Source organism: Flavobacterium sp. ASV13, assembly GCF_000745775.1.
GTDB lineage: Bacteria > Bacteroidota > Bacteroidia > Flavobacteriales > Flavobacteriaceae > Flavobacterium.
The window spans coordinates 171,074-228,744 of sequence record NZ_KN050752.1 but is presented as its reverse complement, the minus strand read 5'-3'; the positions used below and the strand labels follow the sequence as shown (position 1 = coordinate 228,744).

33 protein-coding genes (1 of these 33 cut by a window edge) are annotated in these 57,671 nt (G+C 34.8%); 14 read left to right on the top strand and 19 right to left on the bottom strand.

All coding sequences use genetic code 11. The features are described from left to right. The 3 genes from GQ47_RS21530 to GQ47_RS21520 form a co-directional block, all read left to right on the top strand. Nucleotides 1-451, top strand: partial view of an AraC family transcriptional regulator gene (locus GQ47_RS21530; RefSeq protein ID WP_035652972.1) — the end only. The gene continues 650 nt to the left of window position 1, outside the view; the window shows 451 of its 1,101 coding nt (coding positions 651-1,101); the start codon falls outside the window, past its left edge; its stop codon occupies nucleotides 449-451. A 235-nt stretch (nucleotides 452-686) separates the two neighbouring features. After that, nucleotides 687-1,679, top strand: a complete 993-nt coding sequence (locus tag GQ47_RS21525; RefSeq protein WP_035652969.1) for an alpha/beta fold hydrolase — start codon at nucleotides 687-689, stop codon at nucleotides 1,677-1,679. A 5-nt stretch (nucleotides 1,680-1,684) separates the two neighbouring features. Next, nucleotides 1,685-2,359: a hypothetical protein gene (locus GQ47_RS21520; RefSeq protein WP_035653522.1), complete on the top strand. Its 675-nt coding sequence runs from the start codon at nucleotides 1,685-1,687 to the stop codon at nucleotides 2,357-2,359. A 72-nt stretch (nucleotides 2,360-2,431) separates the two neighbouring features. Here the strand turns inward: GQ47_RS21520 and GQ47_RS21515 are convergent, their stop codons facing one another. The 5 genes from GQ47_RS21515 to GQ47_RS21495 form a co-directional block, all read right to left on the bottom strand. After that, nucleotides 2,432-4,840, bottom strand: coding sequence for a glycoside hydrolase family 95 protein (locus tag GQ47_RS21515; protein ID WP_035652967.1), 2,409 nt, complete (start codon nucleotides 4,838-4,840; stop codon nucleotides 2,432-2,434). 195 nt (nucleotides 4,841-5,035) lie between these two features. Beyond that, a complete protein-coding gene (locus GQ47_RS21510; RefSeq protein WP_035653521.1) occupies nucleotides 5,036-6,982 on the bottom strand; it encodes a sialate O-acetylesterase in 1,947 nt (648 codons plus the stop codon). A 114-nt stretch (nucleotides 6,983-7,096) separates the two neighbouring features. Beyond that, complete coding sequence (locus GQ47_RS21505) at nucleotides 7,097-9,334, bottom strand: glycoside hydrolase family 3 C-terminal domain-containing protein (protein ID WP_035652965.1); 2,238 nt, start codon at nucleotides 9,332-9,334, stop codon at nucleotides 7,097-7,099. 52 nt (nucleotides 9,335-9,386) lie between these two features. Beyond that, nucleotides 9,387-11,393 (bottom strand): glycoside hydrolase family 97 protein, encoded by a 2,007-nt coding sequence (locus GQ47_RS21500; RefSeq protein WP_035652963.1) that lies wholly within the window; start codon nucleotides 11,391-11,393, stop codon nucleotides 9,387-9,389. 96 nt (nucleotides 11,394-11,489) lie between these two features. Then, nucleotides 11,490-13,979: a glycoside hydrolase family 2 TIM barrel-domain containing protein gene (locus tag GQ47_RS21495; RefSeq protein ID WP_035652961.1), complete on the bottom strand. Its 2,490-nt coding sequence runs from the start codon at nucleotides 13,977-13,979 to the stop codon at nucleotides 11,490-11,492. Nucleotides 13,980-14,378: 399 nt separating this feature from the next. Here GQ47_RS21495 and GQ47_RS21490 point away from each other — a divergent pair, with 399 nt between their 5' ends. The 3 genes from GQ47_RS21490 to GQ47_RS21480 all read left to right on the top strand — a co-directional run bounded on the left by GQ47_RS21490 (nucleotide 14,379) and on the right by GQ47_RS21480 (nucleotide 18,574). Continuing rightward, nucleotides 14,379-15,095, top strand: coding sequence for an NUDIX hydrolase (locus GQ47_RS21490; protein ID WP_035652960.1), 717 nt, complete (start codon nucleotides 14,379-14,381; stop codon nucleotides 15,093-15,095). A 163-nt stretch (nucleotides 15,096-15,258) separates the two neighbouring features. Further along, entirely contained in the window at nucleotides 15,259-17,055 is a 1,797-nt protein-coding gene (gene lepA, locus GQ47_RS21485; RefSeq protein ID WP_035652957.1) for a translation elongation factor 4, read from the top strand. Between the two features lie 109 nt (nucleotides 17,056-17,164). Next, complete coding sequence (locus GQ47_RS21480; protein WP_035652954.1) at nucleotides 17,165-18,574, top strand: pentapeptide repeat-containing protein; 1,410 nt, start codon at nucleotides 17,165-17,167, stop codon at nucleotides 18,572-18,574. 52 nt (nucleotides 18,575-18,626) lie between these two features. Here the strand turns inward: GQ47_RS21480 and GQ47_RS21475 are convergent, their stop codons facing one another. Both GQ47_RS21475 and GQ47_RS21470 read right to left on the bottom strand, forming a co-directional pair. Then, nucleotides 18,627-19,121: a hypothetical protein gene (locus GQ47_RS21475; RefSeq protein ID WP_035652951.1), complete on the bottom strand. Its 495-nt coding sequence runs from the start codon at nucleotides 19,119-19,121 to the stop codon at nucleotides 18,627-18,629. A gap of 16 nt (nucleotides 19,122-19,137) precedes the next feature. Continuing rightward, the gene (locus GQ47_RS21470; RefSeq protein WP_035652948.1) at nucleotides 19,138-19,656 is read right to left on the bottom strand and encodes a hypothetical protein; all 519 of its coding nucleotides are present in this window, start codon (nucleotides 19,654-19,656) and stop codon (nucleotides 19,138-19,140) included. Nucleotides 19,657-19,858: 202 nt separating this feature from the next. Here GQ47_RS21470 and GQ47_RS21465 point away from each other — a divergent pair, with 202 nt between their 5' ends. Continuing rightward, nucleotides 19,859-20,821 carry a helix-turn-helix transcriptional regulator gene (locus tag GQ47_RS21465; RefSeq protein ID WP_035652945.1) on the top strand — a complete coding sequence of 321 codons (963 nt, stop codon included), beginning with the start codon at nucleotides 19,859-19,861 and terminating at the stop codon, nucleotides 20,819-20,821. Nucleotides 20,822-20,869: 48 nt separating this feature from the next. Here GQ47_RS21465 and GQ47_RS21460 read toward each other — a convergent pair whose 3' ends face one another. Continuing rightward, the gene (locus tag GQ47_RS21460; RefSeq protein WP_035653519.1) at nucleotides 20,870-21,370 is read right to left on the bottom strand and encodes a DinB family protein; all 501 of its coding nucleotides are present in this window, start codon (nucleotides 21,368-21,370) and stop codon (nucleotides 20,870-20,872) included. Between the two features lie 46 nt (nucleotides 21,371-21,416). Beyond that, nucleotides 21,417-21,896: a DinB family protein gene (locus GQ47_RS21455; RefSeq protein ID WP_035652942.1), complete on the bottom strand. Its 480-nt coding sequence runs from the start codon at nucleotides 21,894-21,896 to the stop codon at nucleotides 21,417-21,419. Nucleotides 21,897-22,142: 246 nt separating this feature from the next. Between GQ47_RS21455 and GQ47_RS21450 the strand changes: the two genes are divergently transcribed. Together GQ47_RS21450 and thiL are read left to right on the top strand one after the other, a co-directional pair. Beyond that, nucleotides 22,143-26,198 (top strand): T9SS type B sorting domain-containing protein, encoded by a 4,056-nt coding sequence (locus tag GQ47_RS21450; RefSeq protein WP_081909404.1) that lies wholly within the window; start codon nucleotides 22,143-22,145, stop codon nucleotides 26,196-26,198. Nucleotides 26,199-26,330: 132 nt separating this feature from the next. Continuing rightward, the gene (gene thiL, locus GQ47_RS21445; protein ID WP_035652936.1) at nucleotides 26,331-27,377 is read left to right on the top strand and encodes a thiamine-phosphate kinase; all 1,047 of its coding nucleotides are present in this window, start codon (nucleotides 26,331-26,333) and stop codon (nucleotides 27,375-27,377) included. 89 nt (nucleotides 27,378-27,466) lie between these two features. Here thiL and GQ47_RS21440 read toward each other — a convergent pair whose 3' ends face one another. The 5 genes from GQ47_RS21440 to GQ47_RS21420 form a co-directional block, all read right to left on the bottom strand. Then, nucleotides 27,467-28,165, bottom strand: coding sequence for a response regulator (locus tag GQ47_RS21440; protein ID WP_035652933.1), 699 nt, complete (start codon nucleotides 28,163-28,165; stop codon nucleotides 27,467-27,469). Then, on the bottom strand, nucleotides 28,155-30,212 hold the full coding sequence (locus GQ47_RS21435; protein ID WP_035653516.1) for a tetratricopeptide repeat-containing sensor histidine kinase: 2,058 nt from the start codon (nucleotides 30,210-30,212) through the stop codon (nucleotides 28,155-28,157). The genes GQ47_RS21440 and GQ47_RS21435 overlap by 11 nt, the downstream gene beginning before the upstream one ends. 96 nt (nucleotides 30,213-30,308) lie before the next feature. Continuing rightward, nucleotides 30,309-30,545 (bottom strand): hypothetical protein, encoded by a 237-nt coding sequence (locus GQ47_RS21430; protein WP_035652931.1) that lies wholly within the window; start codon nucleotides 30,543-30,545, stop codon nucleotides 30,309-30,311. A 178-nt stretch (nucleotides 30,546-30,723) separates the two neighbouring features. After that, nucleotides 30,724-31,623, bottom strand: a complete 900-nt coding sequence (locus GQ47_RS21425; RefSeq protein ID WP_035652930.1) for a LytR/AlgR family response regulator transcription factor — start codon at nucleotides 31,621-31,623, stop codon at nucleotides 30,724-30,726. 253 nt (nucleotides 31,624-31,876) lie between these two features. After that, nucleotides 31,877-33,418: a glycine--tRNA ligase gene (locus tag GQ47_RS21420; protein ID WP_035652929.1), complete on the bottom strand. Its 1,542-nt coding sequence runs from the start codon at nucleotides 33,416-33,418 to the stop codon at nucleotides 31,877-31,879. A gap of 98 nt (nucleotides 33,419-33,516) precedes the next feature. On the opposite strand from GQ47_RS21420, the gene GQ47_RS21415 reads away from it, so the two are divergent. Beyond that, nucleotides 33,517-34,200 carry a ComF family protein gene (locus GQ47_RS21415; protein ID WP_035652928.1) on the top strand — a complete coding sequence of 228 codons (684 nt, stop codon included), beginning with the start codon at nucleotides 33,517-33,519 and terminating at the stop codon, nucleotides 34,198-34,200. Between the two features lie 70 nt (nucleotides 34,201-34,270). On the opposite strand, the gene GQ47_RS21410 is transcribed toward GQ47_RS21415, so the two are convergent. Further along, nucleotides 34,271-36,943 carry a zinc-dependent metalloprotease gene (locus GQ47_RS21410; RefSeq protein WP_035652925.1) on the bottom strand — a complete coding sequence of 891 codons (2,673 nt, stop codon included), beginning with the start codon at nucleotides 36,941-36,943 and terminating at the stop codon, nucleotides 34,271-34,273. 195 nt (nucleotides 36,944-37,138) lie between these two features. On the opposite strand from GQ47_RS21410, the gene GQ47_RS21405 reads away from it, so the two are divergent. The 4 genes from GQ47_RS21405 to GQ47_RS21390 all read left to right on the top strand — a co-directional run bounded on the left by GQ47_RS21405 (nucleotide 37,139) and on the right by GQ47_RS21390 (nucleotide 40,835). Then, nucleotides 37,139-38,068 carry a bifunctional riboflavin kinase/FAD synthetase gene (locus tag GQ47_RS21405; protein WP_035652922.1) on the top strand — a complete coding sequence of 310 codons (930 nt, stop codon included), beginning with the start codon at nucleotides 37,139-37,141 and terminating at the stop codon, nucleotides 38,066-38,068. Nucleotides 38,069-38,188: 120 nt separating this feature from the next. Beyond that, entirely contained in the window at nucleotides 38,189-38,626 is a 438-nt protein-coding gene (locus GQ47_RS21400) for a hypothetical protein (RefSeq protein ID WP_035652919.1), read from the top strand. Nucleotides 38,627-38,798: 172 nt separating this feature from the next. Beyond that, the gene (bioB, locus tag GQ47_RS21395; protein ID WP_035652916.1) at nucleotides 38,799-39,887 is read left to right on the top strand and encodes a biotin synthase BioB; all 1,089 of its coding nucleotides are present in this window, start codon (nucleotides 38,799-38,801) and stop codon (nucleotides 39,885-39,887) included. 81 nt (nucleotides 39,888-39,968) lie between these two features. After that, the gene (locus GQ47_RS21390; RefSeq protein WP_035652915.1) at nucleotides 39,969-40,835 is read left to right on the top strand and encodes a cupin-like domain-containing protein; all 867 of its coding nucleotides are present in this window, start codon (nucleotides 39,969-39,971) and stop codon (nucleotides 40,833-40,835) included. A 71-nt stretch (nucleotides 40,836-40,906) separates the two neighbouring features. Here GQ47_RS21390 and GQ47_RS23030 read toward each other — a convergent pair whose 3' ends face one another. The 4 genes from GQ47_RS23030 to GQ47_RS23020 form a co-directional block, all read right to left on the bottom strand. Continuing rightward, entirely contained in the window at nucleotides 40,907-44,656 is a 3,750-nt protein-coding gene (locus GQ47_RS23030) for a T9SS sorting signal type C domain-containing protein (RefSeq protein WP_051951714.1), read from the bottom strand. 473 nt (nucleotides 44,657-45,129) lie between these two features. Beyond that, entirely contained in the window at nucleotides 45,130-50,490 is a 5,361-nt protein-coding gene (locus GQ47_RS23025; RefSeq protein ID WP_051951712.1) for a T9SS sorting signal type C domain-containing protein, read from the bottom strand. Nucleotides 50,491-51,097: 607 nt separating this feature from the next. Continuing rightward, nucleotides 51,098-54,916: a T9SS sorting signal type C domain-containing protein gene (locus tag GQ47_RS21370; protein WP_371199660.1), complete on the bottom strand. Its 3,819-nt coding sequence runs from the start codon at nucleotides 54,914-54,916 to the stop codon at nucleotides 51,098-51,100. 190 nt (nucleotides 54,917-55,106) lie between these two features. Further along, nucleotides 55,107-57,671, bottom strand: a 2,565-nt coding sequence (locus GQ47_RS23020) for a T9SS sorting signal type C domain-containing protein (RefSeq protein WP_051951708.1), incomplete at its 5' end; no start/stop codon positions are given.

Genomic DNA, 57,671 nt, shown 5'->3' with positions numbered 1-57,671 from the left:
TTTCACAAATCAGGCTTTTTCTGAAAACAAAATTCCCAATATTTCTTCTGTAGAAAATGTCGAAACTGAAAATTCATCTGAAAAAATAAAATACGAAAAATCAAGTTTGACCAATTCTGAATTACAACTTTTGCATCAAAAATTAACTCAGATTATGATTGATGACAAACTCTATAAAAACCCCGATTTAACTTTAGCCGATTTATCTCAAAAATTAAATATCCATTCGAATGTTCTTTCTCAAGTCATCAATTCTGCCGAAGAAAAAAACTTTTACGATTACATTAACTTGCAGCGTGTAGAAGAATTTAAAAAACAAATTCTGTTGCCCGAAAATCAAAAATTCACTTTACTTTCAATCGCTTTTGAATGCGGATTTAATTCAAAAACAGCTTTTAACCGAAACTTTAAAAAAGCAACCGGACTTTCTCCTTCCGAATATTTAAAATAAGTTTTTTTGTTTCTCGCAGATTCCACAGATTTAAACAGATTTTTAAATCATTTTAATCCAAATAATCTGTGGCAAAATAACTTCATGTCTTTGCAAGCAAATTTCAACACAAAAAAACTTAGCAACTTAGCGCCTTAGTAACTTAGCATCTTTAAAAAAAGAACCACCTTACAAGTTGGGGCGACTACCATTAGTCTGAACAACATCTTTGCATAAAATTTTAAAAAATTATGCAATGAAAAACAAGATGTTATATTCAGCAGTAATAGCCATTTCGATTTTCTTTTTTCTTGGATGCGAGAATGACAATGAAATTGACGGAGTCGGAAATTTAGTTCCAAAAACAGTCGATCAGGATTCTTCATTACCTTCTATTTTTATTAATGGAACACAACTTCACGCAGAAACTTTTGGCAATCCAAATAATCCAATGCTGGTCTTTTTGCACGGCGGTCCCGGTTCTGATTACCGAAACGGATTAAATGTACAGCAACTTGCAAACAACGGCTATTATGTGATTTTTTACGATCAACACGGTTCTGGATTATCAAAAAGACATGACAAAAACAGTTATTCGATTCAGTTAGTTTTAGATGATCTTACTGAAGTGATCAAATATTATCGTACTTCTCCTAATCAGAAAATTTTTCTTTTTGGACATTCCTGGGGCGCAATGTTGGGGGCGGCGTATGTCAATTCGTATCCTGATAAAATCGACGGATTAATTCTTGCTGAACCAGGTGGATTAAACAAACAACTTTTGGATGATTATGGCGAAATGAGCCGCAAAATCAATATTTTTTCTGAAGTTACCAGCAATCTTTTATACGTTGATCAATTGTTAACCGGAAAAGAAAATCAGCATGAAATTCTGGATTATAAATTCGGAATTTCTTCAAGTTTCTCTTATGCAAAAGGCAATAAAGAAGGCATTCCCGGTCCGTCGCCTTTTTGGAGAATCGGAACAACGGTTTTAGAAAGTTTCACTGATATCGCCGAAAATGATGGTTTTGATTTTACCACAAACCTCAAGCAATACACTACTAAAGTTTTGTTTTTATACGGAGAATTAAATCAATCTTATGGTTTAAGTTTTGCCCAAAAAGAAGCCGCTTATTTCCCAAATTCAGAAATTTCAGAAGTAAAAGGAACCGGCCATGAAATGATTTATTTCAAATGGGAAAATGTGCATCCAATTGTCCTGAAGTATTTAAACGAATTAAAATAACAGCCATGAAAGCAATAATAGTAATTATAACCTTTATCATTTCACTTCTCACCGCTAACTTCTCACAAGCTCAAAACATTAACTGGGAAAATCTCAAAAACAATGAAAAACATATTTTAAGTGCAAACACAGGCTGGGAATATAGTTTTGTTTACGGATTTAGTTACGGTTATCATTTAAAAACCAAAATGCCGATTATTCTAGAAAGTTCGTTTTCCTTTGCTTCTGGCGAAGTTATTTTTGATGATTTTAAAACGAAAATCGGGGGACAAATAAATGTTTTCCAAATTAAAAATTTCCGTTTTAATGCAGCAATTCACGGAATTTACAGACGATATGGAAATCCGTTAGTGACTTTGCAGAATTTTGGTGCCGATGCTTCAACGACAATTGGTTATTATAAACCAAAATGGTTTGTCGCAGGCGAATTTGGTTTTGACACAGCAATCGTAACTCATTTTAAACATTCTGATATTTACAAAGAAGTTTATCCCGATGTGAAAAATGGCTGGTTTGAACCGACAACAGGAGGAAATTTCAACTTCGGAATTCAGGGTGGTTATTCTTTTTCCCGAAGCGATTTGACTTTAAGAGCTGGAAAAGTCATGAACGAAGATTTTAAAACAGAACCTTTGATTCCTTTTTATTTGCAGATTGGTTATAGTTATAAATTAGAATAATATTTTAAACATAAAAACAAACCCGACAGGTTTTTAAAACCTGTCGGGTTTAACTATAAAATGAATGTTTTATTAAAATTTGATTTCTAATTTTTCACCTTTTTTCAAAACGATTTCCTGCTTTTTATCTCCGAAAATCAAAGTTGTTTTTCCTCCGATTTTAGAAGAAACGATCAATTTTTGAATCGTTTTATTGCTCCAATTCATTTCAATTTCAAATCCGCCTCTTGCACAAATTCCTTTTACCGAGCCTTCTTCCCAAGCGTCTGGCAAGGCAGGAAGCAAACGAATCTCATTTTCATCAGACTGAACCAACATTTCGGCAACGGCTGCTGCACCTCCAAAATTTCCGTCAATTTGAAATGGCGGATGCGCATCGAACAAATTAGGATATGTTCCTCCTCCTCGTCTTGGCTTATCGGTTTTCTTTTTATCTGGATCTACGTAACGCAGCAATTCACGATACATTTTATAAGCACGATTTCCGTCCCAAAGTCTTGCCCAGAGATTAATTCTCCAACCTTTTGACCAACCTGTTGTTTCGTCGCCTTTTATTTCGAGTGTTTTTCTCGACGCTTCGGCCAAATCTGGTGTTTTTAATGGCGTAATATGATTTCCTGGAAAAAGTCCGAATAAATGCGATTGATGACGGTGTTTTGGCTCGTTGTCATCCCAATCAAAATACCATTCTTGCAAATTTCCTTTTTTACCAATTTGATACGGATGAAATTTCTCAAGCGCTTTTTCTAATTTTTCTCTAAAAGCAGCATCTGTATTCAGCACTTTTGAAGCTTTTATAGTTTTGTCAAAACATTCGCGAATCATAGCCAAATCAGCAGTTCCTCCATATAAAGTAGCTCCGACAAAACCATCTGCTAACTTATATTGATTTTCTGGCGAAGTAGATGGCGATGTTATTAAATTTCCGTTTTTATCCGTCACAAGCCAGTTTAAACAAAATTCGGCTGCACCTTTCATTAACGGATAACCTTCTTTTTTCAGATAAGCTACATCTTTCGTAAAGGTATAATGTTCCCAAATATGCGTACTCAGCCATGCGCCAGCTATTGGCCAACACGCCCACATAGGTTCTTCTTTTCCAAATTGCCCAACCGGATTGGTCATTGCCCAAATATCTGAATTATGAGCAGCTGCCCAGCCCTCGTTTATGCCATAAAAAGTCTTTGCCGTAACTTTTCCTGTTACCGAAAGGTTTTTTATAAAACTTAAAAGAGGCAAATGCATTTCGGAAAGATTCGTATTTTCTGCCAGCCAGTAGTTTTCTTCCAAATTAATGTTCATTGTATAATTGCTGCTCCAAGGCGGATTTACATAAGGATTCCAAAGTCCTTGTAAATTTGCCGGAACGCCAATTGTTCGAGATGAACTGATCAACAAATAACGTCCGAAATTAAAATACAAAATTTCGAGATTTTTATCTTCTTTCCCTTCTGAATATCTTAGTAAACGTTCGTCTGTTGGTAAGTCTGGCGCTGTGGTTTTTCCTAAATCTAAATTGACGCGATTGAAGAATTTTTGATAATCGGCAATATGAGATTCTTTTATTTTATCGAATGGTTTTGCATATGCTTTGTTCAAATTTTGCAATGCATTTGTAATATCGTCTTGACCTTCAGCTGCAGGATTTTTGTCAAAACCATTAAAACTAGTTGCAACAGAGACAAAAATAATAGCTTCTGTTGCATCTTTTAAAGTCAACGATTCTCTTGAAGTTGTAATTTTTCCGTCGGTTTTTTTGATTTGGACCAAAGTCGTAAATCTTGTTCCTCTTTCTTTTACACTTTCATATTTTGGCAAAACAGTATATCCTGCATTTTCATGAATTGGCGCAGAACCTGTCATTACCAATATATTACCTTTCACTTCGACATTTGACTGTAAAAGGCTTTTTAAATTAATGTCAAAATTCAAAGCGCCTTTTTGATCGGCGGTTAATTTGATTATCATGATTTGATCTGGCGCTGACACAAAATATTCGCGTGTATATTTTATGCCTGCCATTTCGTAACTTACTTTTGAAATTGCATTTGAAAGATCAAGTTCGCGATGATAATTTACAGCACTTCCTTTTTCGGAATTATTGATTTCTAATGTTCCTAAAGGCGAATACGATTCCGAGTTTTTGCCTTGAACTTTTTTATTTAATTCTTCGGCCAGTTTATAATTTTCATTTTTTAAAGCTTCGCGAATTGCCGGAATGTTTTTATAAGCTTCCGGATTCATATTAGCATTTACAGGTTCTCCCGACCAAAGCGTAATATCGTTCAGATAAATTTTATCTGAATTCGCACCACCAAAAACGGTTGCTCCCATTTTTCCGTTTCCTAAAACAAGGCTTTCTTCAAAAAATTCGGCTGGCTGTTTGTACCATAAAATATGATTGGACTGCGCCGAAATATTTATGCCATAAAATGTAAGAAGTAAAATAAAGAATATTTTTTTTATGAGTTTTGAATTCATGATTGCATTTTGGTTAGAAGTGTAGTTTCTACAATATTAATCATTCCTGAGGAATTTTCATTTGTATTTATAGACATTTTATGCGCGTGAGGGATAGGAGCAATCCGCCGCGGCGGAGCGGATAGCCCGGTCCCGTTAAGATAACGGGATCACGCCCAGAAACTTTTTTACTTACTAATGACTATTCACTAATTACTATTTACTCACTTTATATACCTCATTTGCCGAAATCATTTCCCAATTATCAGTTCTGAAAGGCGATGCAGGGAATTTTTCTTTATTGTAAAGATTAATCTGTGCATCGTCGTCTGCCCAGCCGTAATGAACCGCAACAGGGTTTTGAACCTGATCGCTGGAAACCATAATTTTGTTGTCTTTGATTATCGCTTTCGCGGAATGGAAAACTTTGTCTGCGCCGGCGATTTCGAAACCTTTTAATTCATCGTTATTTGGCGTTGATAATCCGCTACCGATATTATCGAAAGTAAGGATAATTTGATTTCCTTTTATTTCCTGAGATTTATATGTTGGTCCGCTGAAAACCTGTTTTTTGCTGTAAACATTATTTAATGCAATTGCTGCCAAACGAAGTCCAACATCTTGTTTGTTAGTTGGGTGAATGTCTTTTGCATTTCCAATATCTGTCGTAACCGCCATTCCGGTATTTTTCAATTTTAAAGTTTCAGACTGTGCTTCGCGAAGTTCTGCCCAACGGCTTCCTTTTTTACTGTTTCCTCCATATTCATCAAAAGTTGACAATTGAACGAAGTAAAAAGGAAAATCGCCTTGCTTGAACTTTGTTCTCCAGTCTGTAATCAGTAACGGAAACGCTTTTTTGTATTGATTTGCTCGCCAAACATTAGTTTCGCCCTGATACCATAAAACGCCCTCGATTGCATAAGGAATTAACGGATTTACCATTGCATTGTACAATAATGACGGATAACTATTTGGCGATAAAGCTGTTTTTACAACAATTACTCTAAATTTCCATTTTCCGTCAAGCGGAATAACTTTGCTTCCTAAAGTTAACTTTAGATTTTCCGATTCTCCATAAATACCTCCGCCTCCGCCGTTATCGACAATTCTCACGGCAATTACATTTTTTCCTTCTTTTAAAACATTTTCTGGTATTTGATAAATACGTTTGGCATCATATTGAAAATTTTTCCCAACTTCAATTCCGTTTACGTATGTAATATCTTCGTCGTCGATTTTCGCTAAACTCAACGTTGCTTTAATTTTAATATCTTCTGCCGAAAGCGTAATAGTTTTTCGCATCCAAACTACTCCGTCTAAATCGCCAAGATGTTGACTTTCCCATATGCTTGGCGTGTTTAATTCGCCCCAGGAATTATCGTCAAAAGAAAGTTCTTTGAACGTATTTTCATTTGCTGTACTAACTGGAGTTCCTTGAATTTTTTCAATTCTTTCATTCATACGTTTTGCGTACAATTTTGAAATAGAATCAACATTCATAACCGGAACATCGGCAATCATGTTTTTAAATTCAGGGCTTTTTTCGAATGCTTCACGGCTTGTCCAGGTTTCAACATTGGTTCCACCCCAAGATGTATTGATAATTCCGATTGGGATTTTTAATTCCGAATATAATTTTCGTGCAAAATAAAATCCGACAGCAGTGAAATTACCAACTGTTTCTTTGCTTGAAACTTCCCATTTTCCTGCTTTTAAATCCTCTTTTGGTATTCCACTAAAATCTCGCTCAACACCAAAATGACGAATCATAGGATACTCCGCATTATTCATTTCGTTTTCGGCGTTGATCGTTTTAGAAACCTGAAATTCCATATTCGATTGTCCGCTGCAAACCCAAACTTCTCCAACTAAAACATTTTTAATCGTGATTTTATTTTTTCCGATAATAACAAGCTCAAAAGGTCCGCCGGCTTTTTCAGCATCTAAATTGACAGTCCATTTTCCGTTTTTATCGGCCTGCGTCTTTTTGATTTGTTTATTGAAATGAATTTCTACTTTTTCATTGGCATCAGCAAAACCCCAAATCGGAATTGCTTTATTGCGTTGCAATACCATTCCGTCTGAAAATAGTAGAGGCATTTTTACATTGGCGTTTGCCATTATGCCACATAGAAGTAAAAAAAAGACTGTGATTTTTTTCATTTTTTCTAATATAAAATAGTAAACCATATAAGGAATATAAGTAAAGTTAAGCTAACCGTGAGGCTGAACTTAATTCACTTATATTCCTTATATGGTAAATTTAATGTTTTCTTCTTACTGAATTGTTATAGCAATCTCAGTTTTGATATCTCTTGATGAATTTCCGATTTTCAGCGTATATTTTCCTGGCTCAACTGTCCATTTTTTTGCTGAAACATCATAATAGGCTAATTCTTTTACCGGAATTTGGATTGTAACCGTTTCTGAACTTCCTGATTTTACCAATACTTTTTTGAAACCTTTTAACTCTTTTGAAGCACGAGTTACTTTAGAATCTGCTTTTGAAGAATATACCTGAACCACTTCTTTTCCATCAACTTTTCCGGTATTTTTTACATCAACAGAAACAGAAATAATTTCGTTTGAAGCATATGAAGTTTTGTCTGTTTTTCCATTTTCTAAAGCAAAAGTGGTATATGATAATCCGTAACCAAAAGGAAATAACGGTGCAATATTTTTAGTATCAAACCAACGGTATCCGATCAAAATTCCTTCGGCATAATTAACCGATTTTCCACCTGGAAAACTTTTTGTAGCGTGCGCTGGCGAATCCATAATATTTTTAGGCATTGTCCAAGGCAGTTTTCCTGACGGATTTACTTTTCCTAAAATAACATCGGCTAAAGCATTTCCTCCTTCAGAACCATTAAACCAGCTCCAAACCACAGCAGGCGATTTTTTAGTTACTTCATCAATATCAAATGGAGCGCCGGCAATCATAACTACAATAGTTCTCGGATTTACAGCCAATACTTTTTTAATTAATTCTTCCTGTCCAAAAGGCAATTTCAAAGTTCTTCTGTCAGAAGCTTCAGTTTCATAATCACGATTTGAACCTGCAAAAATCACCGCAACATCCGATTTTTTAGCTGCTTCAACAGCTTCTTGCACTTTTGCTGGATCTAATTCGTCAATAGTTACCGGACCGTTTAATGTAATATCGCCTAATTTTCCTTTATTTTTTTCGTCATAACGTTCTAAATAACCTTCAGCATAATTGATTTTTATTGAAGAAGGCAATCTGTTTTTTAAACCTTCGAGTGGCGTAACTTCTCTTTTTGTTTTTACTCCGGCACCAAAACCGCCTAAAGAATTTTTCTTCACTGCATTGTTTCCAATTACAGCAATAGATTTAACACCATCAAGTTTTAATGGTAAAGCATTATTGCTGTTTTTCAATAATACAATATCTTCAGCAGCAATTTTGTAAGCATCTTGGTAATGCGCTTCTGTTGCAATACTTCCTTTAGCTCGTTCGCCTCCGCCCATTGCTTTTACTTGGAATAAAACTCTTAAAATGCGTTTTACATGCAAATCAATTTCAGTTTCTGAGATCTCGCCTGCCTTTACTGCCGCAATTAATTTATCTGCCAGGAAAAATTCGTTGAATGGTTTTGGTGTTCCCATTTCAATATCGAGTCCACTTTTTAGAGATTTTACCGTTGAATGCACCGCAGCCCAATCAGAAACGACAACGCCTTTAAATCCCCATTCATCACGAAGAATTTTATTTAGCATATAATCGTTTTCACATAAATATTCGCCTCTCAATTTATTGTAAGCGCCCATTATTGCATACGATTTTGCTTCTTTTACTGAAGCTTCAAACGCAGGAAGATAAATTTCGCGAAGCGTTCTTTCATCAATTTGAACATCTACAAAATCGCGATTTGTTTCCTGATTGTTTGCTGCATAATGTTTTACGCAAGCCATTACATCTTTTTCCTGAAGTCCAACAATCAAAGGCACAGCAATTTTCTTATTCAAAAACGGATCTTCGGACATGTATTCATATGTTCTTCCTCCAAGTGGCGTTCTAACCATATTGATGGCTGGCGAAAGCAACATGTCTTTATCTCTTGCGCGCAATTCTTCTCCCAAACTATTTCCGAAAGTATGCGCCATTTCAGCATTCCAAGTTGCAGCCAAACCGCCTCCCGCAGGATAATAAGTTGCAAAATCATTTGTTAGTCCGGCTGGTGCCCAGCTGTCTCTAGAGATTTCCTCACGAACTCCAAGTGGACCATCGGCCATTTTTAATTCCGGAATACCTAAGCGTTCAACAGCTCCAGTACTGAACATACTGTTTCCGTGTAGCATTCCGACTTTTTCCTCAAGTGTTATTTGAGAAACTAATTTATCTATTTCGGCATCGTGTTCTGACCCGATTTCTTTTCCTTTATATTCTTCTGTCTGTGCATTCTCTGAGGTAGCTGTTTTTGCATCATTTTTACAAGAAGCAAATAATACAAAAGCCAGAGCTGCCGACAGGTATATCATTTTGTTTTTCATTGATTGTGGTTTTTAGTTTTTGATAGTTATGTTTTTTTAAAATCTAAAATAATTATAATTTCTTGAATCTTACTGCCGCGCCACCAGCTCCGCCTAAATGTAATTTCAGAACATCTGAAGCTTTTACTGCCTTCTTTGAAATTGCAACGGCTTCCGGGTTGTGTTTTTGATCAGTTTTTTCGGCATCAGCATAAATTTGTGCCTCGTAATTTGCATTAGAATCTAAGAAAGAAAGTGAAATTTCGAGCTCTCTTGGTTTTTCATTTGTCAAAGCTCCTAAGTACCAATCGGCGCTGTTTCTATCTTTTCTTGCTGTTGTGATATATTCACCAATTTTTCCTTCTAGGATTTTAGTGTCTTCCCAATCTGTTGGAACATCTTTTAAGAATTGTAAAGCCGGTTTTCCTTCGTAATTTTCTGGAAGATCAGCCAACATTTGAATTGGAGAATAAATTGTTACATACAATGCCAACTGCTGCCCAACTGTTCCCTGAATTCTTTTTCCCGGATAACCTTGTTTTACCTCAACATCAAAAATTCCAGGCGTAAAATCCATTGGGCCTGAAAGCAATCTTGTAAACGGAATAATCGTCAAATGGTTTGGCGGATTTCCTTCGCTCCAGGCGTTATATTCTTGTCCGCGTGCTGCTTCTCTTGAAACCATGTTTGGATAAGTTCTACGTTCTCCGGTATCTTTTATTGATTCGTGATATAAAACTGCTAAATTATATTGTGCTGCTTTTTCTAAAATATATCTGAAATAATTTACTCCAAATTGCCCAAAGTGCATTTGTTTCATATTTAATTTAGAGCCGACGTGGCCAATTTTTACGGTATGAATTCCGAGTTTTTTGTATAATTCAAAACCATCGTCAACTTGTTTTAAATAGTTGATTAAGTTTGAACCTGTTTCATGATAGCCAATTAATTCAATATTGTTTTTCTTTCCGTATTCCACGACTTTTTCTAAATCGAAATTATCTGCGGTTTTGGTGAAACTGAACATATGCATTCGGTTTTCATACCAACCCGGCGTCCAGCCTTTGTTCCAGCCTTCGATCAATAAATGATGGAAACCTTCTTTAGCAGTAAAATCGATATATTCTTCGGCATGTTTGGTTGTTGCGCCTTGTTTTTCACTTTCCCAAAAAGTGTATTTTCCGATGTGCATTCCCCACCAAATTCCTAAATATTTATACGGTTTAAAATAGCTGTTTGTGTTTTTTAATTTATTTGGTTCATTTAGATTCAAAACCAAATATGAAGTAATCAATTCTCCCGGATTTTCTCCAATTTGAATAGTTCTCCAGGAAGAAGTAAACGAATCTTTCACACGAACTTTTACACCATCAGCCCACGGCACTAAATCTGATTTTAATTCTGTTCCTTTATTATTTACCAAAGTCATACTGGCAAAATCTACCAAATTTGCTTCGTGAAAACTTAAGGCCAAACCACTTTTACTCTCAATTGTTAAGGGAGTCAAAACGGTATCCAAAGTACTTACCGGAGCATCTTTAAAAAGATATTCGTCACGGTTTTCCCTGTTTGCCGGAATCCACCACGCTTTTCCATCTTCTTTTAAATTAAAAGTCGTTTTTTCATCCATGATGAAAATACTGTCTTTTACATTTTGTTTTGGATAAACATATCGAAATGCAACTCCGTCATCGAAAGCTCTAAACTGAATTTGTAATTTTCTTTTGTTTCCTGTTTTTTGCTGTAAATCGACTACTAATTGATTGTAGTGATTTCTAATATTTTTCTTTTCTCCCCAAACTTGTTCCCAAGTTTCGTCAAAAGTCGAAGTTTTAGTTCCTTTTATTTCAAAATTTGAGCTTAGGTTTTCATTTCCTTTTAAAACAAATCCCATATCTGATGACGCAATCACTTCTGTCTTCCCATGAGAAACGGCATATTTTGGAGCATTTTGTACCAACTCAAATTTGATTTTATTTTGTCCGTTTGGTGATGCCAATTCATAAGCGTCTTTCTTATTCTGACTGTATCCAATCGAAACTGAAAGCAATAAAACGGGAAGAATTAGGTGTTTTTTCATGATATTTTTTTGTTTTTTAATAAATCGGACGGAATTAGGCTTCCGCCCGATTTAAAACTCAATAAAAACTTATTTTTAATATTCGCTACTCATATTTTATTCTGCAGTAATTACAATTGTTGCTGATTTTAATCCATTTGCTTTAGCCGTTAATTCCAATCTTCCCGATTTAGTATCCGATTGAACGATCACTAAACATTTTCCGTTAAGAGCAGTATGTTTTGAACCTTTATACGACTCGTGACTTACCGGATCACCGCTGCAAACGCCTACTATTTTTCCGTTTCCTTTTAAAGAGAAATTGATTTCATTATTTGCATTTGGAGCCAAAGTTCCGTTTGCATCTAAAATATCTACTGTTACAAATGACAAATCATTTCCATCTGCTTTAATGGTGCTCCTGTCTGCAGTCAATTTTAAATTTTCAGGATTTCCGGCTGTTTTGATTTCGGTTTCTAAAACTGTTTTTCCGTTTTTACGAGAAACTGCTTTTAATGTTCCGGCCTGATAAGGAATTCTCCACATTACGTGCAAGTCGTCTCCTTTTTTGCTTCTGATTCCAACAGATTTTCCGTTTAAGAAAAGTTCAACCTCATCTGCTTTATTATAATAAGCCCAAACATCGACAGTTTGTCCCGCTTTCCAGTTCCAATGTGGAAAAATGTGAAGTACGGTTTTGTCTGTCCATTCACTTTGGTACATATAATAAACGTCTTTCGGGAAACCGGCCAAATCTACAATTCCGAAATATGAACTTACCGATGGCCATTCGTATGGAGTTGGTTCTCCGATATAATCAAAACCTGTCCAAATGTACATTCCAGATAAGTAATCATGTTTTTTAATCACTTTCCATGTTGCTTCATGCGTAGAACCCCATGGCGCCTGAACCTGATCGTAAGCAGAAACTGTATTGCCCGGATTTCCATCAGTAAACTTAAGATCCCATCTTACTGGCCATTTTTTTACTACATCCGAAACATTGTCATAATAACCACGAGTCTCCAATCCTGAAGTTGTTTCAGTTGCAATAAAAGGTGTTTTTGGGAAGTATTCTTTATGATGTTCATACGTTTGATGCGCATAATTATATCCGATTAAATCTAAAACTCCAGAAGCTGCAATTGGGTTAACCTGAACATTCTTTTTTTCAAACTGAAGCGTTACTTCATCGATATTCATATTAACCGGCGGATTCATCGCTGCAGTAAGCGGACGAGTTTTATCATAATCGCGTACAATGCCGGCCAATTCTTTTGCAATCTGTACTCCGGTTTCACTCCATTGATCCGGAATTTCATTTCCAATGCTCCAAATAAAAACACTTGCATGATTACGATCACGAAGCAATTGGTCAATCAAATCTTTTTTATGCCATTTTTCCCAATCGTTTGTGTAGTCGTATTTCGTTTTATTTGTTTTCCACATATCAAAAGCTTCATCCATAACAATGAAACCCATTTTATCGCATAAGTCTAAAAGCTCTGGAGCGGGAGGATTGTGAGAAGTTCTGATTCCATTAACTCCCATTTCTTTCAGAATTTCAAGCTGTCGTTCGATTGCACGCGTGTTGATTGCAGAACCCAACGGTCCCAAATCGTGATGCATACAAACTCCTTTAATCTTAACTTGCTTTCCGTTTAAAATAAAACCTTTTTCAAGATCAAATTTAAATTCTCTGATTCCGAAATTAGTTTTGTATTGATCTACAATTTTATCGTCAAGCGAAATTTCCGTAACTGCCGTATACAATTCTGGTTTGTCAACTGACCATAAAATCGGAGTTTCAATTTCTGCAGATTGTTTAATTATCGAATTGGCGTTTGCTCCAATTGTTATATTTTGAGTAACCGATGTTACTTTTGTATCTTCTTTATAAATTGATGTCGTTACAACTGCTTTTTTTGAATCCGAATTTTGATTCTGAATAGTAGTTTCAAAATTAACTGAAGCCTTTTCAGCAGTAACTTTTGGTGTTGTAACATAAGTTCCCCATTGTGCAACGTGTAATTTATCTGTCGTTTCGATCCAGACATTTCTAAAAATTCCTGAACCCGAATACCAGCGTGAATTGGGTTGTTTTGAATTGTCAACTTTTACAATTATTTCATTTTCTTTTTCTCCATAATTTAGATATTGAGAAATTTGATATTGAAATCCAATATATCCATTTGGACGTTTTCCTAAATAATGTCCGTTTATCCAGATTTCACTGTTTTTGTAAACGCCGTCAAAAGTGATTGAAGTTATTTTTGTACTGTCTTCTGCAGCAACTTTAAATGTTTTTTTGTACCAGCCTAATCCTCCAGTTAAAGAACCTCCGCCATATCCGGCTGGGCTTTTTTCATCAAATTTTCCTTCGATGCTCCAATCGTGCGGAACATTTAACGTTCTCCATTTTGTTGAAGCGCCAATGGTATCTTTATCAACAATGCTGTCATTGAGGTGAAAACTCCAATCAGAATTAAAAGAAACTTTTCGGCTGCTGAAGGCCTCTTCATTTTTCTTGCATGAACTGAATAATGTAATTACTGCCAGCATTAAGAATGCCAGTTTACCGCTTAAATATTTTCTTTTATTTTTCATTTAGATATAATTTTTTGAAAATTTTTGAAAAACAAATATAAACATACCATTCTGTGACTGTATCAATCTCCTACCGGTTAGTTTTACATATTTAAGTAATTAAAGCCTTGGTTTATAGTAGAAAACCATTCAAAGATGATCTTTTCCAACTCGGCTTTCATTTCTTATAAATACAATGATGCTGAAGCTAATCCAACAAGCGTACTAATTAAATTTCAAAATTAAATTAATAACACCTTATGGTTAAATAGACTACAAGTATAGTGCTAATTTTCTATTTTGGCAAAATATCATATCTATTTTTCTTTTAATTTGCATAAATTTGAACCTAAGATTGACAATAAAATAACCTAATAGAGGGTTAATTTCGAATTTTAAACACCGTTTATAAAGACAAAAATGACATTTCCTTCTCCTAGAAAACTCGAAAAACCAGACAGCAATACAGCCATTGATGGCATTACGATTGACTGCGTTATTTTTGGATTCAATAAAGCTAATTTGGAAATACTTTTAGTGCAGCATGCCGAAGGGGAAAGTATTGGAAAATGGGGTTTGCTTGGAGGTTATCTTAAAAAAGAGGAAAGCGCTGATGAGGCCGCACAGCGAATTGTGTATGAACTTACAACACTCGACAACATCTACTTAGAGCAGCTGAAAGCTTTTACAAATCCAAATCGTGTCAGCGAACGACGTGTTGTAACTATTGGCTATTATACTTTGGTAAATCGTGAAGACTATAATATCAAAGCAAGTCAAACGGTAATTGAAGCAAAATGGTACAAAATCAATGAGATTCCAGATTTGATTTTTGACCACAACGAAATTCTGGATTTTAGTTTACTGCAACTTCGAAACCGCGTACGTCAGGCGCCCATTGGTTTTAATCTTTTGCCTGAAAAATTCACTTTGTTGCAGTTAATGCATCTTTATGAAGAAATTCTCGGAATTGAATTGGACAAATCGAATTTCCGCCGAAAAATTCTCCACATGAAACTCCTCGTTGCACTCGACGAAAAACAACAAGATGTTTCGCACAGAGCTGCAAAACTCTATAAATTTGACCCTGATATTTACAAAAAACTGACTGAAAAAGGATTTAATTTTGAATTTTAGCGTTTCTTTTGAATCTCAGTTGCCAACTATCGGGCAACTACATTTCAGAATCCAAAACTTTGCGCTATCTTTGCGCCTTAATAACATGCTCTAAAGCAATTGCTGCAGTGCAATTTATACCCAAAAAAAGACTTAAACTCGATTAGAGAACTGATATATTAAAATGAAGAAGATACGTAACTTTTGCATTATTGCACACATTGACCACGGTAAAAGTACACTGGCAGACCGATTATTGGGCGCTACACAAACCGTTACAGCTCGTGAAGAAAAAGCACAATTGCTTGACAACATGGATCTGGAGCGCGAGCGTGGAATTACCATAAAAAGTCACGCCATACAAATGGAATATACCTACAAAGGGGAAGAATATATTTTAAATTTAATTGATACTCCTGGTCACGTTGACTTTTCATACGAAGTTTCAAGATCAATCGCTGCCTGCGAAGGTGCGCTTTTGATTGTTGATGCTGCTCAAAGTATTCAGGCACAAACTATTTCGAACTTATATTTGGCTTTAGAAAATGACTTGGAAATTATTCCGGTTTTGAATAAAGTCGATTTACCAAGTGCTAATCCAGAAGAAGTTAGTGACGATATTATTGATTTACTTGGATGTAAATTAGAAGATATTATTCACGCTTCTGGAAAAACAGGTTTTGGTGTTGAAAATATTTTGGCTGCCATTATCGAAAAAATTCCAGCTCCAAAAGGAAATCCTGATGAACCATTACAGGCTTTGATTTTTGACTCGGTATATAACCCGTTTCGTGGAATCGAAGTTATCTTTAGAGTTGTAAATGGCGAAATCAAAAAAGGGCAAAAAATTAAATTCATGGCTACGGACAATGAATATTTTGCTGACGAAATTGGAACTTTAAAACTAAACCAAGTTCCTAAAAATGTGGTTTCTGCAGGAGATGTTGGATATTTGATTTCAGGAATTAAAGAAGCACGCGAAGTAAAAGTTGGTGATACAATTACAGATGCAAAAGTGCCGACTACGAATATGATTACTGGTTTTGAGGATGTAAAACCAATGGTATTTGCCGGAATTTACCCAGTTGATACTGAAGATTACGAAGATTTGCGTTCATCAATGGAGAAATTACAATTGAATGATGCTTCGTTGGTTTTTGCTCCTGAAAGTTCTGCGGCATTAGGATTTGGTTTCCGTTGCGGATTCTTAGGAATGCTTCACATGGAAATTATTCAGGAACGTTTAGAGCGTGAGTTCGACATGACTGTAATTACTACAGTTCCTAACGTTTCGTATTTGGCTTACACCAAAAAACATCCAGAAACGCCATTAGTTGTAAACAACCCTTCAGATTTACCAGAACCTTCAAAACTAGACAGAGTTGAAGAGCCTTTTATCAAAGCAACTATCATTACAAAATCTGACTTTGTTGGAAACGTAATGAGTTTATGTATCGAAAAACGCGGTTTAATTACCAACCAAACATACTTAACAACAGAACGTGTTGAATTAAATTTTGACATGCCATTGGCGGAAATTGTATTCGATTTTTATGACCGTTTGAAAACCGTTTCTAAAGGTTATGCTTCTTTCGATTATTCTCCAATCGGAATGAGAACTTCGAAATTAGTTAAATTGGACGTTCTTTTGAATGCACAAACTGTCGATGCACTTTCTGCATTGATTCACGAAGACAATGCGTACAACATCGGTAAAAAAATGACCGAGAAATTACGTGAGTTAATCCCAAGACAGCAATTCGATATTCCGATTCAGGCTGCAATTGGAGCTAAAATTATTGCGCGTGAAACGATTAAAGCACTTCGTAAAGACGTTACCGCAAAATGTTATGGTGGAGATATTTCGCGTAAGCGTAAACTTCTTGAAAAACAGAAAAAAGGTAAAAAACGTATGCGTCAGGTAGGAAATGTTGAGATTCCACAAGAGGCGTTTATGGCTGTTTTGAAACTTAACGACTAAGCTTTAGAAGAAAGAATCAAGAAACAAGATTATAAAAAAACCCGATAACAAAAGTTATCGGGTTTTTTGTTTATTAATTGTATATATATTTACATAAACCAAATATAATATGACAATTACAGATCTTGAAAAACAAATTTCTGATGGCAAATCAGAATTTATTGGAGAAACTATTCAAATATCAGGTAATGGCACTTTCATTACTGGAAACTCATTGTTATTCATTCAAAATCTTACATTTGATGATTGTATATTCATAGGAACTCATTTAGAATTTGAAGACGTAACAGTAAGTGATTTCTATCTTGGATTTTTTAACTGTACTTTTCATGTTTCAATTGCAATTAAAGACTGTAGTTTTAACAGATTAGGTTTTAGAGATAATAAATCAAGTAAATATATTGATATAAATGGTGGTCATTATAAAAATTTCTTTTTCAGAAATAATGATATACAAGAAAAAAAAGAAAATATACTATCTGGTAATATTTCAATCTGCAATTTAATTATTGACGAAAGAATTGAATTAGATTATTTGAATCATACAAATGGGGAATTTGATTTTTCAAATAATACGTTAGGTACTAACGATTTTGAAAGTAAAAACAAAATCATAACTTTTGAGAACTCTACATTTGATACTGTAAAATTTGACGAAACAAATTTTATCATACAAACAACTTTTGAAAGAATGGAAATCAAAACAAACTGTGCCTTTCATGATTGTCAATTTAATAAAGTAGATTTTACATCCATTATTATCCGGAAAATTAATTTTATAAATTCCAAATTCTATAAAACTTCACTATTTCATTATGTCAGAGGTAATACATCAGGAAGAATAAATTTCGAAAATTGTTCTTTTGAACAAGTTGTTCAATTTAACGGCACAAAGTCCTCCCGCTTTAGACTTGACGATGTTGAATTTAAAAAAATAGTTTCTTTACAAGACACTTCCTTTGATATAATTTTTATTGATCGAACAGTTTTTGAAAAAGGAGCTCTATTTGATGATATAAAAATTAAAAACATTGGTGACTGTCAAAAAAGAACGATAAGAACAATTAAACAAGAACTGCAAAAATCTGAAAACCGCATTGATTATAACCGTTTTAGAAGTTATGAGCTAGCGGCACATTATAATGAGTTAAATTGGAATTGGAACTCAGGATTTATTGATAAATCAATTTTATTTCTATCTAAAATTTCAACAGATTTTGGAAATAGCTGGAGAAAAGGGCTAAGATTTATAATCGTTGTTGGTTTTTTATTTTATCTATTGCTTTACATTTTTGAAAATCGAAATTATATACTTGACTTATCAAACTATGAGAATTGGGAAAGATTAATTTCTGGTTTTTTTAGATTTTTATTGATAACTGATTTTTACAATCCCTTAGAAACAGATAGGATTTATCTTACCAATCCTTTTAGTTGGTTAATTTTCATTTTGGGAAAAATATTTATAGCTTTTGGAATCTATGAAATGATTCAATCCTTTAGAAAATTTAAAGCATAAACTTTAAATCATAAAAAAAAACCGATAACTTTCGTTATCGGTTTTTTTGTTTTTATGCTGAAGGCTGCGTAAAAGACCAACCTGCTATGATTAAGTCCCGAACGACTTCGTTTCTTTCCGCTCCATCTTCCAGCGTATAAATATCATGTCCAACAACAAAAGACTCTGTCATTTTCTTTGATCCATAAATACCTCCAAAAATCATTGCAAAAATTCCTCCCACTACAACAAACGGATTAAGCACCATGAAGTTATAAACCAAAAGAGAAATTGCCGCCACAATAGCAACTCCTGTTATTAATTGTGACTTCGAAGTTGATTTTTCATGAATTGTTTTACAAGAAGAACATCTTGGAATTCCGATTAAAATTTTAGAATATTTAACCGATCGGTATACGATAATATTAGTTCTGTCTGCTTCTACAAAAAGCGGTACGAAATAGCACTCGCTCATGCTTTTCATATGATCTCGTTCGCAGTAGGTACATTTGGTTTCGTGCGGTTCGAATCTTTTATAATGTTCATTAAAAGAGTAATTTTCAATCATAAATTTAGTTTTTAAATTAGTCTGAAGGTAAAATTTGGGATAAGATATATTTAATCAATAAACCCGGGCCGAAAGAAAACAATAACGGAATAAGAATTTCTAAATTCAAAATAGTACTTCTTCCTTTAAAATAGAAACCACAGGCAAAAGGCATAATCACTGCGGCTATAGCATAACCAACCATTCCAGGAATTGGATTATCCTGGTTTCCATAGTACCCACAAAAACAAGCAACCATGATAGATATTAGAATTACTAAACCATCATTTCCACCAAACATACCCAAGAAAGTTGTAATCATAATCACAGCACCAAAAGCAACATTGCCTCTTTCTTCAGTTGCTTTTGCTTCTTTGGTGTCTTCATAAAGATCATCTTTATGGCTTTTGATTACTTTTGTTAAAAGTTCTTTTGCTGTAACAGGATCATAACCTAACCGAATTAAATCAATCAGTTCCTGATTCGCATCAAAAGTTCCAGCACGAAGCTTTTTTTTAATTTCTTCTTGCTTCGCATACGAAAAATCAGTCTGCATTTGGTTTGTTTTTAGTTGCGTTAAAAATACATCTTTTTTTAAATCAGCTACTAAAGGGAATAAAAATAATTAACAAGATAGTTCCTGATATTTCAAAACTGTCTCAATTTGGGACAGCTTTTTTACTTACTAAAATTTTGAACCTTTGTATCTTTGAACCTCTGAACCTTAGAACCTCTGAACCTTAGAACCTTTAAAAAAAATGCTCGACGAAACTCCAAAACGATTTGACCGAATTGTTGCCATTCTCATTCAATTACAATCTAAAAAAATTGTGAAAGCACAGGAATTGGCTGATCGTTTTGAATGTAGTCTGAGAACGATTTACAGAGACATTCGAACACTTGAAGCTTCCGGAGTTCCTATTTACAGTGAAGCCGGTGTGGGTTATGCCTTAATGGACGGTTACAGATTACCGCCGGTAATGTTTACTCGTGAAGAAGTAAGCAGTTTTATTGCTGCCGAGAAATTAATGCAAAAATTTACCGATCCATCTCTGGGAAGCCATTATGCTTCGGCGATGTATAAACTGAAATCGGTTTTAAGAAGCACTGATAAAGATTATCTTTCGAATATTGAATCGCGAGTTGTCATGCAGACCATTGAACAACCCATGTTTAATGATAATTCACCCAATACTTTATCGCTACTTTTTGAAGGTATTGCAGAGAAAAAACAAATTTTGCTTTCCTACAAAACGTATGAAACTGACGAAACTACACAAAGAAACATAGAACCTGTCGGCGTTTTTCACGACAATAATAATTGGTATTTTCTAGGATATTGCCATTTGCGTCAGGATTACCGTCAATTTAGAACCGACCGGATTCAGGAAATTAAAAAAACGGAATTTGACTTTACGATTGAACATGATGCTTTGGAAACGTATTTAACCAAAACCGAAAATTGTCCAACAACAAAAGTGAAGATTTTAGTAGAGAAGAAAATTGCAAGATATTTGACAACAGAACGCAAATATCATGGTTTCGTTTCCGAGAAAGAAATAGGCAATCAAATTGAAATGACTTTTATGTCCCGAAGTGTGGAAGAAGGTTTTCCGCGCTGGTTTTTGATGTTTGGCGATTATGCCACAATCCTCGAACCAGAAAGTCTAAAAACTAGAACTTTGGAATTGCTAGAAGTCAACAAACAAAGGCTTTTATAGAAAAAAAACTCCTAAAGAAACTAAGTTGCATTAGGAGTTTTTTGATTTTTATTTCTGATTTTTTACAACATTATAAAAATTATAATCTGTATTTGAAGCGTCGGTTATACCAACATTTCTGCCAATAGTTACAATTTGTCCACGGTGATAAGTTCCATGATTGATAACCTGAAGCAAATAATCAGCAATTGGCAGTTCACATTCAAACCACGGATTAATGATTTTAACTTCTCTCGCTAAATCTTCTTCAGACAATGAATTGATCAGATGTTTCAATTTTGTAGATGAATTTAATAAGCCTGCGAAGATTTCTTCTTTCGATAATTCATTTTCTGGTTTCTTTTGTGACATATCATTTTCAGAAATAACAGAAAACCAATATTCTTCGGTAGACCAAATATGATCTAGTGTTTTTACAATGGTTGAAAAACTTGAAGGTACTTCTGCATACAACAATTCATCTGATTTCGGCGAAAGCCAATTCACAAATTGCTGGTTTACCCATAAATTATAATCTGCATAATTGGTCATTATCTTTTTTAAGCTCATAGCCATTAATTTTAGATTTATTCAATAAAGTTACAATTTTGCGCGATTATCTTTCCCAAAAAAATGGAGGTTCGATATTTAAGGCTCTTAAATAAACATAAGCCTGTCCACGGTGATGTACTTCATTATCAATAAAATACAAAATATTCTGAATGATCGGGAATTCATATTGTCCGAAAAGATTAAAGGTTTCACTAAAATCTTCTACAGATAATTGTTCCCAATATTTGTTGATTTCTGCTGTCGCTTCATCCCATTTTTCAAGATATTGCGCTTTAAAAATCAGTTTTTCTTCTGCTTCAGTATAAGGCTCGCTTTTACGATTTACAATTCCTTTTAATGCCGGAGCTGCAATTGCTAAAAGTTCGTCAACTAATTTTGCGAAAGGACGCATTCCGCCAATTGAAAATTCGAAGAAATCTTTCTCTGGAAAAATCTCAATTAAACGGCGTGTTAATGCACGATGTCCTTGCCAGTGTTTCAATAAATCTTCTGAAGTAATTACTTGTGCTTCTAATGTTTTCATGATTTTAAGGTTTTAAAGTTTTGATACTTCAAAAGTAAAATGGGCTGGTGACAACAGTTTGTCAGCAGGAAAAAAAACTTTTAATTTTCTTTCTAAACTGCCTGATTCATTTTTAAAAAGTCACAAAATAAAATTTGTCTCACAAATCAAATCTCAAATCGAAAACATCTTAAATTATTGATTTTCATTAAATTAAATAAAAATCATTTGTACCTTTACGTCCCCTCAGTCAATAAAATCAGAATTATGAGAACATCTCTATTTCTATTTTTATTATTTTATTCGACTATATCTTTTTCACAGGAGATCATAGTGGACACTATCTCCTTGAGCATACCTCAACTGGTTCGGGAAGAATTAATGCAAAATGCCTGCGCTAACGAAAATAACTTTAAGTTTTCATCACATCAGGGAATTGGCAAATTCACAAATACGAATCCGAATTTTCCAATTTCAGAAGGTATTATTATTCGAAATGGAATTGCAAAATATACAGAAGGAAGTTATACAGGCAACAATGAAAGCAGTCAATTGAATGATGCCGGCGACAACGATCTTCAGACAATAAGCGACAGTAATGGACAAACGGTTCCAATTACAGATGTGAATTATATTCAGTTTGATTTTACTCCTTTGTCCAGCAATTTTAGTTTTGATTTTCTTTTTGCGTCTAATGAATATGGTGAATTTCAGTGCGGTTTCAGCGATGTATTCGCTTTTATTTTAACCGATTTGACGACAGGAGTTTCTACAAATTTGGCAGTAGTTCCCGGAACAGCAACGCCAGTTTCGGTCAAAAATATCAGAGACGGACAGTACAATTCTTCCTGTTTATCGGCAAATCCCAATTTATTTGGCCGTTACAATGTAAACAATCCAACAGAATCGGCTATAAATATGAGAGGAGAAACCAAAGTTTTGACGGCTTCTTCGACGGTAATTCCAAATAGAGCCTACAGCATAAAACTGGCGATTGGCGATTACAACGACAGCAGTTATGATTCTGCCGTTTTCATAAAAGGAGGAAGTTTCATGACTTCTATGGATTTAGGCCCCGACAGAAACATTTGCGAAGGTGAAACAATCACGCTAAGATCCGGTCTTGTAGGAAACTACAATTATGTTTGGACTTTAGACGGTACTACAATTTCTGGCCAAACAACCAATTCATTGACTGTGAATAAATCGGGAACATATGGAGTTACGGCTACACTTTCGGGCTGTATTATAAAAGATGAAGTCGTGATTAGTGATTTGGTTATTAAACCTGCCAAAAATTTAATTGCCTGTTATACTACAAATGGCATTTATAGTTATGATTTAACGCAAAACAATTTGAATACTTTAGGTATTAATCCGGCAGAATATTCTCTTTTGTATTTTACTAGTTTGGCTGCGGCAAATGCAAACGGACCTGTGATTCCTCAAAATCAATTAAATTCTTTTACAAGCGTCGGTAATCAAACTATTTATATAAAAGCCGTGTCAATCAATAACAACAATACGCTTTGCAATAATTTGATTTCCTTTGAATTGCTTGTAACAGCTCCCATCAACATTACAAAACCTCCTGATTTGAGTTTTTGTAACACAAACTCCGGAAAAGTCAGAGTTGATTTGACTGTTCAGGAAAATCAGATTATAAACGGTTTAAATCCATCAGAATATAAAATTACCTACCATACAAGTCAGGCAGAAGCAAACAGCGCCACAAATCCGATTTCAAATCCGGATGCTTTTATTACTTCTTTATCACAGTCACCGCAAACAATTTGGGTTAGAGTCGAAAGTCTTCAAAATTCCTTTTGTTATCGTACAGTAAATTTCAATATCATAATTTATGCACTTCCGCCAGTAAATGATATTCCTGACGTTATCGCCTGCAAGAGTTATACGCTGCCTCCAATAAATTTTGGCTTTTATTATACGGGCCCAAATGGCACAGGAACAAGAATGAATGCAGGAGATGTCATTACAAAATCGGGAGCTTATTACATTTACAGCGGACCAACTGCAAACAATTGTACCAATGAAAACACTTTTAGTGTAACTCTTATTTATGAACTAGAATTTTCAAAAGAAGCCTGTGGAAAATACATAGTTCCTAATGTAGTTGCAGGCGGATTTTTTACTGAAGCAGGCGGAAAGGGAAATGTTATTCCGAGCGGAACATCATTTACAACAAGCCAAACTATTTACTATTATGCCGTAATTGACGGAGCAGTCTGCACTGATATAGCTGTACCTTTTATTGTATATCCTTTGCCATTAGTAGATCAGCCCAGCAATATAGTTACTTGCGATTCTTACGTATTGCCTCCTTTGACAAATGGAAACTACTTTTCGCAATCTGGTGGTTTAGGAATTCCTTTAAATGCAGGAGACAGAATAACATCTAGCCAAACTGTTTATGTCTTTTCGAATGATGGAAGATGCACAAATGAGCACTCGTTCAAAATCGATATTATAGATTCGTCACGTTTTATTCCCATAACACAATGCGGAAGTTATGAGCTGCCATCAGTTGAAATAGGTGGTTATTACGATAGTCCTGGAGGTCAGGGCAAAAATATTCCGCCTGGAACAGTTATTACTACATCTCAAACTGTGTATTATTTTGCCTCTACAAGTACTTCTCCCAATTGTACTTATGATTTAAAATATCAAATCACGATAAAACCTTTGCCTTTGGTCGATACGCCAAATAATAGATTGGAGTGCAATCGTTATACATTGCCTTCATTGGTTAATGGCAATTATTTTACGGATACAAATGGCGGCGGAACTCCATTACACGCTGGAGATGTTATTACAGAAACACAGACAATTTATGTTTTTTCGGTAGGAACTGATTGCACCAATGAACATAGTTTTGTTGTCGAAATCAGACCATTGCCTCTGGTTGACAATTTTACAGATGTAGTTACTTGTACAAATTTTAAGCTTCCTAAATTAAAAAACGGACACTATTTTTCTGCTTCAGGAGGGCCTTATGGGACAGGAAGTCAGCTTACCGAAGGAACAATAATCAATACAACCCAAACTATTTATATTTATAACGAATGGCCTGATTTTGCAAAGTGCAGCAATGAAACTTTTTTTAAAATTAATGTCAACGGAATTGACGTAGGAACTTTTGACAATATCACTACATGCGACAGTTATACGTTGCCACCTTTAAAACTAGGCAATTACTATTCACAACCCAAAGGAAAAGGCTCCGTTATTCCTGCCGGAACAATTTTAACGACCTCACAAACTATTTATGTTTATGCCACTGTTGGGACTCGCCTAACTTGTTCCAGCGAAAAGAGCTTTACAGTAACCATTTCTTCAACACCAATATTGACTCCACTTCCAGATATTGCAGTTTGCAAAACCTATACCTTGCCCACTTTAACTGTTGGAAATTATTATAGTGGACCAAATGCAACCGGAATTCGTTATAACCCTGGCGAACAGATAAAATCAACTCAGCAAATGTACATTTATGCTGTTGCTGCGACAAATCAAAATTGTGTTTCGCAAGATGATTTTACTATTACCATTTATCCTTTAAAAGATTTTACAATAAAAAATGGCGTAATCTGCGTCGACTATCTAACAGGAACATTACTTGAGCCAACACAACTGAATTCAGGGCTTAATCCAAATGAATATACAGTTGACTGGTTTTTAAATGGCGATAAAATAAATGCAGGATCCTCTTATACTGCAATTAAAGAAGGAATTTATACAGTCGTCCCCACAAAAATCGGTTCAATTATTGGTGCTGATTGCGGTTATAATACCACCACCGTAACAGTCGAAAAATCTAGTCCGGCAATTGCAACGCTAACTGTGACTGACGCTTTCGAAGATGATATAGACATTATCGTAACCGTAACAAATGGCTTTGGAGTCTATGAATATCAATTAGACGATGGTAATTTTCAAACGAGTAGTGTTTTTTCAGATGTTGATTCCGGAAAACACGCAATTACGATAAAAGACACAAAAGGCAACTGCGACAGTCTAATTTTATTCGCCAATGTTCTAAAATACCCTAAATTTTTCACTCCAAATAACGATGGTTATAACGACACTTGGAACATCACAGATCTTACCATTCAGCCAGATGCAGTTATCAATATTTTTGATCGTTATGGCAAACTTTTAAAACAACTTCGTCCTGCAGGTCCGGGCTGGGACGGCAATTACAACGGAAACCCGCTTCCTTCTTCTGATTATTGGTTTCAGGTTTTTTACAAAGAAGACCAAATCGATCAGGTTTTCAAATCTCATTTTAGCTTAAAACGGTAATCTGACAAATGTAGTTACACATCGAAGCGCATCTCTATAAAAAAACTTAGTCCCTTAGCACCTCAGAATCTTAGCATCTTTAAAAAAAACCTTTGTACCTTTGCACCTTAATAACTTTGGAACTTAAAAGAAATGATAGAAGATAAAAATCCGCAACGCACCAGTTTAGCACAATTAGGCGAATTTGGCCTTATTGACCATTTAACCCGAAACTTTGATGTTACACAGGAATCTACTTTAAAAAGTATTGGCGACGATGCAGCAGTGTTAGATTTTAAGGATAAAAAAGTTGTTGTTTCTACTGATTTATTGATTGAAGGCGTACATTTCGACCTAGCTTATATGCCTCTGAAACATTTAGGCTACAAAGCAGTTGTTGTAAATGTGTCTGACATTTGTGCGATGAATGCAAAACCAACTCAAATTACGGTTTCTGTTGCTGTTTCTAATCGTTTTCCGTTGGAAGCTTTGGAAGAATTATTCGAAGGAATTACGCATGCTGCAAAAGAATATAAAGTTGATGTTATTGGCGGAGACACGACCTCGTCTCAAAAAGGATTAATTATCAGCATCACTGCAATTGGTGAAGCAGCTGAAGATGAAATCGCATACCGAAATGGAGCAAAACAAACCGATTTATTAGTTGTTACCGGAGATATCGGTGCGGCATACATGGGATTGCAGGTTTTAGAACGTGAAAAACAGGTTTTTCAGGTAAACCCAAACAGTCAACCGGATTTAGATCCTTATACTTATTTGGTAGAAAGACAATTAAAACCAGAAGCAAGAACAGATGTGCGTACTCTTTTGCATGCTCTTGAAATAAAACCAACTTCAATGATTGATATTTCTGACGGATTATCATCAGAGATTATTCATATTTGCAAACAATCAAAAGTGGGTTGTAATTTATATGAAGATAAATTGCCATTGGATCCGCAATTTATTTCGACTTGTGAAGAATTCAATATTGACAGTACAACTGTTGCGATTAATGGAGGTGAAGATTACGAGCTTTTGTTTACAATCGACATCAACGATTTTGATAAAATAAAAGGGAATCCAAATTTTTCAATTATTGGCCATATGACAGAAGAAAATGAAGGAATTCATCTTGTTACTCGTGCAAATACAAAAATTGCTTTAAAAGCCAGAGGATGGGACGCTTTGAGCGAATAATTTTCAAACATCTCAAATAAAAAAATTCCAAATTCAAAATGACTTAATTAGCATTTAGAATTTGGATTTTTATTTTTTGGATTTTATATCTAAAAAAGGCCCTTGCTTTTCGCTTCTTTCAAAAGTTCTTCATCAGATCCTGTTCTTATTTTCAGCAATTCTTTCAGATTGGTTTTTCGTTTTTCAATCGCTGCTAAAGAAATCGGAATATATTGCGACATGTCCTCCGTTTGTGTGCCTTTTGATAAATGAAACAAAATCTGTTTATCAAACTCATCGATTTCAATAGAGTTATGCGGAGACTGATTTACCATTTTCACTACAGACTGACTGTAATATTTTTCGTTTTTCATTACTTTATCAAACGCAAAAAGAAGTTCATCAAAAGTCAGATCATTTTTAATAATTAAACCATTTGGATTAATTGTCCGGATAATCGTTTTTATTTTCAGCAGCTCAGTATACATCGTAAGCAGAATCACTTTGCAGTCTGGCATTTTTTTCAAAATCAATTTTGCCAGGTCCTCGCCTGAAAAAATTTCTTTTTCTTCATAAGCAGGCATACTGATGTCTAAAAATGCAACATCAAATTTTGGTGTCGATTCATTTTCCAACAAATCATAAGCAGATCTGCAATCATAAGCCTGCGCAATATGAAACTCATATTCTTTAGGATTATAACGCGTTATAGCGTTTTTGTATCCCTCAATAATAAAGGGATGATCGTCGACAATTAAAATGTTTCGCGTGATTAAGTGCGAAATTGGAGCAGATAAATCAAATGTCATTATTATGCAGGTTAATTTTTTGATCGATTGGGACTTTAACAACAAGAAGTGTACCTTCTCCTTTGGCAGATTTTATAGTAACTGTACCCTTACATTCCGTCGCCCGATATTGAATATTGTGCAACCCAATACCGTTTTTAGTTCGTTTTGCGTTAAAACCTACTCCATCATCTGCGATTGACAAAACTAAATAATTTATTTCACTTTTAAACTCAACCGTAATGGTATCCGCATCTGCATATTTATTACAGTTTTGAAGCGCCTCTTGTATAATTCTATACAAATTAATTTTGACGATATTGCTTACCAGATCCCATTTTATATTAGAATCAAATGTCGTAATTAATTTTGAATCATACGTATTTCTCTGATCTTCAAAAAGTTTCATCAAAATCGCAACAAAATTATTAATTAATTCCGATTTTTCTCTATTTAAGTCATGCGAAATTTCGCGAATATCTTCTTCAATATGCTTAAGCTCAGTTAAATACTTTTTTCTTTTCGCGCTAGCCTGAGCTTCATCAACTTTGTCGAGACTGTCTAAACTGATTCTAACCCCAAACATTCTGCCTAAAACGCCATCATGCAATTCCTGCGCTACTTTTTTCTTTTCTTTAATTCGGGTTAGTTCAATTTCATTTTGTTGAGAAATCATTAAATTGTAAATATCTTCATTTGCAATTTGGTGTTGCTGCTTAAAAAGTAATTCCCTGTTTTTTGCCTGTTGCGTTTTATAAACATAAAAAAACAAACCCACTAAAGTACAAATACTGAATACATAAACTAAAGTCCTGTTTTTTTCCTGAAGATTTGAATTCTGATCCTTTATTTCATTGGTTTCATATTCAATTCTGGAGAATTTCTCACCCATTTTTCGTTCTGCCTTCAACATTTTGTCATTCAACTGAATATATTCGACAGAATAAATAGAAGCGTTTTTTGGATCAATAGTAGCTGTCTGCTTCAGTGCTTCTAATGTATTGACCAATTTACTGGATGTTCGCGACAACGCTAAAGCTTGTTTTGAAAACTGAAGCGCCTTAAAAGTATCTTTTTTAAAAGCAAAATATTCAGACAAATGTATTTTACAAGATACAACTCCGGAAGAAAGACCAAGACTATCTCTAATTCTTAAAGATCTATAAAACAAATCAGGTAATTGCGCTGATTCTCTTCGCTTAAATTTAGAATAACCTAAGTTATCCAGCAGAATAGCATACAAACCAGCCCTGTCTTCAAAAAGGTTTTTTTCTCTTAAACCACGTTCAAAAAAAACTTTCGCCTGACTGTAATTCTTCATATTCATATAGATAAAACCAATATTATTCAATGAAGCTGCCCTGTATTGCAACTCTAATGGTATTGATTTATCGTCTAAAATCTGCAAAGCTTTATTTTGAAATTCCAAAGCTTTTTCAAACTCTTCTCTTTCATTGTACAGAATTCCTAAAAGATTATAGCTTTCGTAATAAAGGTCGTTTACTTTTTTTTGTTTCTTTAAACTGCTTAAAGCTTTAAAAACAGCTATTTCGCTCTCAAAGAAATCACCTTCATTGTATTGCAGACTCGCTTTATTTAAAAATGTTTTTGCCAAATTATATTGATCATTCATTTTCAGATAAAACTTTTCAGCTTTAAAATAATACAAAAAGGCACTGTCAGAAACGGACTGAGAATCATAATAGTCTCCCAGATAAGTATAGGCTTTTGCCATATGGACAGAATCCCTAGACTTTTGTGCTCTTTCTAAAATTAAATTCGTCGTTTTCAGATAACCTTTCCAATCGCTCATATTGTAATAACGATTGGCAATTTTAAAAAGATTCACTTTATTGAGCGAGTCGTCTTCCTGATCTAAAATGACACGGAGCGCTTTTTGATTATAATTTTGCTTGACACTTAAAGGAAGATTATTTTCGTTTGCCAACGAAAGGTAAATAGGAAGACTATCCTTGGGAGAAGTTAGATCTTGATCTGATTTTGCATTTTTATTGCATGCAAACAAAACAAAAAATAAAAGTAATAGTATTTTACATTTTTTTTTCAATTGTTTCTTTTGAGTTTTACCAAAAATAATAAAACTATAGACACAAAAAAAGGCCGTCAATAAATTGACAGCCTTTCTGCACATCTAAACTTACGTTTAGTCTATTTTTTTATCTGATCCAAAAGCTTGATTCACACTAGAAAAGTTTGATTGGCTATTGTTTAATGTTTGATCGTTTGTTCCGTGAAAATCAAGTTTTTTTGTTCTTCCTGTCGCACCGCCGTCAATTATTGTATCAGAATCTGCTAAATAAGTTGGATTTTCTGGAGCTGCAAAAGAAGTTGCAACCATTACTAAAGAAAATAATCCGAATGTTAAAGCTGTTTTTTTCATGATCTGAGGTATTAAGTTTTTTTTGATTTTTTTGTTTTTGGGGCTGACCGCTCTCTGCGAATCGTTGGTGTAAAATTATGCCCGTCAACGAAAAAAATTTACATGAAAAATGGAGTTTATGGTAGATCATGCCCAAATGATAGTCACTGGGCGTCAAATTCATGTAAACACTTAATATTTAGACCTCTATGTAATTTCCAGCGGAGAAATTTGCAATGATTAAATCTACATTTGCTTTATAAGTTTTGGAAAAAGGGACCTTTTTAGGCGAGTTTTTTATGTAACAAACTGAGTTTCCGTTATGAATTCGGGAAATGTAATTTTGATTGATGATATAACTGTTGTGAATTCGTATAAACGGATGTACTAAAATACTTTCAAAATGCTTTAAAGTCTTAAAGGCCGTCACCATTTCACCAGAATTTAAATAAATATCTGTAGAATTATTATCTGCCTGGAAATAGCAAATATCAGCTGCATTCATATAGCGGTAATCACCGTACGATTTTATACAAAGTATAAGTGGTTGTTCAATTATTTGAGGTACTTGGACTTCTTTAACAACAATTGGAGTTTTTTGCTCAACGCTAATTGTATTCATTTCTTCTTTTAAAGGCATTATTTGAGCCTCTAAAGGATTTTCTTTAACAATCTCGACCAAAGGCTCAACTTCGACATTTTTTTGCGTTTTTGACTCTATTGCAAGCTTTTCTAGTTTTAAAAGTGTTTTTACAAGATCAACATGTGTCAGAGGTTTCAAAATATAATCAAAAACGCCATACTGAATTGCGTCAAAAGCCAGATCCTTTTTTAAGGTTGTAACAATTATTTTTGGAACAACTGACAAATAACGATACAGTTCGCCCACAAAAGCAAGTGATAAATTGCCTGAAGAATTTTCAGAATCAATTTCTAAAAAAACAAAAGAAGGTTTATACTCTAAAACCAGATTTAATCCCTGCTGATAATTCGTAGCCGATCCTATAAAAGTCAATTCTGAAAAACCTTCTGCAACAATTCTGGTTTTCAAAACACTCTCAGCGTCATTGTCAATTATAATGTAGGAATATTTTTTCAATTTGGTTTTAAGCAGTTTTTAAAATGAACCTAAGCTTTTCGCCTTCAAATTCATTTTCTAATTTTAATGTATGATGCGCAATTAAATTTACATAATTTATTTACGCAAATAATTCATTGTTAACACATTACATTAAAATGTTAATACAAAAAGCTGAAATGCATAAAAGTTCGATGAAATGCATTTTTCAAAATTAAAAAAATCCCAAACTCCAGCGAGGAATTTGGGATTTATATAGTGTTAATTAAGAAAATTACATTTTCATCAACCAGTTTTTCATCGAAACTTCGTTTTCAATAATTCCTTTTAATTCAGAAATCTTAACACGATCTTGTTTCATTGTATCTCTATGACGAATTGTTACTGTTTCGTCTTCAAGAGTTTGGTGATCTACTGTGATACAGAAAGGAGTTCCAAGAGCATCTTGTCTTCTGTAACGACGACCAACTGCATCTTTTTCATCGTACGCTACATTGAAATCCCATTTCAAATCTTCAATGATTTTTCTTGAAACTTCTGGCAATCCATCTCTTTTAATTAATGGAAGTACTGCTGCTTTAGTTGGCGCCAAAACTGCAGGCAATTTAAGCACTGTTCTTGTAGAACCGTCCTCTAAAGTTTCTTCTTGCAACGATGTTGCAAAAACAGCTAAAAACATACGATCCAAACCAACTGAAGTTTCTACTACGTATGGCACATAGTTTTCATTCAATTCAGGATCAAAGTATTGCAGTTTTCTTCCTGAATATTCTTCGTGTGCTTTTAAGTCGAAATCTGTACGAGAGTGAATTCCTTCTAATTCTTTAAAACCAAATGGGAAGTTGAATTCAATATCTGCAGCTGCATTTGCGTAATGCGCTAATTTTTCGTGATCATGAAAACGATAGTTTTCCTTTCCTAATCCTAAAGATAAGTGCCAGTTTAAACGAGTTGTTTTCCAGTGCTCGTACCATTTCATTTCTTCACCTGGGCGAACGAAAAATTGCATTTCCATTTGTTCAAATTCACGCATACGGAAAATGAATTGTCTTGCAACGATTTCATTTCTGAAGGCTTTTCCAGTTTGAGCAATTCCAAAAGGAACTTTCATACGACCAGATTTCTGAACATTTAAAAAGTTTACGAAAATACCTTGTGCCGTTTCTGGACGCAAGTATAAATCCATTGCATTTTCTGCAGAAGCACCAAGTTTTGTTCCAAACATCAAGTTGAATTGCTTAACCTCTGTCCAGTTTTTCGAACCCGTTTCAGGATCAGCAATTTCAAGTTCTTCAATTAATGCTTTAACATCGGCTAAATCTCCAGCACCTAAAGAACGTCCTAAACGCTCTCTGATTTCTCTTTCTTTAGCCAAATATTCAATAACACGAGCATTTGTAGTTACAAATTCTTCTTCATTGAATGCATCTCCAAAACGTGCTTTTGCTTTTTCGATTTCTTTTTTAGCTTTCAGATTAATTTTTTCAGCATGATCTTCAACTAAAACGTCAGCTCTATATCTTTTTTTAGAATCTTTATTGTCAATCAAAGGATCATTGAAGGCATCAACGTGGCCTGAAGCTTTCCAGGTTGTTGGATGCATCAATATCGCCGCGTCTAAACCGACAATATTTTCATTCATTTGAACCATTGATTTCCACCAATATTCTCTAATATTCTTTTTTAATTCGACACCATTTTGTGCGTAATCATACACTGCACTCAATCCATCGTATACTTCGCTCGACGGAAAAATAAATCCGTACTCTTTTGCGTGCGAAACCACATTCTTAAATAAATCGTCTTGTTTTGCCATAGTGATGCAAAAATATAAAAAGTACTTTTAAAAAAAAGAAAAATAATAAAGATTGGAGTTTGAATTTCGTTAGTTTTGTAACTAAATTCTTTCTATTTGTGTTTAAATCTATAATAAATCTGTTTTTTCCAAAAGTTTGTGCCGGATGCCGCCAAATTTTACAGACCAATGAAGTTGTTTTTTGTTCAAAATGCCGTCATGAATTGCCTCTGACGCAATATCATCTGGATTCTAAAAATGAAGCTGTTAAAAAATTTTATGGGAAAGTTGAAATTCAGCATGCATCGGCATTAATGTATTTTATAAAAAAAGGCATTGTTCAGGAATTGATCCACAATTTGAAATACAAAGGACATGAAGAAATTGGCACTGTTTTAGGCAGTTGGTATGCCGAAGATCTAAAAGAGTTAAAACTGGATAATCCTTTTGAAATTGTAATTCCAGTTCCGCTTCATCCAAAAAAATTTAAAGAAAGAGGTTATAATCAAGTCACGACTTTTGCAAAAGCACTTTCGGAAGGATTGAATCTCACTTTTGATGATCGCATTTTATTCCGAAAGAAATATTCTAAAACACAATCAAAAAAGAATCTTTTAGGAAGAACTGAAAACATTGAAAACATTTTTGATGTGAAATTCTCTGAAGAAAATCACAATAAACATTTTTTAATTGTTGATGATGTCCTGACAACAGGTTCCACTCTTGAAGCCTGTTCCAAAGCACTTTTGAAAATTCCGGGAGCCAAAATTAGTATTGTTTGTATGGCTATGGCGAACTCATAAAAGAAGAAATCCAAATTCCAATTGATTAGCTTTTGGAATTTGGATTTTTTTATTTGAAGTTTTTGAATTTTTAATTCACAATTATTTTTTTCACTGTTCTTCTATTTCCGTCAATAACCGTTACCAGATAAACACCTGCAGCACTATTAGGCAACTGAATGTTTTGATTAAAATTTGAAGAAGCTTCAAAAGTTTTTGAATAAACTGTTTTTCCTAAAATATCATGTACAAAAACTTTAACTCCCGTTTCAGACTGGCTTTCGAATTGAATAGTAAAATTCCCTTTGTTCGGATTTGGATAAAGGCTAAAATCAATACTTTCAAAATCTGGTGTTGCTAAAGTGTAGGTTTGTCCGCAGATATTGATTGAAGCTGAATTTAATATTCCGGAATTTCCAACGACAGCATCTCTAACTCTGAAAATCCAATTGCCTTGAGTTTTTTCACCATTAAAAGCACTTAGTGCATCAACAGGCAAAACAATTTGTTCAGTCGTTACATTACAATCTAGAGCAGCGCCTGAATCATTAAACTTCATGGCTAAAGTAGATTTTGTCGATCCGCAATTTTTATTGAACAATCGAACGATTGTTCCAGCAGGACTGACGATCTGAAGTTCTATATCAGAAAATTTATCGTGTGTTATATTCACAGAAACATCTACATCTGTAACTGTTGCTTCAGATGTCGGAACAGTTATTGTTCTTGTGACAAAAGTGGTTGTATTTGGAATCGAAAACGAGTTTCCAAAACTATAAGTATCGCAAGAAGAATTTGAAGTATAACCAACTGCAAATGCTTTACTGTTTATTGCATAAAAAATGTTTCCTGTTGGCTCAATCAAAATTCGGCAATTTTTAGACGAAGGAACACTTGTTGGAAGTACAATTGTTTCAGAACCATCATTTGGTGTATTTGAAGCCAAAATAATAGGAAATGTTAAACCTCCATCTGTAGATAATTTAATATTAACTGCTGATGAACCTGCAAGTGTGTTTGTATTGTTTACACTCCACGTTACAGTTTCAGATAATCCCTGCCACCAGCTCACATTGTCATTTATATGCGAAGTAACTTCAAAAGGTCCGGCAGTTGATACAACATTTACAGTCATGTCATCTGTAAACGTCTGCGCCGTTCCTTGCGCTGCATTATCACGTCCTGTCAAAGTAAAATGCAATGTTCTTGCAATTGAGGAAACAGATTCCCAAGTTGTTGTCAGTTTATTTTGAAGAACAGAATTATAACTTGGCATATAACGCACTGTACTCGTTGATGGAATTACAGATCGAAACAAAGGTCCGTCCGGTTTCGTAGGATAAGCAATACTTGTACTTCCTGAAGTAGTTATCGCATTATCATTTTCTTCCCAAGTGTACGTAACCGAATCTCCTTCGGGATCAGAACCTGTTCCTGTTAACACAAAAGCGGTATTTATTGGAATTGTGTAATCGGCACCAGCATCGACTACTGGTGGATTATTTGTAATTGCGGTATTTACAGGACAGCTTTTATTGGCCAATGTATTTTGAATCTGTCTGATACTTGCATACGCAAAATAATCGTCAGAAGTATTCTGAATATCATAATCACCAGTGACTCCTGCATAAGCCATAATCGTCGAACCGCTTCCTGGTTCAACATTTACACTTGTTCTTTCTTCAGAATCATAGGAAAAAGTGTGATTTGCTCCTAATTGATGCCCAAATTCATGCGCAACAAAATCAATATCAAAAGTATCTCCTTGTGGTTTTGCATCAGATGGTGATGTAAATGCACTTCCTTTTCCTAAAGGAACTCCTGTTGTTGGATTTGTACAAACACAGCCAATACAGCCAGCATTTCCACCTCCGCCAGAAGCACCAAATAAATGTCCGATATCATAATTTGCATTTCCAATAACATTTGTCAAAGTAGTCTGAACTTCTTGATTCCATGCTCCATCAGCTCCTTCTTTAGCTGCAGAATATGGGTCCGTCTCTGTATCAGTATAAATTACGGCATCATTATTATCAATCAAAACTAATTTTACCGCCAAATCTTTATTGAAAACACCGTTCACACGAGTCATTGTTGCATTCATTCCTGCCAATGCCCCGGCTTTTGTTCCTCCAAAATAAGATGTATATTCTGCTGTACATGACAAAGCGAGACGCATTGTTTTGAAAATTTTTGCACTTGATGCCTCTTTTGCTGTTTTCCCGCTAATATTTTGATTTGAAACTACCTCATCAGTCTTACAAACGAGTCTTTTTGAAGTCGAAGTATTTTTTGCAAACAAAACATATTCGGTTTTATCATCTGGATTTTCTTCGATAAATTCAGTTGATTTATTGGCACGAAATACCATTGTCTGAAATCCAAGTGGAGAAACACTAAAATGTACTTTTGCGGTTTTATCATCTAAACCACTTCCTTCATACGCTCTGATTTCTGGATATTTAGCCTGAAGTTCCGGTTCAAAATTCGAAGATTCCCAAACAATGAAACGCTCTAAAGTTCCGGAAGTATTTGGAATTGTGATTTCTGCAGTGCTGCTTTTTGAACCTTTGCCTGTTGCTGAAGCCAGTTGAATCTGAAGACGTTCTGAATTTAATTTATAGTATAATTTATCAGCGTCGGAAGTATTTATTCTTTTACTCAACACAGAATTTGCGCTTACTTTTTGCCACAATTCATTGTTTTGGGCATTTAAAATCGCGCAGTAAAAAGTAAAAAATAAAAAGAGTAATTGTTTTTTCATATTTGTGGGCGTTGATGTATCAAAATTAATTTAATTAAATCAAATTCTTACATATAAACGACAATTAACGTTTTTTAGTCGACGAGTTGGCCGATTTTCACAAAAAGAAGTAATGTTAGTTCAAAAAAATCAATTCGGCTTGGTGTCAAATTCAAAATAGATAGTATAAATTTGCAGCATCTTAAATTATTTGTTTTGAAGCTCTTTCATTCTATAAACGATTTCCATTCAACCAAGAAAACTATTTTAACGCTTGGTACCTTTGATGGCGTGCATATTGGTCATAAAAAAATTCTCGAACGAATTACGCAGAATACTGAAAATGGCAAATATGAAAGTTTAGTGCTTACTTTTTTTCCGCATCCAAGAATGGTTTTGCAAGAAAAATCAGAAATAAAACTTTTAAATACAATTGCTGAAAAAACAAAACTACTAGAAGCAACAGGAATTGAAAATCTTATTATTCATCCGTTTAACGAAAGTTTTTCAAGACTTACAGCCGAAGAGTTTGTACATTCTATTTTAGTTGATCAATTTCAGATTCAGAAAATAATTATTGGACATGATCACCGCTTTGGAAGAAACAGAACTGCCAATATTGATGATTTAATTGCTTTTGGTGCCGAATATGGTTTTGAGGTTGAGCAAATTTCAGCTCAGGAAATTCAGGATGTTTCGGTTAGTTCTACCAAAATCAGAAAAGCTTTAGACGAAGGAAATATGGCTTTAGCCAATGATTATCTCGGATATGACTATTTTTTATCTGGAGAAGTAGTAAAAGGAAAGCAATTAGGAAGAACGATTGGTTTTCCGACGGCAAATATTCAAATTGGAGAAGATTACAAATTAATTCCGAAAATCGGAGTTTATGCCGTAAAAGCAATTGTAGATCAAAAAGAAGTTTTCGGAATGATGAATATTGGATTTAATCCAACTGTAAATGGTCAAAAGCAAACTATTGAAGTTCATCTTTTTGATTTTGATGAAGACATTTACGGAAAACAGATTGAAGTTTCTTTATTGAAATATTTGCGTGAAGAACAAAAATTTGGTTCAGTCGATTTGTTGAAAGAACAATTAAATCAGGATAAATTAAATGCTTTGGCATTTGTAAATCAACGTTAGAAAACGTCCGATAAAATACTTTTCGGCCTTTTTAAATCATCGTAGTTATTTTTTTAGTAAATTTGATATAGAACATTGTTTTCCAAACATTTACTATTAACTTCTTTAAAAATAACCACTATGAAATTACCTAAAGAAATTACCAACGGGTTTCTGATATTTCTCGGAATAGGCATTTATTTTTTGTTGATGAATGTATTAGGACTAGCAAATTTGTTTTATTTACGTACCCTAAATGTCTTTTTTATCTTTTATGGCGTGAACAGAACCATGCAAATGAACTTGCGTGAAGGAGAAACCAATTTTGTGTCGAATGCCGTTTCTGCCATGGCAACTTCAGTAGTTGGCGTGTCAATGAGCGTTTTCGGATTATTAGTTTATAGCTATGCACGAGGCGGAGATGCCTATGTAAAAACCTTATCTGAGACTTTTATGTTTGGAGGAAATCCCTCAGTTCCAACATATTGCATTTGCCTGCTTTTTGAAGGCGTAGCTTCTTCGGTCATTGTTACTTTAATGATGATGCTCTATTGGAACAATAAATATGCTGCCGATTAATATTTCAAAATAAATCAAACATTTTAGCACCCTAAAATCATAGAATTAGATATTTTAATGATTTTAGGGTGTTTCTTTTTTGAAAATAGTTGCCATATATTCATTTGCAGAATACATCATTGGTTGATTAGAACAATTTAACTACTTTTGAAGCTTCAAAAACAATGTATCAATGAGCATTACAAAACACAATTGGACCAAAGACGAGATAATCGCCATATATAACAAGCCTATGATGGACCTTCTTTATGAAGCTGCAAGTATCCACAGGCAAAAACACGATCCGAACGTTGTTCAGGTATCTACATTATTATCAATCAAAACCGGAGGTTGTCCTGAAGACTGTGGTTACTGCCCTCAAGCGGCACGTTACAACACAGGAGTTGAAGGAAATGATTTAATGAGTGTAAGTCAGGTTAAAGCTCAGGCTTTGCGTGCAAAATCAAATGGATCTTCTCGTGTTTGTATGGGAGCTGCCTGGAGAAACGTAAAAGACGGCGAAGAATTTGATCAGGTTTTAGAAATGGTGCGTACTATCAACAAACTTGATATGGAAGTTTGCTGTACACTTGGAATGATTACTGAAAACCAAGCACAACGTTTGGCAGAAGCTGGTTTATATGCTTACAATCATAATTTAGATACTTCTGAAGATTATTATAAAGATGTTATTTCGACACGTGCATTTGAAGATCGTTTAGAAACTATCGAAAATGTTCGTAAAACTAATGTAACGGTTTGCAGTGGTGGAATTATCGGAATGGGAGAAAGCATTGAAGACAGAGCAGGAATGCTTGTTGCGCTTTCAACTTTAAATCCGCAGCCAGAATCAGTGCCTATTAATGCTTTAGTAGCCGTTGAAGGAACGCCAATGGAAGACGAAAAACCGGTTGAAATTTGGGAAATGATTCGTATGGTTGCTACAACCAGAATCGTAATGCCAGAAACTCAGGTTCGTTTATCTGCAGGAAGAACAAATATGAGTCGCGAAGGACAAGCAATGTGCTTTTTTGCTGGAGCTAATTCAATTTTTGCAGGAGATAAATTGCTTACAACTCCAAACCCTGATGTTCACGAAGACATGAAAATGTTTGAACTTTTAGGTTTGAATCCTCAAAAACCATTTACAAAAGTTTCGCAGCCAAAAACAGTTGAAGCAGAAGATTCTCAATTTGCTCCACTTGGCGAAAAACCAAAATGGTCTAGACCAGGGCACACAATTGAAAGAAACGTTGAACATTCGATTAAATCAAAAATTTAATTTTTAGAGTTCATCCATCTTAATAAATACACATAAATTGCTTATGACTCTGAGTTATAAGCAATTTTTTTATTTAGAAAGATGAAGTTAAAACAAATTGAAAGGGTAAAAAAAATCTCCAAAACTGATTTTATTTCCCAATATGTAAAAAAACAAATCCCCGTTGTTGTTGAGCAACTCACTGAAGATTGGCCTGCTTATGAAAAATGGAAATTTTCCTATATCAATGAAATAGCAGGCGACATTACAGTACCATTGTATGATAATAGACCTGTCAATCATGAAGAAGGTTTCAATGAAGCACATCTGAAAATGAAAATGAGTGATTATATCGCTCTTTTAGAATCAAAACCGACCAATTACCGAATCTTCCTTTATAATTTCATGAAAGAAGTTCCTGCGTTAAATAATGACTTTAAATGGCCCGAAATTGGCTTAAGATTAGTCAAGCAAATGCCAATGTTGTTTTTTGGCGGAGAAAACTCGAAAGTCTTTATGCATTTTGATATTGATTATTCGAATATTCTGCATTTTCATTTTCATGGAGAAAAACAGTGCATGCTTTTTCCTCCAAATCAATCCAAATATATGTACAAGGTTCCTCATGCCTTAATTTCGAGAGAAGATATTGATTTTGACAATCCTGATTATGAAAAATTCCCAGCGCTAAAAAATGCCGAAGGTTATATCACCAATTTAAAACATGGCGAAATGCTTTATATGCCTGAAGGATATTGGCATTATATGAAATATCTGACTCCGGGTTTTTCTATGAGCCTGCGTTCTTTTCCGAAAAATATTCTCAACTTGTCAAAAGCAGCTTACAATGTTTTTATTATGCGCTATTTTGATATTTTAATGCGGAAATTTAAAGGACAGAAATGGATTGATTATAAGAATGAAAAAGCAATCATAAATACGCATGAGCATCTCCGAAAGAGTGCGTAAATAAGATTTAGAAATAAAAAAAGCAGTTAGAGTTTAATTCTTTAACTGCTTTTTTTATTCTCCATAATTATTTAAAATGCAACTTTCTTAGTTGTTATATTTCCGTTTTCCAAAGTCACTTTTACCAGTAAAACCTGGTTGGCAGAGCGAAAATTCAATATTTGCAATTCTGTTGCATTAATACCTTTTTTCTCAAAAAGAAGTCTTCCGGAAAGATCAAACACTGCAACTTGACTTATTGCTTCTTTAGTTGATATTACTTTCATGTCGTTTGATTTTATTAAAACCGATATCTTATTTTCATCATTCGTTACCTCGTCAATACCTAAAGATTTATCGGTGTATCTCAGTACGAAACGATCTGAAAAAGTTCCGATTTCAGTTTTAAATGTATAATTGCCTGCACGCAGGTCTTGAATTTTATTTAGCTTTTTATCTTCTAAATAAATAGGTTGAACAGTAAGAGAACCATCTACTTGATATATTGAAATCGTAAAATCGCCTGCAATTGTAGTACGATATCCTAACGGAACAGTATCAGTGTTTTTAAAAGGCAGTCCACGTCCTTGAATTGCAAGTTTATGTTCTTTATTGATGCTATAAAAATCCAGATATTTATTTCCATCAAAACTGTTTCCGTCATATCTTCTGTCGTATTCATCTGTTGCTCCCTGAATATATCCAACCATCAATTGTTTGTAAGCTCCTTCGGTATTGGTCATATTTAACCAAACTCTATTTTTTTCAAGTGCTGATTCTTTAGATTCTTTGTCGGATTTGTAAAATTGAGAATTTGTATTTCCTCCTCTTCGCATAGAATTTTTAAAAACAATTGTACCATACGCAACTGTTCCGGCAAAAAAGGACTGTCCAGCAGCTATATCACCAGAAGGCGGGGCGTTATTATTACCAGGATTATTCCCTGAAGGAGCTGATGAACTGGTACCAACACCTCCTGATAAATTATAAGTTGCATAATCGTCAGTTGCGTATTGATAAGCTCCTCCCAAAACGACTGGGGTATTATGTGTCCAGAAATACAGAGTTCCCTCAAGAACTGAATTCCCATTTATAAAATCATCGGCATGTAAAGCTGATGGATATGGATTTCCTATCAAATAATATTTCTCCGCATTTACCGTTTCGCCTGTAATGTCTCCATTGTTTGGTACTCCTATAAAAGTTGTTGCAAAAGGATATCTAGCCGTATTAGAAAAATTTTCAGGTCCACGTATAATATATCCTTTTCCGGTTATCATTACGCTTGTTTTAGGAACTCCTACCCATTTTGTTCCATCAAAGCTAAAATATTTATCATCTGCCGTTAGATCAGAAACATCAACTAACCGCTGATTTTTAACTGGTGATGACCAATAAACAAAATCTGCCTGACGAATAGGTTGACTGTTTCTTTTGTATTTAATAACTCCGGTGTTCAAATTATTATCAGCGCTTGTCTGCATCAAATTTGCTCCATCAGCAAAAGTCAAAGTTCCATAATCAACATGAACTCCATTGACGACATTTAACGTTTTTCCATGTTGAATAGTAACCGCAGCATCGTTACTAATTGTACAAGAACAAGCATTGACATCAGCACTTACATTGTAATCTTCCTGAAAATCGACAAGGTTGTCTATTGTTGGTGCAGTTCCGTATGACCAATTTGTTCCGTTCCATGTATTTGCTTGTATCGTAATTTCAGATGAATATATTATCGAGCAGTTATTATCGATTGCAAATTTGTATTTGCCAGGAATTAATCCTGAAATAGTTATTGAATTTCCAGAGTAAGGACGAGGAGAAATAACTGTCCCGTCTGATTGCAAAATATTACCTGAACCTGACAATCCTGTCAATACAATACTTCCGGTGGGAATAGTACAATTGGGCTGCACAAAACTTGAAATAGTTGGTGTTGGTGGAATTGGATCTACATCAATTCTGGTTTCTATTGCAAATTCTTCAGGACACGTTCCATTTTTAACAACAGCTCTATAACTAGTACTTGTTGTTAATACTCCAGGTTGATAGGTAACTCCAGTATGATTAATTGGCTGCCATACATAAGGTATTGCTTCAGCATATTCCCATCTCACAATTGTACCTACATAATTGTTGAATGTTAGTAAAGGGCTTGGACTTCCTTGGCAAATATGTGTTCCTCCGTTTACTGCGCCACGATCCGTTTTTGTTACTGTTGTTGTATTACTGGCATTTATGACTGCAGGACAACCATTTGAAGAATATTTGACTGTAACTGTTTTATTTCCGCTTGTTAACCATTGCAATGTGACAGTATTGTCTGTCAGTGCAATTCCACCTGTAATAATGTTATAATCAATTCCGGCAGTTCCTGGAACATTCCATATATAATTTGTTTGTCCAGATTGAGTTGTATAAGTAACATCTGTATTAACGCAAACAGAAGAAGCTGGCTGAACAGAAAAAGTTGGTACTGGAATTGGATTAACCGTAACAGTAGTTGCAATAGAACTTGTTGAAGAACATCCTCCATTTTGTACAACAGCTCTGAATTGTGTTGTTTGTGTCAAAGGTCCAGAAGTATAAGTAGTCAATGTATTTGAAATTGGAGTCCAAACAGAGAATGGGCTAACTGAAGATTCCCAATTCAAAACAGTTCCTGTATTTCCTGTCAAAGTTAAGACACCACTTGTTAATCCGCTGCAGATTGTTGTTCCTCCTCCAACAGTTCCCCCAACAGATGGTGAAGAAATGACAATACTTGCCGTATTATTTGAAGTTATATCTGCAAAACAAGCTCCAGATGTCAATTTAGTAATTGTAATATCTCTGGTAGTAGCAGTATTAAAGCCTGATAATATAAAGCTTCCTGTACCTGCTGTAGTTACAGTCATTGTAGCTGTTAGCCCATTACTTATTGGATTCGCAAGATTATAGGTTACATTATAAACTCCAATAGGTAGAGAAGTTTGGGATGAAGTAAGTGTAATAGTAGAATTTCCAGATGATGTACATCCAGGAGAAGCAGATACTCCTGTAATATTATATGTTGGACATGTATAATTTATGATCATTTGACCAGCTCCACCTGTTCCTCCTGCTTGCGGGCCTCCTAAAATAATACCAATTAATGAATTCATTGCCCCGCCACCGCCACCACCCGGTGGTGATCCGTTATTACCTGGTGCATTTCCTAAAACTACACTTTGAATACCTGCTCCTCCATTGCCTCCGGCGGTTCCACCACCTTTGCCTCCAGCACCAGATCCTTGCAATAATCCTATAGCACCTGTACTTCCAGCGCCACCATTTGTACCTGAAGTTTTTGTGATTGAACCATATGAATCAGTATCTAATCCACCATTACCACCTGCAGGAGTTCCTCCAGAATTATTTTCAATACCTGCTTTTCCACCTGCGGCAAAAAGAATAGTTTCATATCCTGTAATAGTAGTATTTCCTCCTGCAGCTCCAATAGGTGTGAGACCAGCAACTTTTATAGCTAATGTCAGTCCTGGCACTGTTGTAATTATTCCTTTTACATAAGCACCTCCGCCTCCGCCTCCACCACTTCGTCCATTTAAAATAGATTCTCTTGCTCCTCCTCCTGAACCTCCTGCAGCCCAAGCCTCAACATTCATTGAAGTGACCCCAGCAGGAACATATAAGGAACCATCTGATGAATAAGTGTGTGGTGGCTGTGCCCACAATGAGTTATAAAAGAAAAACAGCAACCAAAAAAACTGCATTTTTTTTATCCAAACATGCATTTTTTGCTCTTTTAAATAAATCGAAAATTGAAAAAAAAGTAATGATTTAAGTAGATTTTTTTTCATACACTGGCATTTTAAATTAAAAAAAGATTCAAGCGTATATAAGAATCATCTTCAATTTTAAATACCTCAAGGATAAAACAGAATACCAGTCGATAATCTGTAACCCATACCTAATTCAGGAGGGAAGGCAAAAGATTTTGCTCAGAAAGTAAGGTATTTAATTAATGATACGATTTTGGCAAATAAAAAGAACTCGAAAGTCTCCTTAAGTATTCATTAGAATATGCAGTACGACGGGCTTTTATGTTGTTTATCGAATTAAAACAACAACAAGGTACGATTTTATTTACAACAAAGAAAAATTTTAACTTAGAAATCAACACTTTAACATTCCGTTCTCACAAATTATTCAAATTCCACAAAAGCATTGTAAGATGTTAAAACGAATTTTTTACATCTTACAGTATTTTCTAAACGCAAAAAATCCATCCGCCATGGCAGATGGATTTTAACCAAAAGCAATTTTTATGTTTTTAAAAAATAACTTTTGAATTTGTTATGCTTCCGTTTTCTAAAGCAACTTTTATCAATAAAACCTGATTAGATGCCTGAAGGTTATCAATTTGTAATTCCTTTTCACCAATATTCAATTTCTCATAGAGAAGTTTTCCCGAAACATCAAAAATGTAGACTTTTTCAAGTATTTCAACTGTTGAAGTGACTTTGATTACTTTATCTTTTACTGCAATTAAAACTTTGCTGTCTGTATTTTGAACATCAGGTGTACCTAAAGATTTATTAGTATAACGTAATACGAGACGGTCTGTAAAAGTTCCTGCTTCAGTTTTAAACTTGTAATTGCTCGCGCGCAAATCATGAATTTTTCCAGTCAATTTATCTTCTAAATATACTGCCTGATCTTTCATATTACCATCTACCTGGCTTATTGAGATTGTAAATTCTCCAGCAATTGTGGTTCGATACCCTAAAGGAACCAAATCGACATCTGAAAATGGCAGTGCACGCCCTTGAATTGCAAGATGTTTTTCATTATTTACACTATAAAAATCAAGATATTTATTTCCATCAAAAGTGACACCATCGTATTTTTTTTCGAAATCATTGCTAGCTCCCTGAATATATCCAACCATTAATTGTTTGAAAGCTCCTCCTTCATTAGTCATATTTAACCAAATACGATGTTTTTCGGAAGCGTTTGCTTTTGAGTTGTTTTTAGGCTTAAAAAACTGGCCATTATTATTGCCTCCATTTCGCATTAAATTATTAAAAGTAATTGTTCCAGAACCCGACATTTTTGCAAAGAAAGATTGTCCTGCTGCAATTTGACCACTAGGAACATTCGCATTATTACCTGGCGCTTGGGTACCTGATGGAGCAGCGGCAGTTCCAACACCTCCACTCAAATTATAAGTTGCATAATCATCTGTCGCATATTGGTATGCACCGCCTAAAACGACAGGAGTATTATGTGTCCAAAAATACAGCGTTCCTTCTAAAATGCTATTGGCATTAATAAAATCATCAGCATCCAGTGCCGAAGGATATGGATTTCCAACTAAATAATATTTACCTGCACTTACAACTTCACCATTTATATCACCATTATTTGGCACTCCTTTAAAAGAAGCAGTAAAGGCAGTTCGAACAGTGTTTGAATAATTTTCTGGTCCGCGAATAATATAACCTTTACCAATAGTCATTACAGTTGCTCTTGGCATAGCTACCCATTGTGAACCATTGTAGGCTAAATATTTATCAATATAAGTCGCTGGGGAAACGCCACCAAGAGTTTGACCTTGCACAGGTGTAGACCAATAAACATAATCTGCCTGACGAATTGGGATGCTATTACGTTTATAAATTATACTTCCTGTATTAGCTACATTATTAACTTGAATAAGACTTGAACTATCTTCAAATGTCAATAATGCGCCACTAGCAGATTCAACAACAACATCATTTTCGATTGTTAAAGTATGACCAGAATTAATGGTAACTTTTTTTCCGGCATCTACTTTACAAGAACATCCACTTAAATCACCTGTTGATTGATAATCAGCTGCAAATTCAATTATATCTGTACTAACTGGATTTCCATTTGACCAACTACCGCTCCAAATATTTGTTACTGGTGCTTTAATTTCAACATTTACAGTTGCCATTGATGGACAATTAGCACCCTCATGAGCTGTAAAATTATAAGTTCCCGGAATTAAATTTGAAATTGTAAAATCTGTATCAGTCGTATTATAAGTCTGCGAAACTGTTCCTGTTTGAGTAATAGTCCAATTTACTCCCGAAAGCAGACCGTGTAATGTTATGCTACCTTTTTGATTAGCACAGGTCGGCTGAACAATAGTTCCTAAACCAGGAGTTACAGGCAAAGGATTGACTGTTATAGTTCCGGTAGCATTAACTGTTCCGCAACCGCCGATTAACGGAATAGTATAATTGTAAGTTCCAACATTTGTTGGTGTTCCGCTGATGGTAATAGTATTTGAAGACCAGTTTGCTGTTATTCCGGGTGGTAATCCCGAAGGCGAACCAATACCTGTTGCCCCAGTTGTTGTATGTGTGATATCTGTCATTACAGTATGACTGCAAACTGTTGGAGAAGAAGATGCCGTTCCAGCAATGTTTAAATTTACGACTATAGTTCCAGTGGCATTGTATGTTCCGCAACCTCCTGTTAAAGGTATACTATAATTAAATGTTCCTGTATTACTTGGAGTACCACTGATTGTAATAGTATTTGAAGCCCATGAGGCAGTAACCCCTGTCGGCAAACCTGACGGAGTTCCGATTCCTGTTGCTCCTGTTGTTGTATGCGTAATATTGGTCATCAAAGTATTAACACACAAAACAGGTGATGATGAAGCTGCAGTTACTGTATTTTCCGGACGAACAGCAATCGTATAAACATCAGACACGGTGTAAGCTGTTGCACAAGCTGGAGAAGCTGTTACATTTAGTGTTAAAGTAACTTGTTTTCCTGCGTCACCGGCCACTGCGGTATAAGTTGGCGTCAAAGTTGTACTATTAGAAAGTGTTCCAAGTCCGTCGTGTGTCCAGGAAACTGTCCCATTTGCAGCATTCGCTTCTCCCGCTCCAACTGTAGCTGAACCATTGGAACAAATAATTTTAGAACCTGTTATCGATGCTGTTGGTGCTGCCTGAATATTTATTGTATAAGTAGCTGTTGCAATTTGTGGTGCACAAGTATTATTACTCGTTACTGTCATCGTTAAAATAACGGTTCGCGCTGCACCTCCTAATGTAGGAGTATAAGTTGGAGTAAGAGTCGTATCACCTGTTAAAGTTCCTGAACCTCCGCTAAAAGTCCATTTAATAGTTCCATTTGAAGCCGATGCTCCACTTACCGTTGCGGATCCATTTGAACAAATTGTTGTAGAACCTCCAGCGGTTGCTGATGGTAAACCATCAATTGTGATAACTTTCGCAACTGAATTTGCACTGCTGCAGCCTCCAACACTTGTCACTTTTACAGTATAACTTCCTGCTGCTGTCACAAAAATTTCCTGAGTAGTTTCGCCTGTTGACCATACATTTCCTGTGGCTGAGCTTGATGTAAGTTTAACTCCATCAGTTTGACAAAATGTTAAAGCACCGTCTGCTGTAATTGTTGGAGTGCTTGGCATCGCCGCTGTTGGATAAGCTATTGTGCTCGAATTTCCACTTGTTCCACAATTATTTGCAGCTCGAACTCTATAGTAATATGTTGTATTGGCCGCAAGACCAGTTATATCTTTAGTTAAAACATTCCCTACATTTAAATTATTATATGCTGCTAAAATATTTGCATTAAAATTCGTTCCTGTTTGTGTCGAAACATCTATACTATAACTTGTAGCTGTTAAAGAAGAAGCCCAATTTGCTGTAATTTGAGAACAATTTTGATTGGAGCCCGCATTAGCTGTTGGGGCCGCGGGAACACCAGCGCCACTATTTGTTGTTGTGGTAGTGCGAATTGCTGAAACAGATGTACCACAAGTATTAACAGCTGTTACGCGATAATAATATGAAGTATTGGCAGATAGTCCCGTTATATCTTTTGATGTTACATTTCCAATATCCAAATTATTATATGCAGGCAATATATTTGCATTAAAATTGGCGTTATTCTGTGTAGATACATCAATTCGATAACTTGTTGCCCTTGCTGCTGTATTCCAGTTTGCCGTAAATTGTGAACATGTTATTCCCAAAGAAGTATTTGTTGTAGGCGTAGCTGGTCCGCCTGCTCCATTCGAAACTGTTGCAGTATTTCTTGTGGCAGAATTAGCTCCCGTTCTACAATTATTTATTACTCTTACTCTATAATAATAATTTGTACTTGGAGATAATCCTGTTATATCTTTAGTTGTTACATTCCCTACATTTAAATTACTATATGCTGGCAAAATATTTGCATTGAAATTCGCATTATTCTGTGTAGAAATATCAATTACATAACTCACTGCATCCGTAACAGCATTCCAAGTTGCAGTAAATTGTGAACATGTAATAGTGGTGCTAGTATTTGTTGTAGGAGTACCCGGAGTTGTTAATGTTGAATATGTTATAGTGTTAGAATTTGAACTTATACAATTTCCATTATACACTCTGATTCGATAATAATATACAGTTCCTTCAACACCAGTAATAACTTTTGACAATACATTGCCCACATTAAGTGCATTATAACCACTTACAAAAGAAGAAAAATCACTTACTGTTGACACATCCAATTCATAATAACTAGCACCCGAAACTGCCTGCCAATTAGCCGTAATCTGAGTGCAATTAGCATTACTTCCAGCAATAGCAACTGGTGCTGTACCTGATGAATTTACAGTAACAGTGGTAATATTGTTTGAATTAATTGCTGAACTACAATTTTCAGAAGCAACAGAACTTGATCCTGATGATAAAGCAGTTATTTTGATAGCTCTTGTTCCAACCGTAGTAAAACCTGTTGCGATAAAACTTCCTGTTCCTGCAGTAGTAACTTTCATCGAGTCTGGTGTTTGTGCAGCCCCTTGTATATCATATGAAACTGAATATAACCCAACAGGAAGGTTTCCAGTTAATGTAATTTCTGAAGAAGTTCCAGAACAAACATTTACAGCTGTTGCCGTTGTATTGGTCAAACTATAAGTAGGACAGTTATAAGTTATTGTAACTTTTCCATCGCCACCATCGCCACCACGTCTTGCTGCTGCTAAAAAAGACGATCTTCCTCCGCTTCCTCCACCTCCCGGAGCGTTTCCAGCGTTTCCAACACTCGAAGTAAAAGCCGTTGCAATACCAGCTCCACCAGTTCCTCCTCCATTGGCTCCATTTCCTCCGGCCCCAGAACTAATAATTGAACCCGTATCATCTGTAAATCCGAATTCTCCATTCCCTCCTGCAGTACCAGAAATTCTTGTTGCTCCTGTAGAATTTGCAGCAAGTCCTGCAGCTCCACCTAGAACCAAACTTCCGTTATTTACCAAACCTCCTTTTCCACCTTCTGCCAAAATAGAGTATCCTGTTATTCCAGATGATCCACCTGCACCACCATTTGCACTGGCAACACCTTTTCCGCCAACACCCACATTAACGGTCAAAGTTTCTCCTGAAGTGATAGTCAAAGGAACAGAACTTGCAAAAGCACCACCTCCACCACCTGAACCAGCATATGCACCATTAAAACCTGGGTTTGTTGAGCTTCCTCCAGCTCCGCCGGCACCCCATGCCTGTACTGTAATACTCGTAACTCCTGCTGGACTAACAAATGTTTGTGTACCTCCTAATGTAAATGTTGCTGTAGTTTGTGCCAAAAGAAAAACAGGAAGGCAAACTAATACCGAAATAAGTAATGTTCTTTTCATACTGTAGCATTTTAAATGACAAAAATTAAATTCAGATTCAACTGAAAAATTATTCTGCAATTAATAAATACCACATTTGCAGGAACTTGATTGACAGGCCTGAGTAGTGAGAAAAAAGAAGTCGTATAAAAGTAATTCTGTTCCTTAAATCTGGTATTTTAAAGTTGTAACACTCAGTATTTAAATCTGGCAGAGGGGCACTAGAAAAACAAATTATTTTTTGTCTGCTTTCAATTGAAAAGGCATAAAATGAAGTATAAAATAATAGTGTAAATTATTTGAAAACATCCTTAAACAATTTACAAATTTTTAATAAATATCTAAAAAACAGACCGTTATAATTTGATTTTATTTCTAAAACACAAATATTTAAGTAAATTCTCATGAATTATATTTTTTGATGTAATTGGTCTTTTAAATTTTGCAAATCGTCTGAATAACTAAATTTGAGTTTTTTGAGTTTTTCAACAACTTTAAAAAATTTTGAATCGGTTAAAGAAAATTGAGGAAAAAAAACGTCAGGCAAACGATAATTTGAGGAAAAAAAACGCAAAAAATAATCCGTTTAAAAGAATTAAACGGATTTTTTTATGGTGAAAAAACGCTATTAAAAAACTACTTTTCTTTTAACTATAGAACCATTTTCTAAAGTAACTTTTATAAATAAAATTTGATTTCCACAATTCAGATTCTGAATAGAAAAATGAGACGCATTAATTTTAGTTTTTTTATAAAGAGCTTTTCCCGTCAAATCAAAAACTTCAATTTCTTTAATTGATTCCTGTGAAGCGTTGATATTAATTTGTTTGTCTTTTACTGCAACTAAAATGACATTCGAATCATTTTTAAAGTCATCAATTTTTAACTCATTGTTGACATTCTTTAATTCAAATCTGTTATCAAAAGTTCCTTTTTCCGTTTTGAAAATATAAGGTGACTCTTTTAAATTATGTAATATCTTTAATTCCTTGTCTTCAAGATAAATGTTTGTTTCAGAAAATTCATTATCAAAATGATCAATGCTTAAATTGAAATTACCTTCAATTTTTGACATATACCCAAGTATAACAGAATCCGTTTTTTCAAAAGGGAAAACTCTGCCTTGAATAACCAGGTTTTTATTTTCTGATATACTATAAAAATCTGCAAATTTATTTCCACTAAAAGATTCAGCGTCAAAACTTATATCATATTCGTTTGTTGCTCCTTCTATATATCCAATTAAGATTTGTTTAAAGAGGCCTTCCTGATTTTTAAGATTCAGCCAAATTCTTCGTTTTTTTATGTCGTTTTCTTCAAAATCTTTACTTTTTGCAGGTTTAAAAAAGGATGTATTACGTTCCTTCATTCGCATCTTGTCATTAAATTCAATCACACCAGAATTTTGGCTCGCTACAAAAAAGGCTTGTCCGGCGCCAATTGTTTTATCAGGTATAATTTCATTTATACCGCTTGACAAAGAGCCACGAGTTCCTACTCCTCCAAGCAAATTATAAACAGCATAATCATCAGATGCATATTTATTATTTGTTATCGGAGTATTATGAGTCCAAAAGTATATTGTTCCCTTAATTTTTGACGAGTTCTCTTTTAAAAAAGCATCAGCATTCAATGTGGAAGGGTAAGGGTTTCCAATTAAATTAAAACTATTGGCTGGTCCTAAGTTCACTTCTATTTTTCCATTATGGGGTACTCCTTTAAAAATTGCAGGATAAGATACGCGAGTTACCGAAGAAAAATCTCTTGGACCTTGAATAATGTAACCAGTTGCAGGCTGCATAGTATTAGCTACATTTTCAACTTTCCAGTTTTTTATTGCGGGATTATAAGTTAAAAAGCGATCAGATATTGTATTTGGCGAAAGATCAAATAACTTTTGATTTTCAACTGGAGACGACCAATACACATAATCTGATTTTAAAATAGGCGATGAATTTCGTTTCAAGTGGATAATTCCTGTATTCACAATATCATCATCTGACTGATATAAATTTGCCGAATCTTCTAAAATTAAAGTTCCTAAACCTGAATACGAAAATTCGACACTTAAAGTATTTCCGCTTTGCAAAGTAACTTTTTTACCTTCATCAATAGAACAACTACAAACGTTTGCTGTTGTCAAAGTAGCGTAATCGTCTTTAAAAAACAATTCTTTTCCGCCTGACGGAAAACCATTTGACCATGAAGCTCCGTTCCATATTGTTGATTCTAAGCAGAGTTTCAAGCGCGCAATTCTATGTTTGGAAATTCCGGAAACGGAATTAAAATCCCCACCAATCAAAAGTTTCTGATCTGATGAAAAACTAATTGAAAATACTTTATTATTTAGCGTAGCACCAAAAGAAGTATCTAAACCACCCGACTTTAATAATCTTACCAATCTTAAAGCTGAGGTATTTTTATATGTTCCAGAAAAAGTTCCCGCCACTAAAATACGATCATCAGGCTGCACTAAAATACTTCGCACATCTCCTTTACTAAAACCCGAACCTGAATCGAATGTATTATCTAAACTTCCATTTGGATTGAGCCTTACAATTCTTTTTTGTGCTACTTTATTAAAGCTCAAAAAATTACCGCCGACAATTATTTTTTGATCAGATTGCAATGCTATAGTATAGACATTTTTATCAAATCCTTCGCCAATAGTAAACGTTGAATCAATACTTCCATTACTATTTAAACGAACAAGATGCGAAAACGGAATGCCATCAAAAGTTGTAAATCGTCCACTTAATAAAATCTTCCCATCAGGTTGAATCAAAACCGATTCAATAATGGCATCAGCGCCCAATCCTGGATTAAAACTAGTGTCTCTTGAACCATCTAAAGTGAGTCTTACAATTCGGCCAACATTTACATCATTATACTTCGTAAAACCTCCCGCCACAATTATTTTTCCATCAGGTTGTATAGCCAGCGCATAAACCTGACTGTTACATCCAGAAGTTATATTAAAAGAAGCATCCGCAGTTCCATCTGGCAAAATCCTTACAATGCGATTAATCAATATTTCATTATACTTTGTAAAATTTCCTCCGAGTATAATTTTACCATCTGGCTGCAAAACTGCAGTTTTTATTAAATTATTTGCACCTGTCTGTCCCAAATTAAATTCCGGATCAGATGAGCCATCTTCTAAAAGCTTGGCTATTCGGGAAATGTTTGTTCCATTAAACTTTTTAAAATTGCCAAATACCATTGTTTTCGCATTTTCTAAAGATAGTATGCTATAGACTGAATTATCAAACCCAATTCCTGATGTTAAATAGCTGGTATCATATTCGCCTTCGGAATCAATTTTCGCTAATCTTCCTTGATTTAAACCATCAAAAACTGAAAATGAGCCTCCAATATACCACGCGCTTTCAGCATCCTTTTCCAAGGCAAAAACAGATGCCGTTGCCGGACCTGATCCAAAATCAATTTCATCTTTTAAAACACCTGAGTTATCTAAAAAACAAACTCGGTTGACACTAATTCCGTTATAGTTGCCAGTGAATGATCCTCCGAGCATAATATTTCCAAAAGAATCTATTTTACAGGCTAAAACTGCTCCCGAATTAAATCCAGATCCCGTAAAAAAAGAGGAGTCGATAGTTCCGTCGGACATTATTCTGATAATTCTGTTTGCGCTATTTCCGTTAAAAGTGACAAATTTTCCTCCGAGAATAATTTTCCCATCGGACTGAACTTCCATTGCATTTACATCATCATCAAAGCCTGTCCCAATATTAAAGCTTGAATCAACACTTCCATTATTGTTTAAACGAACAAGTCTATTGCGTGGAGTATTATTGAAAGAAGTAAAATTTCCTGAAAGCAATATTTTTCCGTCGGCCAAAACTTTTACATTATTAATATTAGAAGTAGTCCCTGAACCTATTAAAAATGAAGTATCTAGAGCCCCTGTGGATAAAATTCGTGCAATACGATTTGTTGTTACATTATTATATTTTGTAAAGCTTCCACAAATAATTATTTTGCCATCTGACTGAAGCGCAATATCGTATATAATACCTGTTGTCGCACCAATTGAAGTATTGAATGATGCATCATAACTTCCATCTGTATTTAAGCGAATAAGTCGTCCTGCATTTATGCCGTTGTAAGTAGTAAAGCTTCCTCCAACTATAATTTTTCCATCTGGCTGAATATACGTTGCATATACTTTTCCATTGAAACCACTTCCTGTGTGAAAACTTTCGTCGATTGTACCGTCCGGTTTTAAGCGAGTGAAATACGGAGCAGCTATTCCGTTAAGATTTAAATATTCCCCACCAACTATAAGATTTTGATCGGATTGCAAAGATAAGGTCTGTACTGTACCGTCAAATCCATCTCCAATTGAACCATCATCCAGAGTATTAAAAGTAACATCTACTTTTCCCTGCTGCCCATAAAATTCAAAGTTCCCCAAAAACACAGTCAGAGTCACTGCGTAAAGTAATTTTCTAATCAAAATAAAGCTAATGAAATAATTATACGAATTTTCCTAAATTATAAATAGCTTTATGAATGTGCAATACCCACTTTTGGTGATATTTCAAATTAAAAAAGGTCATTTCCCACATTGAGAAATGACCTTCTTTTAAGTTGAAAATTATTTAATCTACTTATTGAAAAATTAATTTTCTAGTTGTCTTATATCCGTTTTCAAGTGTAATATCAATTAATAGAACCTGATTACTTGATTGCAGATTTGAAATCAATAATTCTGATGTTCCAGCTTTCTTTTTATTATAAAGCAGTTTTCCAGCGACATCAAAAATCGAAACATCTTGAATATTTTCATTTGATGAAACTACTTTAACTACTTTATCTTTTACAGAAACCGTAATACCTTTTTCAACATTTTCGAAATCACCCGTTCCTAAAGATTTATTAGTATATCGGAGTACGAAACGATCAGCAAAGGTTCCAATTTCTGTTGCAAAAGTATAATTACTTGCTCTTAAATCATGAAGGGTACCCGTCTTTTTATCTTCAAGATAAATCGCCTGAGTTTTCATATTTCCATCAACTTTATTTATAGCGATTGTAAAATCTCCTGCAATTGTTGTACGATAACCCAATGGTACTTCATCAACATCAGTAAATGGTAAACCACGTCCTTGAATTACTAATTTTTTATCTTCGTTAATACTATAGAAATCGACAAATTTATTTCCGTCAAACGTTTTTCCATCATACAATCTTTCATAACCATTAGTTGCTCCTTCAATGTATGCTACCAATAATTGCTTAAAAGCACCTCCTGCATTTGTCATATTCAGCCATACACGATGTTTTTCTACCTCGGCAGTTTTAGCTGTTTTGCCAGGCTTAAAGAACTGACCGTTTGAATTCCCTCCAATTCTCATTGAATTTTTATAAGTCACATTACCTGACATGACAGTACCTGTAAAGAAAGCTTGTCCTGATGCAATTTGACCACTCGGTGTATCATCGTTAGGATCATCACCACTAAGATCTGGATCAGATGCAGAAATAGCGGGACGCGTTCCTGTTCCTCCACTTAAATTCCATGTGGCATAATCATCTGTTTTATATTGATATTTGCCTGTAAGAACAACCGGTGTATTATGTGTCCAGAAATAAAGTGTTCCACTTAATAAATCCCTATTATCAACATCAGTAATAAATGTGGTAGCATCTAATGCTGAAGGATATGGATTTCCAAGTAAATAATATTTCCCTCCAACCATGGCTTCACCTGTAAAAGTTCCATTTTGAGGTGTTCCCCAAAAACTTGCTGGAAAATCAGCTTTACTTGTATTGGAATAGTTTTCTGGTCCGCGTACAATATATCCTTTACCAGCAGCCATAATAGTAGTTCTAGGTGTAAATACCCATTGGCTACCATCATATGCGTAAAGTTTAGAAATAGAAGTTAATGGCGAAAGCGCTGCCAACGTCTGGTTTTTAACTGGTGTTGACCAATACACGTAATCGGCCTGACGAATTTTTGGCGCTATACGATTATAAAAAATATTACCCGTATTTAAAGTATTACTTGTATTAGTTTGTAATAAGTTTGAACTATCTTCAAAAGTTAAAGAGCTTCCTGAAACAACATGAACTCCATTAGTAACTGTCAATGTTTTTCCTGATGCAACTGTTACTGCTGCACCATTACTTACTGTAACAGAACAATATGTTACATCTGCACTAATAGTATAACCACTAGCGAAATTAACCATTTCAGTTGATGTTGGATTTGTAGTATAAGACCATGCAGTTCCATTCCAAGTATTAGCTCCAATTGTTACAGGAGTTGAATAAGTTACAGTACATCCGTTATCAACGCCAAATCTATAAGTTCCAAAAGCTAGTCCTGAAATTGTTAAAGTAGTTGTTGAAAAAGGAATTGTTGTTGTTGTTGTACCATCAGATTGAAGTAAATTTCCTGAAGCTGGCAAACCAGTTAGTGTTACACTTCCCGTTGCTGTAGTACAATTTGGATATACTATTGTGCCAACAGTTGGTGCTGGATAATTTGGTTTTATCGTAAGAGTAATATTTAAATTAACAGAGCAAGTATTTCCGTTTGTAATTGTCATAACTCCAGTATATGTCCCTGCGGCAGTATTAGCTGGAACATTTATTCCTGTTACAGAACCACCACCTGCTGCAAAAGTGTAAGAGGTAGAACCCTGATCTGTCAATGTTGCCCAATCAATACTGTAACTAGTTCCATTTTGTGTTGAAGCCGTATAAACTAAATCTGTAGTTTGAACTGATGTACTTGCACATACTACTGTAACTTCTGCTGGTGTTGCGGATGTTGTTATGGTTGGTAACGGATTGACAATCCAGCTTAAAGTATTTCCTGATGCTGTTGTACAGCCTGTTCCTGTTGATGTTCTTCTTGATTCTATGATATTGGTTCCAACTACTGCCGTAAAACTTGGAACTGTTGTACTCCAAGAACCAAAACCTGAACCGGTATCATAACGATACTCATCCTGTGATGTTCCAGTTCCTCCAGTTCCTGCCGTGGTTACAGTCAAAGTTAGCGTAGTACCCGTACAAACTGTCGCTCCGGGTGCACCCGCATTCTTAGCAATTACAGGACCTACCGGAACGGCAACAATTATCCAGCTTAATGTATTTCCTGATGCTGTTGTACAGCCGGTTCCTGTTGAGGTTCTTCTTGATTCTATGGTATTGGTTCCAAC

Excerpts from the sequence above, each read along its gene's own strand:
- GQ47_RS21525 (WP_035652969.1), top strand. The coding sequence starts at position 687 with ATGAAAAACAAGATGTTATATTCAGCAGTAATAGCCATTTCGATTTTC.
- GQ47_RS21520 (WP_035653522.1), top strand. The coding sequence starts at position 1,685 with ATGAAAGCAATAATAGTAATTATAACCTTTATCATTTCACTTCTCACC.
- GQ47_RS21515 (WP_035652967.1), bottom strand. The coding sequence starts at position 4,840 with ATGAATTCAAAACTCATAAAAAAAATATTCTTTATTTTACTTCTTACA.
- GQ47_RS21510 (WP_035653521.1), bottom strand. The coding sequence starts at position 6,982 with ATGAAAAAAATCACAGTCTTTTTTTTACTTCTATGTGGCATAATGGCA.
- GQ47_RS21505 (WP_035652965.1), bottom strand. The coding sequence starts at position 9,334 with ATGAAAAACAAAATGATATACCTGTCGGCAGCTCTGGCTTTTGTATTA.
- GQ47_RS21500 (WP_035652963.1), bottom strand. The coding sequence starts at position 11,393 with ATGAAAAAACACCTAATTCTTCCCGTTTTATTGCTTTCAGTTTCGATT.
- GQ47_RS21495 (WP_035652961.1), bottom strand. The coding sequence starts at position 13,979 with ATGAAAAATAAAAGAAAATATTTAAGCGGTAAACTGGCATTCTTAATG.
- GQ47_RS21490 (WP_035652960.1), top strand. The coding sequence starts at position 14,379 with ATGACATTTCCTTCTCCTAGAAAACTCGAAAAACCAGACAGCAATACA.
- lepA (WP_035652957.1), top strand. The coding sequence starts at position 15,259 with ATGAAGAAGATACGTAACTTTTGCATTATTGCACACATTGACCACGGT.
- GQ47_RS21480 (WP_035652954.1), top strand. The coding sequence starts at position 17,165 with ATGACAATTACAGATCTTGAAAAACAAATTTCTGATGGCAAATCAGAA.
- GQ47_RS21475 (WP_035652951.1), bottom strand. The coding sequence starts at position 19,121 with ATGATTGAAAATTACTCTTTTAATGAACATTATAAAAGATTCGAACCG.
- GQ47_RS21470 (WP_035652948.1), bottom strand. The coding sequence starts at position 19,656 with ATGCAGACTGATTTTTCGTATGCGAAGCAAGAAGAAATTAAAAAAAAG.
- GQ47_RS21465 (WP_035652945.1), top strand. The coding sequence starts at position 19,859 with ATGCTCGACGAAACTCCAAAACGATTTGACCGAATTGTTGCCATTCTC.
- GQ47_RS21460 (WP_035653519.1), bottom strand. The coding sequence starts at position 21,370 with ATGAGCTTAAAAAAGATAATGACCAATTATGCAGATTATAATTTATGG.
- GQ47_RS21455 (WP_035652942.1), bottom strand. The coding sequence starts at position 21,896 with ATGAAAACATTAGAAGCACAAGTAATTACTTCAGAAGATTTATTGAAA.
- GQ47_RS21450 (WP_081909404.1), top strand. The coding sequence starts at position 22,143 with ATGAGAACATCTCTATTTCTATTTTTATTATTTTATTCGACTATATCT.
- thiL (WP_035652936.1), top strand. The coding sequence starts at position 26,331 with ATGATAGAAGATAAAAATCCGCAACGCACCAGTTTAGCACAATTAGGC.
- GQ47_RS21440 (WP_035652933.1), bottom strand. The coding sequence starts at position 28,165 with ATGACATTTGATTTATCTGCTCCAATTTCGCACTTAATCACGCGAAAC.
- GQ47_RS21430 (WP_035652931.1), bottom strand. The coding sequence starts at position 30,545 with ATGAAAAAAACAGCTTTAACATTCGGATTATTTTCTTTAGTAATGGTT.
- GQ47_RS21420 (WP_035652929.1), bottom strand. The coding sequence starts at position 33,418 with ATGGCAAAACAAGACGATTTATTTAAGAATGTGGTTTCGCACGCAAAA.
- GQ47_RS21410 (WP_035652925.1), bottom strand. The coding sequence starts at position 36,943 with ATGAAAAAACAATTACTCTTTTTATTTTTTACTTTTTACTGCGCGATT.
- GQ47_RS21400 (WP_035652919.1), top strand. The coding sequence starts at position 38,189 with ATGAAATTACCTAAAGAAATTACCAACGGGTTTCTGATATTTCTCGGA.
- bioB (WP_035652916.1), top strand. The coding sequence starts at position 38,799 with ATGAGCATTACAAAACACAATTGGACCAAAGACGAGATAATCGCCATA.
- GQ47_RS21390 (WP_035652915.1), top strand. The coding sequence starts at position 39,969 with ATGAAGTTAAAACAAATTGAAAGGGTAAAAAAAATCTCCAAAACTGAT.
- GQ47_RS23030 (WP_051951714.1), bottom strand. The coding sequence starts at position 44,656 with ATGAAAAAAAATCTACTTAAATCATTACTTTTTTTTCAATTTTCGATT.
- GQ47_RS23025 (WP_051951712.1), bottom strand. The coding sequence starts at position 50,490 with ATGAAAAGAACATTACTTATTTCGGTATTAGTTTGCCTTCCTGTTTTT.